At 68.9% G+C, this 56,216-nt stretch carries 60 protein-coding genes (2 of these 60 running past the window's edge); 43 read left to right on the plus strand and 17 right to left on the minus strand.

Going from position 1 to position 56,216, the window contains the following annotated elements; translation table 11 throughout:
• Positions 1-374, minus strand: the 5' portion of a protein-coding gene (locus tag I7X18_RS00835) for a pyridoxamine 5'-phosphate oxidase family protein (protein WP_193045156.1). Its footprint begins 55 nt before the window's first position; only the first 374 of its 429 coding nucleotides appear in the window; the start codon lies at positions 372-374; the stop codon falls past the left edge of the window.
• 82 nt (positions 375-456) lie between these two features.
• On the opposite strand from I7X18_RS00835, the gene I7X18_RS00840 reads away from it, so the two are divergent.
• The 5 genes from I7X18_RS00840 to I7X18_RS00860 all read left to right on the plus strand — a co-directional run bounded on the left by I7X18_RS00840 (position 457) and on the right by I7X18_RS00860 (position 5,781).
• The gene (locus I7X18_RS00840; RefSeq protein ID WP_193045155.1) at positions 457-1,401 is read left to right on the plus strand and encodes an AraC family transcriptional regulator; all 945 of its coding nucleotides are present in this window, start codon (positions 457-459) and stop codon (positions 1,399-1,401) included.
• Between the two features lie 41 nt (positions 1,402-1,442).
• Complete coding sequence (locus I7X18_RS00845) at positions 1,443-3,002, plus strand: Na+/H+ antiporter (protein WP_193045154.1); 1,560 nt, start codon at positions 1,443-1,445, stop codon at positions 3,000-3,002.
• Positions 3,003-3,135: 133 nt separating this feature from the next.
• Entirely contained in the window at positions 3,136-3,996 is an 861-nt protein-coding gene (locus tag I7X18_RS00850) for an ABC transporter permease (RefSeq protein ID WP_193045152.1), read from the plus strand.
• A complete protein-coding gene (locus I7X18_RS00855) occupies positions 3,993-5,018 on the plus strand; it encodes a taurine ABC transporter substrate-binding protein (RefSeq protein WP_193045150.1) in 1,026 nt (341 codons plus the stop codon). The genes I7X18_RS00850 and I7X18_RS00855 overlap by 4 nt, the downstream gene beginning before the upstream one ends.
• Positions 5,002-5,781: an ABC transporter ATP-binding protein gene (locus tag I7X18_RS00860; protein ID WP_193045148.1), complete on the plus strand. Its 780-nt coding sequence runs from the start codon at positions 5,002-5,004 to the stop codon at positions 5,779-5,781. Before I7X18_RS00855 ends, I7X18_RS00860 begins: the two co-directional genes overlap by 17 nt.
• A 64-nt stretch (positions 5,782-5,845) precedes the next feature.
• Here I7X18_RS00860 and I7X18_RS00865 read toward each other — a convergent pair whose 3' ends face one another.
• Positions 5,846-5,974, minus strand: a complete 129-nt coding sequence (locus tag I7X18_RS00865) for a hypothetical protein (protein ID WP_099050212.1) — start codon at positions 5,972-5,974, stop codon at positions 5,846-5,848.
• Between the two features lie 147 nt (positions 5,975-6,121).
• Here I7X18_RS00865 and I7X18_RS00870 point away from each other — a divergent pair, with 147 nt between their 5' ends.
• Entirely contained in the window at positions 6,122-6,781 is a 660-nt protein-coding gene (locus I7X18_RS00870) for a TetR/AcrR family transcriptional regulator (protein ID WP_193045147.1), read from the plus strand.
• Between the two features lie 66 nt (positions 6,782-6,847).
• Here I7X18_RS00870 and I7X18_RS00875 read toward each other — a convergent pair whose 3' ends face one another.
• On the minus strand, positions 6,848-7,954 hold the full coding sequence (locus tag I7X18_RS00875) for an alcohol dehydrogenase catalytic domain-containing protein (RefSeq protein WP_193045849.1): 1,107 nt from the start codon (positions 7,952-7,954) through the stop codon (positions 6,848-6,850).
• Between the two features lie 56 nt (positions 7,955-8,010).
• On the opposite strand from I7X18_RS00875, the gene I7X18_RS00880 reads away from it, so the two are divergent.
• Positions 8,011-8,454, plus strand: a complete 444-nt coding sequence (locus tag I7X18_RS00880) for an acyl-CoA thioesterase (RefSeq protein WP_193045848.1) — start codon at positions 8,011-8,013, stop codon at positions 8,452-8,454.
• A 16-nt stretch (positions 8,455-8,470) separates the two neighbouring features.
• Entirely contained in the window at positions 8,471-8,917 is a 447-nt protein-coding gene (locus tag I7X18_RS00885) for an SRPBCC family protein (RefSeq protein WP_193045145.1), read from the plus strand.
• Here I7X18_RS00885 and I7X18_RS00890 read toward each other — a convergent pair.
• Positions 8,914-9,258, minus strand: a complete 345-nt coding sequence (locus I7X18_RS00890) for a hypothetical protein (RefSeq protein WP_193045144.1) — start codon at positions 9,256-9,258, stop codon at positions 8,914-8,916. The genes I7X18_RS00885 and I7X18_RS00890 overlap by 4 nt on opposite strands.
• A 332-nt stretch (positions 9,259-9,590) precedes the next feature.
• The gene (locus I7X18_RS00895; protein WP_232375374.1) at positions 9,591-10,283 is read right to left on the minus strand and encodes a GntR family transcriptional regulator; all 693 of its coding nucleotides are present in this window, start codon (positions 10,281-10,283) and stop codon (positions 9,591-9,593) included.
• A 135-nt stretch (positions 10,284-10,418) separates the two neighbouring features.
• On the opposite strand from I7X18_RS00895, the gene fadD5 reads away from it, so the two are divergent.
• The 16 genes from fadD5 to I7X18_RS00975 all read left to right on the plus strand — a co-directional run bounded on the left by fadD5 (position 10,419) and on the right by I7X18_RS00975 (position 29,258).
• On the plus strand, positions 10,419-12,092 hold the full coding sequence (gene fadD5, locus I7X18_RS00900) for a fatty-acid--CoA ligase FadD5 (RefSeq protein WP_193045140.1): 1,674 nt from the start codon (positions 10,419-10,421) through the stop codon (positions 12,090-12,092).
• Between the two features lie 212 nt (positions 12,093-12,304).
• Positions 12,305-13,105 carry an MlaE family ABC transporter permease gene (locus I7X18_RS00905; protein WP_193045139.1) on the plus strand — a complete coding sequence of 267 codons (801 nt, stop codon included), beginning with the start codon at positions 12,305-12,307 and terminating at the stop codon, positions 13,103-13,105.
• Between the two features lies 1 nt (position 13,106).
• Entirely contained in the window at positions 13,107-14,000 is an 894-nt protein-coding gene (locus tag I7X18_RS00910) for an MlaE family ABC transporter permease (protein WP_193045137.1), read from the plus strand.
• Positions 14,001-14,002: 2 nt separating this feature from the next.
• Complete coding sequence (locus I7X18_RS00915; RefSeq protein ID WP_193045136.1) at positions 14,003-15,220, plus strand: MCE family protein; 1,218 nt, start codon at positions 14,003-14,005, stop codon at positions 15,218-15,220.
• The gene (locus tag I7X18_RS00920; RefSeq protein ID WP_193045135.1) at positions 15,217-16,248 is read left to right on the plus strand and encodes a virulence factor Mce family protein; all 1,032 of its coding nucleotides are present in this window, start codon (positions 15,217-15,219) and stop codon (positions 16,246-16,248) included. Before I7X18_RS00915 ends, I7X18_RS00920 begins: the two co-directional genes overlap by 4 nt.
• Positions 16,245-17,828, plus strand: coding sequence for a virulence factor Mce family protein (locus I7X18_RS00925; RefSeq protein ID WP_193045133.1), 1,584 nt, complete (start codon positions 16,245-16,247; stop codon positions 17,826-17,828). The genes I7X18_RS00920 and I7X18_RS00925 overlap by 4 nt, the downstream gene beginning before the upstream one ends.
• A 14-nt stretch (positions 17,829-17,842) precedes the next feature.
• The gene (locus I7X18_RS00930; protein ID WP_193045131.1) at positions 17,843-19,468 is read left to right on the plus strand and encodes a virulence factor Mce family protein; all 1,626 of its coding nucleotides are present in this window, start codon (positions 17,843-17,845) and stop codon (positions 19,466-19,468) included.
• The gene (locus tag I7X18_RS00935; protein ID WP_193045129.1) at positions 19,468-20,616 is read left to right on the plus strand and encodes a virulence factor Mce family protein; all 1,149 of its coding nucleotides are present in this window, start codon (positions 19,468-19,470) and stop codon (positions 20,614-20,616) included. The genes I7X18_RS00930 and I7X18_RS00935 overlap by 1 nt, the downstream gene beginning before the upstream one ends.
• A gap of 3 nt (positions 20,617-20,619) precedes the next feature.
• The gene (locus I7X18_RS00940) at positions 20,620-22,179 is read left to right on the plus strand and encodes a virulence factor Mce family protein (protein ID WP_193045127.1); all 1,560 of its coding nucleotides are present in this window, start codon (positions 20,620-20,622) and stop codon (positions 22,177-22,179) included.
• Positions 22,149-22,817: an Rv1363c family protein gene (locus tag I7X18_RS00945; RefSeq protein ID WP_193045125.1), complete on the plus strand. Its 669-nt coding sequence runs from the start codon at positions 22,149-22,151 to the stop codon at positions 22,815-22,817. The genes I7X18_RS00940 and I7X18_RS00945 overlap by 31 nt, the downstream gene beginning before the upstream one ends.
• Entirely contained in the window at positions 22,814-23,785 is a 972-nt protein-coding gene (locus I7X18_RS00950) for an RDD family protein (RefSeq protein ID WP_193045123.1), read from the plus strand. Before I7X18_RS00945 ends, I7X18_RS00950 begins: the two co-directional genes overlap by 4 nt.
• Entirely contained in the window at positions 23,782-24,333 is a 552-nt protein-coding gene (locus I7X18_RS00955; protein WP_193045121.1) for an Rv1363c family protein, read from the plus strand. The genes I7X18_RS00950 and I7X18_RS00955 overlap by 4 nt, the downstream gene beginning before the upstream one ends.
• Complete coding sequence (locus tag I7X18_RS00960; protein WP_193045119.1) at positions 24,300-25,121, plus strand: mammalian cell entry protein; 822 nt, start codon at positions 24,300-24,302, stop codon at positions 25,119-25,121. The genes I7X18_RS00955 and I7X18_RS00960 overlap by 34 nt, the downstream gene beginning before the upstream one ends.
• A 16-nt stretch (positions 25,122-25,137) precedes the next feature.
• Positions 25,138-25,809 (plus strand): YoaK family protein, encoded by a 672-nt coding sequence (locus tag I7X18_RS00965; protein WP_193045117.1) that lies wholly within the window; start codon positions 25,138-25,140, stop codon positions 25,807-25,809.
• Positions 25,806-26,576 carry a fructosamine kinase family protein gene (locus I7X18_RS00970; RefSeq protein WP_193045115.1) on the plus strand — a complete coding sequence of 257 codons (771 nt, stop codon included), beginning with the start codon at positions 25,806-25,808 and terminating at the stop codon, positions 26,574-26,576. The genes I7X18_RS00965 and I7X18_RS00970 overlap by 4 nt, the downstream gene beginning before the upstream one ends.
• Positions 26,577-26,939: 363 nt before the next feature.
• Entirely contained in the window at positions 26,940-29,258 is a 2,319-nt protein-coding gene (locus I7X18_RS00975; protein ID WP_232375375.1) for an alpha/beta hydrolase family protein, read from the plus strand.
• A gap of 8 nt (positions 29,259-29,266) precedes the next feature.
• Here I7X18_RS00975 and I7X18_RS00980 read toward each other — a convergent pair whose 3' ends face one another.
• Positions 29,267-31,444, minus strand: a complete 2,178-nt coding sequence (locus I7X18_RS00980; RefSeq protein WP_193045111.1) for an acyltransferase family protein — start codon at positions 31,442-31,444, stop codon at positions 29,267-29,269.
• Positions 31,445-31,471: 27 nt separating this feature from the next.
• Positions 31,472-32,551, minus strand: coding sequence for a phosphodiester glycosidase family protein (locus I7X18_RS00985; protein ID WP_404822763.1), 1,080 nt, complete (start codon positions 32,549-32,551; stop codon positions 31,472-31,474).
• Between the two features lie 236 nt (positions 32,552-32,787).
• Between I7X18_RS00985 and I7X18_RS00990 the strand changes: the two genes are divergently transcribed.
• A complete protein-coding gene (locus I7X18_RS00990; protein ID WP_193045107.1) occupies positions 32,788-33,078 on the plus strand; it encodes a GlsB/YeaQ/YmgE family stress response membrane protein in 291 nt (96 codons plus the stop codon).
• A 53-nt stretch (positions 33,079-33,131) separates the two neighbouring features.
• Here the strand turns inward: I7X18_RS00990 and I7X18_RS00995 are convergent, their stop codons facing one another.
• Positions 33,132-34,439, minus strand: coding sequence for a PQQ-dependent sugar dehydrogenase (locus tag I7X18_RS00995; RefSeq protein WP_193045105.1), 1,308 nt, complete (start codon positions 34,437-34,439; stop codon positions 33,132-33,134).
• Positions 34,417-35,181: a pirin family protein gene (locus I7X18_RS01000; RefSeq protein WP_193045103.1), complete on the minus strand. Its 765-nt coding sequence runs from the start codon at positions 35,179-35,181 to the stop codon at positions 34,417-34,419. The genes I7X18_RS00995 and I7X18_RS01000 overlap by 23 nt, the downstream gene beginning before the upstream one ends.
• A gap of 72 nt (positions 35,182-35,253) precedes the next feature.
• Between I7X18_RS01000 and I7X18_RS01005 the strand changes: the two genes are divergently transcribed.
• Positions 35,254-35,709, plus strand: a complete 456-nt coding sequence (locus tag I7X18_RS01005; protein WP_193045101.1) for a MarR family winged helix-turn-helix transcriptional regulator — start codon at positions 35,254-35,256, stop codon at positions 35,707-35,709.
• Here the strand turns inward: I7X18_RS01005 and I7X18_RS01010 are convergent.
• Together I7X18_RS01010 and map are read right to left on the minus strand one after the other, a co-directional pair.
• Entirely contained in the window at positions 35,698-36,822 is a 1,125-nt protein-coding gene (locus I7X18_RS01010) for an NDMA-dependent alcohol dehydrogenase (protein WP_193045099.1), read from the minus strand. The two genes, I7X18_RS01005 and I7X18_RS01010, sit on opposite strands and share 12 nt — an antisense overlap.
• A gap of 87 nt (positions 36,823-36,909) precedes the next feature.
• Complete coding sequence (gene map, locus I7X18_RS01015; RefSeq protein WP_193045847.1) at positions 36,910-37,680, minus strand: type I methionyl aminopeptidase; 771 nt, start codon at positions 37,678-37,680, stop codon at positions 36,910-36,912.
• A gap of 88 nt (positions 37,681-37,768) precedes the next feature.
• Between map and I7X18_RS01020 the strand changes: the two genes are divergently transcribed.
• The gene (locus I7X18_RS01020; protein WP_193045097.1) at positions 37,769-38,035 is read left to right on the plus strand and encodes a helix-turn-helix transcriptional regulator; all 267 of its coding nucleotides are present in this window, start codon (positions 37,769-37,771) and stop codon (positions 38,033-38,035) included.
• A gap of 5 nt (positions 38,036-38,040) precedes the next feature.
• Here the strand turns inward: I7X18_RS01020 and I7X18_RS01025 are convergent, their stop codons facing one another.
• Positions 38,041-39,066, minus strand: coding sequence for a sigma-70 family RNA polymerase sigma factor (locus I7X18_RS01025; protein ID WP_193045095.1), 1,026 nt, complete (start codon positions 39,064-39,066; stop codon positions 38,041-38,043).
• A gap of 44 nt (positions 39,067-39,110) precedes the next feature.
• Here I7X18_RS01025 and I7X18_RS01030 point away from each other — a divergent pair, with 44 nt between their 5' ends.
• From I7X18_RS01030 to I7X18_RS01055, 6 genes are all read left to right on the plus strand, one after another.
• Positions 39,111-39,950, plus strand: a complete 840-nt coding sequence (locus tag I7X18_RS01030) for an alpha/beta hydrolase (RefSeq protein ID WP_193045093.1) — start codon at positions 39,111-39,113, stop codon at positions 39,948-39,950.
• On the plus strand, positions 39,947-40,951 hold the full coding sequence (locus I7X18_RS01035; RefSeq protein ID WP_193045092.1) for a hypothetical protein: 1,005 nt from the start codon (positions 39,947-39,949) through the stop codon (positions 40,949-40,951). Before I7X18_RS01030 ends, I7X18_RS01035 begins: the two co-directional genes overlap by 4 nt.
• 63 nt (positions 40,952-41,014) lie before the next feature.
• On the plus strand, positions 41,015-41,764 hold the full coding sequence (locus tag I7X18_RS01040) for a DUF2786 domain-containing protein (protein ID WP_193045090.1): 750 nt from the start codon (positions 41,015-41,017) through the stop codon (positions 41,762-41,764).
• Positions 41,761-42,276, plus strand: a complete 516-nt coding sequence (locus tag I7X18_RS01045) for a TIGR04338 family metallohydrolase (RefSeq protein ID WP_193045088.1) — start codon at positions 41,761-41,763, stop codon at positions 42,274-42,276. The genes I7X18_RS01040 and I7X18_RS01045 overlap by 4 nt, the downstream gene beginning before the upstream one ends.
• A 10-nt stretch (positions 42,277-42,286) precedes the next feature.
• Positions 42,287-42,946: an O-methyltransferase gene (locus I7X18_RS01050; RefSeq protein WP_193045086.1), complete on the plus strand. Its 660-nt coding sequence runs from the start codon at positions 42,287-42,289 to the stop codon at positions 42,944-42,946.
• Positions 42,947-42,975: 29 nt separating this feature from the next.
• Complete coding sequence (locus I7X18_RS01055; RefSeq protein WP_193045084.1) at positions 42,976-43,371, plus strand: SRPBCC family protein; 396 nt, start codon at positions 42,976-42,978, stop codon at positions 43,369-43,371.
• A gap of 88 nt (positions 43,372-43,459) precedes the next feature.
• On the opposite strand, the gene ilvD is transcribed toward I7X18_RS01055, so the two are convergent.
• Positions 43,460-45,169 (minus strand): dihydroxy-acid dehydratase, encoded by a 1,710-nt coding sequence (gene ilvD, locus I7X18_RS01060; protein WP_193045082.1) that lies wholly within the window; start codon positions 45,167-45,169, stop codon positions 43,460-43,462.
• Between the two features lie 80 nt (positions 45,170-45,249).
• Between ilvD and I7X18_RS01065 the strand changes: the two genes are divergently transcribed.
• Together I7X18_RS01065 and ricR are read left to right on the plus strand one after the other, a co-directional pair.
• On the plus strand, positions 45,250-45,858 hold the full coding sequence (locus tag I7X18_RS01065) for a DUF305 domain-containing protein (protein ID WP_193045080.1): 609 nt from the start codon (positions 45,250-45,252) through the stop codon (positions 45,856-45,858).
• A gap of 2 nt (positions 45,859-45,860) precedes the next feature.
• On the plus strand, positions 45,861-46,172 hold the full coding sequence (ricR, locus tag I7X18_RS01070) for a copper-sensing transcriptional repressor RicR (protein ID WP_193045078.1): 312 nt from the start codon (positions 45,861-45,863) through the stop codon (positions 46,170-46,172).
• A 66-nt stretch (positions 46,173-46,238) separates the two neighbouring features.
• Here ricR and I7X18_RS01075 read toward each other — a convergent pair whose 3' ends face one another.
• Entirely contained in the window at positions 46,239-46,538 is a 300-nt protein-coding gene (locus tag I7X18_RS01075; RefSeq protein ID WP_193045076.1) for a thiamine-binding protein, read from the minus strand.
• 181 nt (positions 46,539-46,719) lie between these two features.
• Between I7X18_RS01075 and I7X18_RS01080 the strand changes: the two genes are divergently transcribed.
• From I7X18_RS01080 to I7X18_RS01105, 6 genes are all read left to right on the plus strand, one after another.
• On the plus strand, positions 46,720-47,703 hold the full coding sequence (locus I7X18_RS01080; RefSeq protein ID WP_226863266.1) for a L,D-transpeptidase: 984 nt from the start codon (positions 46,720-46,722) through the stop codon (positions 47,701-47,703).
• Between the two features lie 98 nt (positions 47,704-47,801).
• Positions 47,802-48,758 (plus strand): DUF4129 domain-containing protein, encoded by a 957-nt coding sequence (locus tag I7X18_RS01085; RefSeq protein WP_193045075.1) that lies wholly within the window; start codon positions 47,802-47,804, stop codon positions 48,756-48,758.
• On the plus strand, positions 48,755-49,240 hold the full coding sequence (locus tag I7X18_RS01090) for a hypothetical protein (RefSeq protein WP_193045073.1): 486 nt from the start codon (positions 48,755-48,757) through the stop codon (positions 49,238-49,240). Before I7X18_RS01085 ends, I7X18_RS01090 begins: the two co-directional genes overlap by 4 nt.
• Before the next feature lie 30 nt (positions 49,241-49,270).
• Positions 49,271-50,236 carry an AAA family ATPase gene (locus I7X18_RS01095; protein WP_193045071.1) on the plus strand — a complete coding sequence of 322 codons (966 nt, stop codon included), beginning with the start codon at positions 49,271-49,273 and terminating at the stop codon, positions 50,234-50,236.
• A gap of 35 nt (positions 50,237-50,271) precedes the next feature.
• Positions 50,272-51,462 carry a DUF58 domain-containing protein gene (locus tag I7X18_RS01100; RefSeq protein WP_226863265.1) on the plus strand — a complete coding sequence of 397 codons (1,191 nt, stop codon included), beginning with the start codon at positions 50,272-50,274 and terminating at the stop codon, positions 51,460-51,462.
• Entirely contained in the window at positions 51,459-51,869 is a 411-nt protein-coding gene (locus I7X18_RS01105; protein WP_232375377.1) for a hypothetical protein, read from the plus strand. The genes I7X18_RS01100 and I7X18_RS01105 overlap by 4 nt, the downstream gene beginning before the upstream one ends.
• 48 nt (positions 51,870-51,917) lie before the next feature.
• On the opposite strand, the gene I7X18_RS01110 is transcribed toward I7X18_RS01105, so the two are convergent.
• A complete protein-coding gene (locus tag I7X18_RS01110) occupies positions 51,918-53,900 on the minus strand; it encodes a M13 family metallopeptidase (protein ID WP_232375378.1) in 1,983 nt (660 codons plus the stop codon).
• 40 nt (positions 53,901-53,940) lie between these two features.
• On the opposite strand from I7X18_RS01110, the gene I7X18_RS01115 reads away from it, so the two are divergent.
• A complete protein-coding gene (locus tag I7X18_RS01115) occupies positions 53,941-54,555 on the plus strand; it encodes a hypothetical protein (protein WP_193045067.1) in 615 nt (204 codons plus the stop codon).
• On the plus strand, positions 54,552-55,241 hold the full coding sequence (locus tag I7X18_RS01120) for a hypothetical protein (protein WP_193045066.1): 690 nt from the start codon (positions 54,552-54,554) through the stop codon (positions 55,239-55,241). Before I7X18_RS01115 ends, I7X18_RS01120 begins: the two co-directional genes overlap by 4 nt.
• A gap of 56 nt (positions 55,242-55,297) precedes the next feature.
• On the opposite strand, the gene I7X18_RS01125 is transcribed toward I7X18_RS01120, so the two are convergent.
• Both I7X18_RS01125 and I7X18_RS01130 read right to left on the minus strand, forming a co-directional pair.
• Positions 55,298-55,726, minus strand: a complete 429-nt coding sequence (locus tag I7X18_RS01125) for a CoA-binding protein (RefSeq protein WP_193045065.1) — start codon at positions 55,724-55,726, stop codon at positions 55,298-55,300.
• A gap of 15 nt (positions 55,727-55,741) precedes the next feature.
• Positions 55,742-56,216, minus strand: the 3' portion of a protein-coding gene (locus I7X18_RS01130) for an XRE family transcriptional regulator (protein ID WP_193045064.1). 53 nt of this gene lie beyond the right edge of the window; only the last 475 of its 528 coding nucleotides appear in the window; the start codon falls outside the window, past its right edge — the gene reads right to left on this strand; its stop codon occupies positions 55,742-55,744.

The raw sequence follows: 56,216 nt of genomic DNA on the forward strand, positions 1-56,216 counted from the left end.
TCGGCCAGGATCGCGGCCAGGTCGCCGGCCCGGCCCGGATCGTCGAGATCCCAGTACCGTGCGGCAAGCCGGGTGCACAGATCGTGGGCGCCGTCGGGTTCCACGGTGGTGTGGCCCGCGACCGACACCCACCGCTCGCGCTCACCCGCCGGCGCGGCGACGACGAGGGACGCGCGCGGGTCGCGGCGCAGTCGCCGGATCTTCAACGAGTCAGGGGCTGTGAACAGTTGGATCGTTCCCTCGGCGGTGGCCTCGAACCACACCGGCCGCGGCTGCGGTGGGAGCGGTCCCGCGGCCACCGACAGGAAACCGTGCAGGGGGCGCCGGAGGAGTTCGAGATCCTGGGCGGTCAACGAACAGGCATCGATGCTCATCGCACCGATTCAACACCGCCCGATCGGACAGTTCCATGGGTGAGGGGCCATGATTCCTGTCCGATCGTCTACGGTGGCGACCGTGGACGTCTTCGGAGACCTGTTCCGGGGGGTGCGGGCGCACGGCTCCCTGTTCGGCAGCACCACGATGACCCCGCCCTGGGCACTGCACTTCGTCGACGGCGCGCCATTGACGTTGTGCACCGTGCTCAACGGGACGGGGTGGATCGTGCCGGAACACGGTGCGCCGGAGCAGTTGCGCCCGTACGACACCGTCGTCGTGCGGGGTCCGGAAACCTTCACCTTCGTCGACGAACTCGACACGGCGGCGGAGCCGATCGCGTGCGGTGAGTTCTGCTCGACGCCTGAGCAGGGCGGCACCACCCACCGGCTCGGATGGAACGACAACGCGGACAACGGTGTTGGCGCGACCACCCTGATCGTCGGTGCGTACCCGGTACGCGGTGAGATCAGCCGCCGACTCCTGGACGCGCTGCCCGTGGTACTGCGCGTGGAGGCCGGCGGCACGGGCGACCCCGTATTGGATCACCTCGCCGCCGAAGTGGCGCTGGACGTGCCGGGCCAGCAAGTGGTGCTCGACCGGCTGCTGGACTGGATGCTGGTGTGCACGCTGCGGGCGTGGTTCGACCGGCCCGGCGGTGAGGCGCCGGCGTGGTGGGCCGCCCAGCGGGACCCGGTGGTCGGCGAGGCGCTGCGCCTGATGCACGCCGAACCCGCGGCGCCGTGGACGGTCTCGTCGCTGGCCGACCGGACCGGGGTGGCGCGGTCGACGATGGCCAAGCGGTTCGGGGAGCTGTTGGGCGAACCGCCGCTGACCTACCTCACCCGCTGGCGCATGACGCTCGCGGCGGATCAGCTGATCGAGAGGGAGTCGGCGACCGTCGCGGCCGTCGCCCGCACCGTGGGCTATGCCGACCCGTTCGCGTTCAGCGCGGCGTTCAAACGGGTGCGGGGGATCAACCCGAGTGAATTCCGGCGCACGGCGGCGGGTGTGGCGCGGCGTTAGCGGGTACTAAGGACACCCGCCCCCCGGAAGGACCACCCGCTTTGGCCGCTCTCTCCCTGCTGCTGGCGCTGCTCGCGGCCACCGTTGTGCTGGCGCCCCTGGCCCAGCGCGTGTCGATTCCGTACCCGGCCGTGATGCTGGTGTTCGGTCTGGCGCTGGCGCTCATCCCCGGCGTCCCGGTGTTGTCGCCGAATCCGGAGCTGATCCTTCCGCTGGTGCTGCCGCCGCTGCTGTTCGCCGCCGCGCGGCGCACCTCGTGGCGGGAGTTCCTCGACAACCGCCGGCCCATCGCGCTGCTGGCCGTCGCGCTTGTCGGGGTCACCGCCGTCGCGGTCGGGGCGGTGCTGCACGCACTGGTGCCGACCGTCCCGCTGATCGCCGCGCTCGCCCTCGGTGCGGCGGTCGCCCCGCCGGATGCGGTCGCCGCCACCGCCGTGGCGCAGAAACTCGGCATACCGCGGCGGCTGCGCACCATCCTCGAGGGTGAAGGTCTGTCGAACGACGCGACCTCACTGGTGCTCTACGAGGTGGCCGTGGCGGGCACGATGACCGGCGCCTTCTCCGCCTGGGGTGCGGGTGAGGCACTCGGGCTCGCCGTCGTCCTCGGCGTGGTGGTCGGTCTGGTCATCGCCGTCATCACCCGTCGGCTGATCAACAAGCTGCCGCCGCACCCGGCAGGCAGCGGGCTCGTCCTCGTCGTCCCGTTCGCGGCGTACGCGGCCGCGGACGCGCTACACGGCAGCGGGGTGATCGCCGTGGTGACCGTGGCCCTGGCGATGAGCCGCTACGGCGACACCGAATCATCGCAGACCCGGCTGGCCACCGGGACGACCTGGGAGATCATCGAGTTGCTGCTGACCGGTTCGGCATTCGCGTTCGTCGGGCTGCAGATGCGCGCCGTCGCGGACAGCATCGACGCACCGCTCGGGGAACTGCTCGTGCAGGGGCTGGTGCTCACGCTGGTGGTGATCGTCGTGCGCTTCCTGTGGATCTTCCCGGTCGCTGCCATCGACGAGCGGTTGCACCAGCGCAAACAACACGTGGCCGAACCGATCGGCTGGCGGGAGATGACCGTCTCGTCGTGGGCGGGGATGCGCGGCGTGGTGACGTTGGCCGCCGTGCTGGCGCTCCCACCGAACTTCCCCGAACGGGAGCGCCTGGTGTTCTTCGCGTTCGTGGTCATCGTCGTCACCCTGCTGCTGCAGGGGCTGACGCTGCCGACCCTCGTCCGCCGACTCAAGGTGCAGGCCTCACCCGACGAGGAGGTCGACGCCGTCCAGGACCTCATCCGGCGCGCCCGCGACGCCGGCCTCAAACGGCTCGACGAACTGGGCGACCAGGAGGACGCCGACCCCGACGTCCTCGACCATGCCCGGGAGAACGCCGACCGGATGTGGCATTCGGTCGGATTCGCGCCACCCGACGCCGAGTCCAACGAAGCCCACACCGACCACGCGATGACGGTCAACGCGCTCAAGGACGAAATGCTCGCGGCCGCACGGGAGGCCGTGGTCGAGGCGCGTTCCGAATCGGGCACCGATCCGACGATCGTCGACCGGGTCCTGCGCCGCCTCGACGCCCGGGGCAGCCACCCCGAATAGATTCACGCAGATCGCAACTCTTCTCAGCGCCCCGAGGCGCCGGTAGCAATATCCCGGTGAACCGCGCGCTGTCCGACGACTGCTGTTGTCGCTGAAGCCTTCCCGTCCCCTTCAGCCACAGAAAGTCGCCACCGTGTCGGTCTTCGTCGATATCACCCCGGACGAGTCAGCCCTCGACGCGCCCGCCGCGTCACCGCGCGGCAAGCGGGGCGGACGGCTCACCCGTGCCGCGCTGCCGTTGCTCTCGCTGGCGGTGTTCTTCGGACTGTGGCAGCTGGCCGCGGTCAGCGGCGTCTGGAACCAAACCTTCGTCCCGTATCCGGCGACGGTGTGGCGGGCGTTCCTCGACGTGTCCACCACCCACGACGGCGTCCGCGGCTATGGCGGCTACCTGCTGGTCGAGCACCTGTACATGACGCTGCGGCGGGTGCTGGCCGGTGTCGTCATCGGGGTGGTGCTCGGGGTGGTGCTCGGCCTGGTGATGGGGTCGGTCAGCTGGGTGCGCAGCGTGCTGGAGCCGTGGCTGACCTTCCTGCGCGCGCTGCCTCCGCTGGCGTACTTCTTCCTGCTGGTCATCTGGCTGGGCATCGACGAGGCGCCGAAGGTCACGCTGCTCGCGCTGGCGGCGCTGCCACCGGCGGCCGTCGCCACCACCGCCGCCGTCCTCGCCGCGCCCGTCGGCCTGATCGAGGCCGCCCGGGCGCTGGGTGCCTCCCGCGCCGAGGTCATCCGCGACGTCGTCGTCCCGTCGGCGCTGCCGGAGACTTTCACCGGCATCCGGCTCGCGGTGGGCATGGCGTACTCGTCGGTGGTCGCCGCCGAACTGTTCAACGGCCTGCCCGGCGTCGGCGGGCTGGTCAAGGACGCCAGTAATTACAACAACACCCCGGTCGTGTTGGTCGGCATCTTCGCCATCGGCATCTCCGGCCTGATCATCGACGGTCTCCTGCGCACGATCGAACGGCGCGCCGTCCCCTGGAGAGGAAAAGTATGAGGATCAAAGCCCTTGCCGCCGTGGCGGTCACCATGCTCGCATTGGCGGGGTGCTCGGTCGACCGCTCGGGCCAGGATGCCGAGAAGCAGACGATTCGCATTGCCTACCAGAGCTTTCCGAGCGGCGACCTGATCGTGAAGAACAACCGCTGGCTCGAGGACGCGCTGCCCGACTACAACATCAAATGGACGAAGTTCGACTCGGGTGCAGACGTCAACACCGCATTCGTCGCCAAGGAGGTCGACTTCGGTGCGCTGGGCTCGAGCCCTGTGGCGCGCGGGCTGTCGGCACCGCTGAACATCCCGTACAAGGTGGCGTTCGTCCTCGACGTCGCCGGGGACAACGAGGCGCTGGTGGCCCGCAACGGCAGCGGCGTCACCACGATCGCCGACCTGCGGGGTAAGCGGGTCGGCACACCGTTCGCCTCCACAGCGCACTACAGCCTGCTGGCGGCGCTGAGCCAGAGCGGGCTGTCGCCCAGCGATGTTCAGCTCGTCGACCTGCAGCCGCAGGCGATCCTCGCGGCGTTCGAGCGCGGCGACATCGACGCCGGCTACTCGTGGCTGCCGACGCTGGATCAGTTGCGCGGCAACGGTAAAGACCTGATCACCAGCCGTCAGCTGGCCCGCGACGGTAAGCCCACCCTCGATCTCGGTGTGGTGTCCGACGAATTCGCAGGCGCCCACCCCGAGGTGGTCGACATCTGGCGCCAACAGGAAGCCCGTGCGCTCACCGTCATCAAGGACGATCCCGACGCCGCGGCCAAGGCCATCGGCGCCGAGATCGGCCTGCCCGCCGACGAGGTCAAGGGGCAGCTCGCGCAGGGCGTGTACCTGACGCCCGCCGAGGTGGCCTCGCCGGAATGGCTTGGCTCCGAGGGAAATCCGGGCAACATCGCGAACAACCTCGAGAGTGCCTCGCAGTTCCTCGCCGAGCAGAAGCAGATCCCGTCGGCTGCACCCCTGACGACGTTCCAGGAGGCGATCTACACCAAGGGTCTCCCCGGTGCCATCACCCAGTGACGGCGCCATCCACCTACGCGGCGTCTCGCACCGGTACGGCCGCAGCGGCTGGGAGGTCACCGCGGTCGGGCCCGTCGACCTGATCGTCGAACCCGGGACGTTCCTGGTGCTGGTGGGTGCGTCCGGATGCGGGAAGAGCACGCTGCTGCGGTTGCTCGCCGGCTTCGAAACCCCGACCGAGGGAACGGTGGCGGTGGCCGGTTCGGCGCCGACCCCCGGAGTGACCGCCGGGGTGGTCTTCCAGCAGCCCAGGCTCTTCCCGTGGCGCACGGTCGGCGGCAACGTCGACCTCGCGCTGAAGTACGCGCGGGTGCCCCGCGAGCAGCGGGCCGGACGACGCGAGGAACTCCTGACGAGGGTCGGTCTGGAGGGCACCGCCGAACGGCGCGTCTGGGAGATCAGCGGAGGTCAGCAGCAGCGGGTCGCGATCGCGCGGGCGTTGGCGGCCGACACGCCGCTGTTGCTACTCGACGAACCGTTCGCCGCGCTCGACGCGCTCAGCCGTGAACGTCTACAGGAGGACGTGCGAAGGGTCAGCGCCGAATCGGGCCGCACCACGGTGTTCGTCACCCACAGCGCTGAGGAGGCCGCGTTCCTCGGTTCGCGCATCGTGGTGCTCACCCGCCGGCCGGGTCAGGTGGCGCTCGACCTGCCCGTCGACCTGCCGCGAACGGATGTCGACCCCGACGAACTGCGTCGCTCGCCGGAGTACACGGAACTGCGCGCCGAAGTCGGCCGCGCGGTCAAGGCCGCCGCGGCGTAGCCGCGGATTCAGCCTGAGTGGCGTAGCCGCGAATCCAGCCTGAGTGGCGTAGTTCTGCGATCGCTTAGACCGGCGGGTATGCCGGCGGCGGATAGCCGCCGCCCGGGCCGGACACCCCGCGCAGGCCCCAGGCCAGATAGCTGAAGAAGAATTCGATCTCGTCGCTCGCGTCGTAATCGGGATTCGGGTCCATCGGGCACCTCCGGTTGTGACGCGGACTTTGATGGCAGTCTAGACCGACCGCGACGGACGTCACCAGCGCTCGGCGGCATTGCCATAGACTAGCCAACCAGCCAGTTGATAGATGCCCGCGCGGCGGGCCCGTCGATAGTGAGTTGCCATGTCCCCCGAAGCGTCACCGAACGGGTCGACCCGGCGCGATGAGCTGCTGCAGGTCGCCACCAAGCTGTTCGCCGCGCGCGGGTATCACGGCACCCGGATGGACGATGTCGCCGACGCCGTCGGGTTGAACAAGGCCACGGTCTACCACTACTACGCGAGTAAATCGCTGATCCTCTACGACATCTACAAGGGTGCGGCCGACTTCACCGTCGACGCCCTGCACGACGATCCGACGGCGTCCGCCCGGGAGACGATCTACCACTTCACCCGGCGGTTGCTCGTCGGCATCGCAAGTGACATCGAGCGCGCCGCGGTGTACTTCCAGGAGGGCCCCTACATCGGTGAGTGGTTCACCGAGGAGCAGGTGGAGTACATCCGCGAGAAGGAGGCCCAGGTCTACGAGCACGTCCGCGACGTGATCGACCGGGGTATCGCCAGCGGCGAGTTCTTCGAGTGCGACTCGCATGTGCTGGCGCTCGGGTACATCGGCATGACGCTGGGCGCCTACCGCTGGCTGCGCCCGCAGGGGCGGCGTACCGCCCAGGAGATCGCTGAGGAATTCAGTACCGCGCTGCTGCGCGGCCTGATCCGCGACGAGACCGTCCGCACCGAGTCACCGCTCGGTGAAGGCGTGCGAACCGCAGCAGTGCATGACTGACCTGCTCTCACTCGACGGCAGGTCGCGGTGATCCCCGTCGACGGCCGTCGCAACGGTATTGCTCAGCTAATCGAACTCGATGACCTGGCGGACCGCCTTGCCCTCGGCGAGGCGGTCCATGCCGGTGTTGATCTCGTCGAGTGAGATGGTCGACGACACAAGGGTTTCCACCGGGAGCCGGCCGGAACGCCACAGGTCGACGAACCGCGGGATGTCGCGGGCCGGAACCGCGGAGCCGAGGTAGCTTCCGATGAGGGATCGGCCCTCGGCGACGAAACCCAACGGCGACACCGAGATTCGGGCGTCGGGTCGGGGGAGCCCGACCGTGATGGTGCGACCACCGGGAGCGGTGTGCGCGATCGCCGTCTCGAGTGCGGCGGGGTGGCCGACGGCTTCGACCACCACCTCGGCCTTGACGTTGCGCTCGGCGGCCTCGTCCGGGCTGTAGGCGGCGTTGATGCCCATGGACCGGGCGCGATCGAGCTTGTCCTCCAGTTGGTCGATCCCGACGACCTCCACGCCGTCGTAGGACATGGCGGTGATCATCGCAGCCATCCCGACGCCGCCGAGTCCGACCACCACCACTGTCTGGCCGGGTCGCGGTTTGCCGACGTTGAGCACCGCACCGCCCCCGGTGAGGACCGCGCAGCCCAGGAGGGAGGCGACCACGGGCGGAACGTCTGCGTCGACGGGAACCACCGAATGCCGGTCCACCACAGCGTGAGTGGCGAATCCGGATACGCCGAGGTGGTGGTGCACCGGCCTGCCGTCGCGGTGCAGGCGGATGTCTCCGTGCATGAGGGTGCCCGCGCCGTTGGCGGCGCTTCCGGGTTCGCACGGTGTCAGGCCGTCGGTGGCGCACGCCGTGCAGTGGCCGCATCGGGGCAGGAACGTCATGACGACCCGCTGCCCGATGGCGAGGTCGGATACGCCGGGGCCGACTTCCTCGATGACACCCGCGGCTTCGTGGCCGAGCAGCATCGGGACCGGGCGCACCCGGTTGCCGTCGACGACGGACAGATCCGAATGGCACAGGCCCGCGGCCTCGATGCGGACCAGCAGTTCGTCGGGGCCGGGCGGGTCGAGCTGCAATTCGGATACAGACAGCGGGGTGGACTCGGAGAAGGGTCGGGGCCGGCCGATCTCCTCCAGGACGGCGCCGCGGATGGTCATGGTCATGCTCACCAGACTGCCCCGACTGCGAGACTGAAGCCATGCCCACCCACTCCATGCCCACCGACTCCGGGGACCGGCGGACCAGCCGCGATTTCCCGGTGCATTGGCCGGTGCTGACGCGATGGACCGACAACGACATGTTCGGCCACCTCAACAACGCGGTGTACTACGAGCTGTTCGACACCGCGATCAACGGGTGGATCAACACGACGGTGGGCATCGACCCGGTGAACGCGCCGTGGTTGGGGGTGGTCGCCGAATCCGGTTGCCAGTACTTCGCGGAGCTGAAGTTCCCGGATCCGTTGGTGGTGGGGCTGGCGGTGGCCCGCCTGGGCACCAGCAGCGTCACCTACCGCCTGGCGGTGTTCGAGCGGGACGCGACGCAGGTCGCGGCCGTCGGGCACTGGGTGCACGTGTACGTCGACCGGGAGAACCGCCGGCCCATCCCGATCCCGGACGCGGTCCGGTCGCTGCTGGAGACGGCCCGCGTGGAGTAGTCGATATGCTCGCCCGATGCCGCTCGTGAGCAAGACCGTCGAGGTCGAAGCGCCCGCCGACGCGATCATGGCGATCGTCGCCGACTTCGAGAGGTTCCCGGAGTGGAACCCGGAGATCAAAGGGTGCTGGATCCTCGCGCGCTATCCGGATGGACGCCCCAGTCAGCTGCGCCTCGACGTCGAGGTGCAGGGCCAGGCGGGCACGTTCATCACGGCCGTGTACTACCCCGCCGAGAACCAGATCTTCACGATGCTGCAGCAGGGCGACCACTTCGAGAAGCAGGAGCAGAGGTTCTCGGTGGTGCCGATCGGCGCGACGTCGCTGCTGACGGTTGATATGGATGTCGAGACGAAGCTGGCGATCCCGAAGCCGATGGTGAAGAAGGCGATCGGCGAGACCCTGGATTACCTGGCCGACAACCTCAAGGCGCGCGCTGAGCAGTTGGGTGCGGGTAGCGCCTAGCTGAACCGGGCGATGCGGTCCCAGAAAGTGTCGTCGTCGCGCCCCGTCAGACGAGCCGCCTCGGCGCGCAGCGCGACGACGCGTTTGTGGATGCGGTACTCGGTGGACCGCGGCATCTCCAGTGGCCGGTACTTCCCGCGCGCGGTGCGGCAGACGCGGCCGTGGGCCGTCTCCCAGCGCAGGGCGTCGGAGACGGATTTCGACGGCCGGCCGATGATCTCGAAGCCTTGGTATTCGAGGGCGTCGACGAGGTCGCTGACGGTCTGGGGGCCATGCTGGTGCAGGTACAGGGTGAGGGTGTAGCGGAGTTCGATGCCGCGGAGCAGGCGTCGGTTGGTCATGGGACGACGGTGGCAGGGGTGACCGACGTGTCTCGGGGGCGGCGGCGGCTTTCTCCCCAGGCAGCGGATGGTCCACAGCGTGCAACAGAAGTCCCAGGATCCCCTCGGCGAAACCGCATGCGAATGCCCGGCTAGTAGCGACAAAGTCGCTCGGTTGTCGCGGGGATGGGTCGCCCGATGCGGGAGCGACAGCTCAGCGACTGTGTCGCTACTAGCCGGGCAACTGCGTATGCATCCGGACGGCGCGGGCGCAATCGGAGCGGCCGGGTCGGCGGTGAGTGCCCAGCGACTTTGTCGCGCTTAGTCGGGCGGATGCGTCCATGGTCCGGCGTCTAACCCCAGAGCCCGATCTTCTCCAGCCGGGTGATCAACCGTTGCGCACCGTCGGTGAACTGTCCCGTCGTCAACTTCACGACCGTGTCCGCGTCCCGCCGCCGCAGTGCCGCGATCAACTCCCGGTGGCTGGCCACCGCTTCGGTCCCCCAACTCGGATCCGTCGCATACATCAGCGGCGGCAGGTAGCGCGCCACATGTAAGAGGAACCACGCCAGCTTGATCCGTCCCGACGCATGGTTGAACGCCCGGTGGAACGCGAACTCCGCGAACGCGACCTCTTCGGGATCGTGGAGTTCGACCGCCGCCAGGAGCGCGTCGTTGAGCCGCTCGAGTTCCTCGATCTGCAGTTCGGTGATCCGCTCGGTGGCCGACGCGGCCAATTTCTCGGCGATCGACGCCTGCAGCCAGAAGATGTCCTCGATGTCGCCCCGCGTCATCGGCACCACCACATGCCCGCGGTGCGGTTCGAGCTTCACCATTCCCTCACCACGCAGCGTGCGCAGCGCCTCCCGCACCGGGGTGATGCTCACCCCCAGCTGCGCGGCGGTCTCGTCGAGACGGATGAACGTCCCCGGTCTCAATGCGCCGGTCATGATCTCCCCGCGCAGATGCGCCGCCACCTCATCGGAGAGCTGCTCGCGGCGGCTGGTGCGCCGCCTCGCCGGACGTGGTCTGACGGGCGCGTTCACGATGCTCTCCGGTTCTCCGGCGGGATCGGGCGAAGGTTGTTCACCAGCCGCCGAGGCCATAGTGTGACCGAGGCCATCCAATGTTTGATCAAATATCAACGACACGCAACCCCGACACGATGGAGCCCACGGCCGTTGACCCCCAACCCCAACCCCAACGCCTCAGAGCCTTTTGCCACCGAGCAGCCCTATCTCGCGCGCCGGCAGAACTGGACCAACCAGCTCTCCCGGCACGCGCTGATGCAGCCTGCGCAGACCGCATTGCGGTTCATGGGCCGCACCACGACCTGGGGTGAGCTCGACCAGCGCGTCACCAAACTCGCCGGCGCCCTGAGTCGCCGCGGACTGGGCTTCGGCGACCGCGTCCTCATTCTCATGCTCAACCGCACCGAGTTCATCGAGTCGTTCCTCGCGGTCAACAAGCTCGGCGGCATCGCCGTCCCCGTCAACTTCCGCATGACGCCGCCCGAGATCGCGTTCCTCGTCAGCGACTGCGCCGCGCGGGTGGTCATCACCGAAGCCGTCCTCGCGCCCGTCGCGACCGCGGTCCGCGACCTCGACCTCGACGCCACTCTCGAGACGGTGGTCGTCGCGGGCGGGGCCACCGAAGATGGCGTCCTGGGCTACGACGACCTGATCGCCGAACCCGGTGAGCCGCCGGCGCCGGTGGACATCCCCAACGACTCGCCGGCGCTGATCATGTACACCTCCGGCACCACCGGACGCCCGAAGGGTGCGGTCCTCACCCACGTCAACCTCGCCGGGCAGGCGATGACGTTTCTCTTCACCAACGGCGCGGACCTCAACCACGACATCGGTTTCATCGGGGTTCCGCTGTTCCACATCGCCGGGATCGGCAACACCATCGTCGGGCTGCTGCTCGGCCGCCCGACCGTCCTCTACCCGCTGAGCGCCTTCGACCCCGGTGCCCTGCTCGACGTGCTCGCCGAAGAGAAGGTCACCGGGATCTTCCTGGTCCCGGCCCAATGGCAGGCCGTCTGCGCGGCGCAGCGAGCCAACCCGCGCGACCTCAAGCTGCGGGTGCTGTCCTGGGGTGCCGCCCCCGCGTCGGACACCCTGCTGCGCGATATGGCCGAGAGCTTCCCGGGCGCGCAGATCCTCGCCGCCTTCGGTCAGACGGAGATGTCGCCCGTCACCTGCATGCTCTTGGGCGAGGATGCGTTGCGCAAGCTCGGCTCGGTGGGCAAGGTCATCCCGACGGTGTCCGCGCGCATCGTCGACGAGAACATGAATGACGTCCCGGTCGGGCAGGTCGGTGAGATCGTCTACCGCGCGCCGACTTTGATGGCGGGCTACTGGAACAACCCCAAAGCCACCGCCGAGGCCTTCGAAGGCGGCTGGTTCCACTCCGGCGACCTGGTCCGCCAGGACGAGGACGGCTACATCTGGGTCGTCGACCGCAAGAAGGACATGATCATCTCGGGCGGGGAGAACATCTACTGCGCCGAAGTCGAGAACGTGCTTGCCGCCCACCCCGCCATCGCCGAGGTGGCCGTCATCGGGCGGGCCGACGAGAAGTGGGGCGAGGTGCCGGTGGCCGTCGTGGCGGTCGACGCGGCGGTGGAGCAGCCGGGGCTGTCGCTGGCCGATCTCGACGGATTCCTCACCGAGCGGCTGGCCCGCTACAAGCATCCGAAGGCCCTCGAGATCGTCGACGCGCTGCCCCGGAACCCCGCGGGCAAGGTTCTCAAGACGGAGCTACGGCAGCGCTACGCCGGCGACCAGCCGATTGACGCCCGCGAAAGTTCCACTGCCCCAACCGTTTCGACGGAAGGTCCGGACAGTTAGCTCATGGAGGCGGGTTTGCTAACAGTTGGAGGCCCAATCCGGCCGATGCGGTGCACGGCCGGGAAACGATCGGGTACAGTCCTGTGGTCTCACTTACTACTTGTGAGTAGGGAGACAGTCGTCACTAGGGTCGGGATGGGGCAAGGAGGCGGCGTGCGACAGGTTCTGCCGTTGCGCCACGAGTTTGACGGTTCCGGCATGGGAGCGTACTCGTGACTGCCTCCGGTGGCGGGCTGACGGGGTACGTACGCGATCAGGTGAGGCCCGGGCTCGAGGCCGTCGGCGGCTTCGTCCGCATGTGCGTGCTCACCGGCAAGGCGCTGTTCCGGCCGCCCTTCCAGTGGCGCGAATTCATCTTCCAGGCCTGGTTCCTGTTCCGCGTCTCGTTCCTCCCCACCGTCGCGGTCTCGGTGCCGCTGACAGTGCTCATCATCTTCACGCTGAACATCCTGCTCGCGGAGTTCGGCGCCGCCGACGTCTCCGGCGCGGGTGCGGCCCTCGGCGCGGTCACCCAGCTCGGGCCGCTGGTCACCGTGCTGGTGGTGGCCGGTGCCGGCTCCACCGCGATCTGCGCCGACCTCGGCGCGCGCACCATCCGCGAGGAGATCGACGCGCTCGAGGTGCTCGGTATCGACCCGATCCACCGGCTCGTCGTACCGCGCGTCGTCGCGTCCACGTTCGTGGCCCTTCTGCTCAACGGCGCCGTCATCACCATCGGCCTGGTCGGCGGCTTCATCTTCGGCGTCTATATCCAGAACGTCTCGGCAGGCGCTTACGTTTCAACGCTCACGTTGGTGACCGGTCTGCCCGAGGTGCTGATCTCGGTCGTCAAGGCCACCACGTTCGGTCTGATCGCCGGCCTGGTCGGCTGCTACCGCGGCCTCACCGTCGGCGGCGGCGCCAAGGGCGTCGGCACCGGTGTGAACGAGACCCTGGTCCTCTGCGTCGTCGCCCTGTTCGCGGTCAACGTGGTGCTCACGACCATCGGCGTGCGGTTCGGAACGGGGAACTGACATGGCCACCACTTCGCAGTCGCGCACGAGCACCGGCACCGTCCTGCGGCAGCGCTTCCCCCGCGGCTACGCCCGTGCCGAGAAGCTCGTCGCCGCGCCGTCGCGCGGTCTGGACAGCGTCGGCCACGTCGCCTGGTTCGTCGTCACCGCCGTCGGCTCCATCGGCCACGCGTTGCGCTTCTACCGCAAGGAAGTGCTCCGTCTGATCGCTGAGATCGGCATGGGCACCGGGGCGATGGCCGTCATCGGCGGCACCGTCGCGATCGTCGGCTTCGTCACCCTCTCGGGCGGCTCGCTGATCGCCATCCAGGGCTTCGCGTCCCTGGGCAACATCGGCGTGGAGGCGTTCACCGGCTTCTTCGCCGCACTGGTCAACGTGCGCATCGCCGCGCCGGTGGTGTCCGGTCAGGCACTGGCCGCCACCGTCGGCGCCGGTGCCACCGCCGAACTGGGCGCCATGCGCATCAGCGAGGAGATCGACGCCCTCGAGGTGATGGGCATCAAGTCGATCTCCTACCTCGTCTCGACGCGCATCATGGCCGGCTTCATCGTGATCATCCCGCTCTACGCGATGGCGATCATCATGAGCTTCCTGTCGGCGCAGATCACCACGACGCTCTTCTACGGGCAGTCGACGGGCACCTACGAGCACTACTTCCGCACGTTCCTGCGACCCGACGACGTCGCATGGTCATTCGTGCAGGCGATCATCATCTCGATCATCGTCATGATCAACCACTGCTACTACGGCTACTACGCCAGCGGCGGTCCGGTCGGCGTCGGTGAGGCGGTCGGACGGTCGATGCGGGCGTCGCTGATCGCGATCGTGCTCGTGGTTCTGTTGGCCTCGTTGGCGCTCTACGGCACCGACCCGAACTTCAACCTCACGGTGTAGCGATGAGCCCGCAGTCCCCGATCAACAAGCCGCGCAAGCCGCCGTACAAGCTGGCCGGTCTCGTACTGCTGGTGATCTTCGCCGTCGTCGGGACGGTGGTGGCCTTCCAGTTCCGCGGCGACTTCACCCCGCGCGAGAAGTTGACGATGATGTCGGCGCGCGCCGGGCTGAACCTCGACCCGGGCACCAAGGTGACCTTCAACGGCGTGGAGATCGGCCGCGTCGGCGAGGTCAACGCCGTCAGCGTGGGCAACGAGCCGCGGGCCAGGATCACCCTCGAAGTCGATCCGAAGTACGTCCAGCTGATCCCGGCCAATGTGGTCGCGGAAATCTCGGCGACCACCGTGTTCGGCAACAAATACGTGTCGTTCTCGTCACCGCCGAACCCGGCGCCCGACCGCATCAGCTCGGCCGGTGTGATCGACGTGACGAAGGTGACGACGGAGTTCAACACGCTGTTCGAGACGGTGGTGTCGCTGGCCGAGAAGGTCGACCCGGTCAAGCTCAACCAGACCCTGACCGCCACGGCGCAGGCTTTCGACGGGCTCGGCGACCGGTTCGGCGAGTCGATCATCAACGGCAACACGATCCTGGCCGACGTCAACCCGCAGATGCCGCAGATCCGCCGCGACGTCCGCGGGTTGGCCGATCTCGGCGAGGTGTACGCCAACGCGTCCCCGGACCTGTTCGACGGTCTGGACAACGCGGTGACGACCGCCGCCACGCTCAACGAACAGCGCGGCAACCTGGACCAGGCGCTGATGGCCGCGGTCGGTTTCGGCAACACCGGCGGTGAGGTGTTCGAGCGCGGTGGACCGTATCTGGTGCGCGGCGCCGAGGACCTGGTGCTGACGAGTGAGCTGCTCGACGAGTACAGCCCCGCGCTGTTCTGCACCATTCGCAACTTCCACGATGTCCAACCGAAGATCGCCGCCTCGCTCGGCGGTAACGGCTACTCGCTGAGGACCCACTCCGAGGTGCTCGGCGCCGGCAACCCGTACGTGTATCCGGACAACCTGCCCCGCGTGAACGCCAAGGGTGGCCCCGAGGGACGGCCGGGCTGCTGGCAGCCGGTCACCCGCGACCTGTGGCCGGCGCCGTACCTGGTGGCCGACACCGGAGCGTCCATCGCGCCGTACAACCATCTCGAACTCGGTCAACCGATCGCCATCGAATACGTCTGGGGCCGCCAGATCGGGGAGAACACGATCAACCCATGAAAATCACCGGTACCGCCATCAAGCTGGGCGCCTTCTCGTTGGTGCTGCTGCTGTTCACCGCGATCATCATCGTGGTGTTCGGCCAGATGCGATTCGATCGCACCACCGGCTATTCGGCGATCTTCACCAATGCGAGCGGTCTGCAGCCCGGACAGTTCGTCCGCGCCTCCGGCGTCGAGGTGGGCAAGGTCTCCGGTGTCGAGCTGATCGAGGGTGGCAGCAGGGTCAAGGTCGACTTCAAGGTCGACCGGTCGTTGCCGTTGTTCGATGAGTCCACCGCATCGGTGCGCTACCTCAACCTGATCGGTGACCGCTACCTCGAACTCAAGCGCGGCGACAGCGACCGCCGGATGCCCGGTGGCGGCACCATCCCCGTCGAGCGCACCGAACCCGCACTCGACCTCGACGCACTGATCGGCGGCTTCCGTCCGCTGTTCCGGGCGCTCGATCCCGAGAAGGTCAACAACATCGCCCAGTCGATCATCACGGTGTTCCAGGGCCAGGGCGGCACCATCAACGACATCCTCAACCAGACCGCATCGCTGACGTCGGCGCTGGCCGACCGCGACCAGGCCATCGGCGAGGTGATCCGCAACCTCAACACCGTGCTGGACACCACCGTCAAGCACCAGCAGCAGTTCGACGAGACGCTGGTGAATTTCGAGAAGCTCATCACGGGGCTGAAGAACCGGGCCGACCCGATCGCCACGTCGGTGGCCGACATCAGCGACGCCGCGGGCACCGTGGCGGATCTGCTCGCTGACAACCGGCCCCTGCTGCAGGACACGGTCGGCTACCTGGATGCCACCCAGCAACCGCTGGTCGACCAGAAGGATCAGCTCAATGACATTCTCGTCCGGTTGCCGAACGCGTTGAAGATCATCGGCCGCGCCGGCGGCGTCTATGGCGACTTCTTCAACTTCTACGCCTGCGATGTGTCGCTCAAGCTCAACGGCCTACAGCCGGGTGGGCCCGTGCGCACGGTCAAGGTCTGGACCCAGCCCACGGGTAGGTGCACGCCGCAATGAGAACGCTCGAAGCGTCGAACCGCGTCCGCGGCGGGGTGATGGGCATCATCATCCTGGTGCTCGTCGTCGGGGTGGGGCAGAGCTTCGCCAGCGTGCCGATGTTGTTCGCCAAGCCGAAGTACTACGCCCAGTTCCACGACACCGGCGGCATCAACCCGGGCGACAAGGTGCGCATCGCCGGCGTGGACGTCGGCGAGGTGCTGACGACCGAGATCGACGGGGACAAGGTCGTCGTCGGCTACACGCTCGGCGGTACAGAGATCGGCAGCGACAGCCGTGTGGCCATCCGCACCGACACCATCCTGGGCCGCAGGAACATCGAGATCGAACCTCGCGGGTCGACGGCGCTGGAGGCGAACGCCATCCTCCCGTTGGGCCAGACCACGACGCCCTACCAGATCTACGACGCCTTCTTCGACCTGACCAAGTCGGCATCCGGCTGGGACACCAAGTCGGTGCGCGAATCGCTCAACGTGCTCTCGGAGACGGTCGACCAGACGTATCCCCACCTGAGCGCGGCGCTCGACGGGGTGGCCCGATTCTCCGACACCATCGGCAAGCGCGACGAGCAGATCAAGCAACTGCTGGGCAACGCCAACAAGATCGCCGGCGTGCTCGGTGAGCGCAGCGGACAGGTCAACGCGCTGCTGGTCAACGCGCAGACCCTGCTCGGCGCGATCAACGAGCGCAGCTACGCCGTCGGTCAGCTGCTCGAACGGGTGTCGGCGTTCTCCGAGCAGGTCAAGGGCTTCATCGACGACAACCCGAACCTCAACCGGGTGCTCGAGCAGCTCAGGACGATCAGCGACATCCTGGTGGAGCGCAAGTTCGACCTGGTCGACGTGCTGACCACGCTGAGCAAGTTCACCGCATCGCTGGCCGAGGGCATCGCCTCCGGGCCGTACTTCAAGGTCATGCTGGTCAACCTGGCGCCGTACTGGATCCTGCAACCGTTCGTCGACGCGGCGTTCCAGAAGCGCGGCATCGACCCGCAGCAGTTCTGGCGCAACGCCGGTCTGCCGGCCTATCAGTTCCCGGACCCGAACGGTGAGCGGCAGCCCAACGGTGCGCCGCCGCCGGCGCCGACACCGCTGCAGGGCACCCCGGAGTACCCGAACCCGGCCGTGCCGCGCGGCAGCCCGTGCTCGTACACGCCGCCCGCCGAGGGCCTCCCGACACCGGGCAATCCGCTGCCGTGTGCCGGACTGACCGTCGGGCCGTTCGGCGACAATCCGTATGGGCCGAACTACGGTCCGCCCAATGTGGCGACCTCCGAACCCAATCCGAACGGTCTGCCGCCCACGCCGGGCATCGCCAGTGCCGGGGTGCCGGGTCAGCAGGCGCCGGTGGTGCCGGGTACGCCGGTGCCGCTGCCGCCGGCGCCGCCGGGTGCACGGCACGAGCCGCCGGGACCGTTCCCCGGTCCGACGGCCGTCGGTGGAAACGTGACTCAAGCGCCGCCACCGCCTGCGCTCAACGGGCCGCCGCCACCGCCGGGACCGGGTCAGCAGCTGCCGCCGGTCGGCACGCCACCGCTGCCGGGCAACCCACCGTTCCTCCCGCCGGGATCTCAACAATGACGGGGGCCTGATCGATGTCAACGATCTTCAACGTGCGAAACATGAAGATGCCGACGCTCACGCGCGCGTCGGTGATCATCGGCACGCTGGTCGTGGTGCTCGCGCTGGTGGCCGCGTTCGTGGGCTGGCAGCTGTACAAGAAGCTGACCACCAACACCGTGGTGGCCTACTTCTCGGACACCCTGGCGCTGTATCCCGGCGACAAGGTGCAGATCATGGGTGTCCGCGTCGGCTCGATCGACAAGATCGAACCGGCGGGCGACAAGATGAAGGTGACCTTCAGCTACGAGACGAAGTACAAGGTCCCCGCCAACGCCACCGCGTCGATCCTCAACCCGAGTCTGGTCGCGTCCCGCACGATCCAGCTGGCGCCGCCCTACACCGGCGGCCCGCTGCTGGAGGACGACGCCGTCATCCCGATGGACCGCACCCAGGTGCCGGTGGAGTACGACGAGCTGCGCGATTCGCTCGACCGCATCCTGACCGACCTCGGGCCCACCCCGGATCAGCCCAAGGGCCCGTTCGGTGACGTGATCGAATCATTCGCCGACGGCCTGTCCGGTAAGGGCAAGCAGATCAACACCACGCTGAACAGCCTGTCGGAGGCGCTGACCACCCTCAACGAGGGCCGCGGCGACTTCTTCAGCGTCGTGAAGAGCCTCGCGCTGTTCGTCAACGCGCTCTACCGCAGCGATCAGCAGTTCGTCGCACTCAACGACGACCTGGCGCAGTTCACCAACTCGTTCACCAACACCGACCGCGAGTTGGCGACGGCACTGCAGGACCTCAACGAGTTGCTCACCACCACCCGCGGGTTCCTCGACGAGAACAGCGAGGTCCTGACGCACGACATCAACAACCTCGCCGAGGTCACCAACGCGATCCTGCAGCCCGAACCGCTCGACGGTCTGGAGACCGCTCTGCACGTGTTCCCGAACCTGGGCGCCAACATCATCAACATCAGCTCGCCGGTCAACGGCGGCATCGTCGGTCTGCCCGTCATCAACAACATGGCCAACCCGATGCAGTTCATCTGCAGCGCGATCCAGGCCGGTAGCCGGTTGGGCTACCAGGAGTCGGCGGAGCTGTGCGCGCAGTACCTGGCGCCGATCCTGGACGCGCTGAAGTTCAACTTCCCGCCGTTCGGGCTGAACCAGGTCAGCACGGCGATGACGCTGCCGAAGATGGTCACGTACTCCGAGGAGCGGTTGAGGCCGCCGCCGGGATACAAGGACACCACCGTGCCCGGCATCTTCTCCCGCGACACGTTGTTCTCCCACGGCAACCACGAGCCCGGCTGGGTCGTCGCCCCGGGGATGCAGGGTGTCGACGTGCAGCCGTTCACCGCGAACATGCTGACGCCGCAGTCGCTTTCGGCGCTGCTGGGCGGGCCCGACGCGCCGATCCCGGGCGCACCGCCGGCGTTCGGAACAACGCGCGACGGAAACCTGCCCGGCCCGCCGAACGCCTTCGACGAACGAAATCCGTTGCCGCCGCCGTGGTACCCGCAGCCCGGTCCGCCGCCCGCGCCCGCGCCGGGCGTGATTCCGGGCGATCCGGGTGGTTCCCCGCTGTCGGGTCCGGCGCCCGGGCCCGCGCCGGCCGGCCCGCCGTTGCCCGCTGAAGCAGGAGCGCCGTGATGAAGCACAAGATCGGCCGTCTCACCTTCCGCACGGTCGCGCTCGCCGTGGCCGCGGTGGTGCTGACGTCGTGTGGGTCGTGGCGGGGCATCGCGAACGTGCCGCTGCCCGGTGGACCGGGTTCGGGTGCCGACAAGACGACCATCTACGTGCAGATGCCGGACACCTTGGCGCTCAACGTCAACAGCCGCGTCCGGGTGGCCGACGTGTTCGTCGGCAGCGTGCGCAAGATCGAGCTGAAGAACTGGGTCGCGACGCTCACGCTGGACATCTCCCCCGATGTGAAGCTGCCGTCGAACGCTCTGGCCAAGATCGGCCAGACCAGCCTCCTGGGTTCCCAGCACGTCGAACTCGAAGAGCCGCCGAACCCGTCGCCGGAACCGCTGCGCAGCGGTGACACCATCACGCTGCAGAACGCCTCGGCGTTCCCCACCACCGAGCGGGTGCTCGCCAGCATCGCGACCATCCTGCGCGGCGGCGGCATCCCCAACCTCGAGGTGATCCAGACCGAGGTGAACAATCTGCTGACCGGCAGGGCGGACCAGATCCGCGAATTCCTCGGCCGCCTCGACGTGTTCACCGACGAGCTCAACCAGCAGCGTGCCGACCTCACCCGCGCGATCGACTCGACGAACCGGTTGCTCAACATCGTGGCGAGCCGCAACGACACCCTCGACCGGGTGCTCACCGAGTTCCCGCCGCTGATCCAGCATTTCGCGGAGACCCGCGATCTGTTCGCCGACGCCGTGATCGCGGTGGGCCGGATCAGCAATGCCGCCGATACGTACCTCGGTCAGGCCCAGGACCCGCTGCACACCAACCTGCAGAACCTGCAGCGGCCGCTCAAGCAGCTGGCCCGGTCGTCGCCGTACCTGATCGGTGCGCTGAAGCTGATGCTGACCGCGCCGTTCAGCATCGAGAACGTGCCGAAGGTGGTCCGCGGTGACTACATCAACGTGTCGCTGAACGTGGACCTCACGCTGTCGTCCATCGACAACGGCTTCCTGACCGGTACCGGTGTGTCCGGCCTGGCCCGGGCGCTCGAACAGTCCTGGGGACGTGATCCGGCGACGATGATCCCGGATGTGCGGTTCACCCCGAACCCGCACAGCGCGCCGAACGGACCGCTGGTCGAAAGGGGTGAGTGAGCTGTGCTGACTCGCTTCATCAAGATCCAGCTGGTGGTCTTCACCATCCTGACGGTGATCGCGGTGGTCGTGCTGGGCTGGTATTACCTGCGGGTGCCCAGCCTCGTCGGCATCGGGCAGTACAAGCTGCACGCCGAGCTGCCCCGGTCGGGCGGTCTGTACGCCACCGCCAACGTCACCTACCGCGGCACCACGATCGGCAAGGTCACCGCGGTGGAGCCGACCGAGCGCGGTGCCAGGGCGACGATGAGCATCGACAACCGGTACAAAATCCCGGTCGATGCGAGCGCGAACGTCCACTCGGTGTCGGCGATCGGCGAGCAGTACCTCGACCTGGTGTCCACGGACACCCCGGGGCAGTACTTCAGCGACGGGCAGACCATCACCAAGAGCACGGTGCCCAGCGAGGTGGGGCCCGCGCTGGACGCGGCCAACGAAGGTCTGGCGGTGCTGCCGAAGGAGAAGATCGACACGCTGCTGACCGAGACCGCGGACGCGGTCGGCGGCCTGGGCCCGTCCCTGCAGCGGTTGGTGGATTCGACCACGAACATCGCCCAGGGGTTCAAGGACAACCTGGAACCGGTCAACGACATCATCGCGAACTCGGCGCCGATTCTGGAGAGCCAGGTCACCTCGGGTGACAACATCGCGCAATGGTCGCGCAACCTGAACATCCTGGCCGCCCAGTCGGCCGAACAGGACGCCGCGCTGCGCAACGGTCTGCAGCAGGCGGCGCCGACCGCCGATCAGCTCAACGCGGTGTTCAGCGGGGTGCGTGACTCGCTGCCGCAGACGCTGGCCAACCTGTCGGTCGTCATCGACATGCTGAAGCGCTACAACAAGGGTCTGGAACAGGCGCTGGTGGTGTTGCCGCAGGGTGCGGCCGTCGCGCAGACAGGCACGATCTTCGAAGGTGAGGGTCTGCTGCACTTCGGCCTGTCGATCAACCAGCCGCCCCCGTGTCTGACCGGGTTCCTGCCGGCGTCCGAATGGCGTTCACCGGCCGACACGAGCATGAAAGAGCTACCGGCGGGGACCTACTGCAAGATCCCGAAGGATTTCCAGGCGAATGTGGTCCGCGGTGCCCGTAACTATCCGTGTGCCGACGTGCCGGGGAAGCGGGCGGCCACGCCGCGGGAGTGCCGCAGCGACGATCCGTACGTGCCGCTGGGCACGAACCCCTGGTACGGCGATCCGAACCAGATCCGGGACTGCCCGGCTGCGGGTGCCCGCTGCAACCAGCCGGTGCACCCCGGTCGCAACGGCGTCATCCCGGCGCCGTCGATCAACAACGGGATGAACCCGCTGCCCGCCGATCAGCTGCCCCAGCCGCCGTCGCCGGTCAGCGACCCGCTGAGCCCCCCGGGGCAGGGCCGCGTCGAGTGCAGTGGACAACAACCCAACCCGTGCATCTACACTCCGGCACCAGGACCACCAGGCACCGCTGTGTACAGCCCAGCCAGCGGCGAGGTGGTCGGACCTGACGGCGTCACGTACAACGTCAGCAATTCGAGCAACCCAGGAGACGACGGATGGAAGGAGATGCTGGCACCCGCCAGCTGAACCCCACCGATGCCGAGGAAACGCCGGATCAGTCGGTAGCAGTATCCGAACACGACACAGACGACACCGCCGCAGCCTCCGTCGAGGGCACCCCTGAGGGCACCTCTGAGGCCCCGGCCGGAGACGACGGGCGACGTCCGCCGCGGCTCGGCCGTGGCTGGCTGACGGCGATCTGCGCGGCACTCCTGTTGCTCAGCGCGGGTGCCGGCGTGGGTGGTTACCTGGCGCTGCGGTCTCATCAGGAGAGCACTCAGATCGCTGCGAACGAGACTGTCGCGGTGGCCGCCGCACGAGACTGCGTGGCCGCCACCCACGCCCCGGACGCGGCGGCGATGACCGCCAGCCAGGCCAAGATCCTGGAGTGCTCGACCGGTGACTTCGGCGTGCAGGCCGGGTTGTACGGCGGATTGCTCGTCGACGCCTACCGCGCCGCCAACGTGCAGGTCCAGGTGTCGGACATGCGGGCCGCCGTCGAGAAGCACAACGACGACGGTTCCATCGACGTGATGGTCGCGGTGCGGGTCAAGGTGACCAACTCCGAGGCCGCCGATCAGGAACAGGGATACCGGCTGCGGGTACAGATGGCGCCCGCCGACGGCACCTACAAGGTGGCCCGACTCGATCAGGTCACCTCGTGACGATGGTGGTCGACGCGCCGCCGGACGCAAGCCCCGCCGACACCGAGCCTGCCGAACCGCTGGCCCGGTGGCATGTGCGGGCAGGCGCTCTCGCGGTCGACGTGCTGCCCGGGCTGGCGGTCGTCGCGACCACCGCGCCGTGGTTCCTGGCCGGTCCCCGGATCGGCTGGTCGTGGTGGGTGCTGACGGCGGTGGCCGTGGCCGCCCTGCTGGCGGTCATCGTGAACAGGATCCTGCTGCCCGCGCTGACCGGATGGACGCTGGGCCGGGCGCTGTGCGGGATCCGTGTCGTAGGGCGCGACGGCGCCCAGGCCGGGCTGGCGCGCCTGCTCCTGCGGGAGCTGGCGCATCTGCTGGACACCGCGGCGCTGTTCGTCGGATGGCTGTGGCCGCTGTGGGACCGCCGTAACCGGACGTTCGCCGACCTCCTGCTGGGCACCGAGGTGCGCACGGTGGAGCGGCCGCGCCGCGACATGCGCCGCCTGACGGCGAAGGTGCTGATCGGCGCCGTCGTGGTGGCCGTGGTGGCGGTCGCCCTGAGCTACCTGGCGGTGTACCGCCAGGAGCAGGCGCTCGACCGGTCGCGGGCGCAGATCGCCGAACAGGGTCCGCGCATCATCGAGCAGATGCTGAGCTACGGCGCCGAGACGATGGAAGAGGACCTCGCCCGCGCGCAGACGTTGACCACCGAGGCATACCGGCCGCAGCTGGTGGCGCAGCAGGATGTCGCGCGCAAGGCCGGTGCGACCAGCAACGAGTACTGGGCGGTCAGCAGCGCGGTGCTCTCGGCATCGGAGGACGAGGCGGCGATGCTGCTCGCGATGCAGGGCCAGCGCGGCAGCAAGGCCGAGGACCTCAAGTTCATCACCGCCACGGTGCGCGTCGATTTCGACAAGATCGGCGACAACTGGCGGGTCGACAGCCTGATCGTGCTCAAGGCGCCGCTGATGCAGGGAGCCGGCCAGTGAGCCCGCGCCGCAGGATCGAGGCCGACGAGCCGGACTTCTTCGCGGTGTCACCGAGGCCGCCTCGCCGCTGGGGCCTACCCCTGGTCGCCGCGCTGGCCGGTCTGCTGCTCGCCGCGGCGCTCACGGCGAGCATGCTGATGCTGGCGTCCCACGAATCCGACCGGCGCGCCGAACTGCGCGACGCCGCCGCACTGGACTATGTGCGGAGCTTCATGACGACGTACACCACGCTGGATCCGTTCAACGCCAACGCATACGCCGACCGCGTTCTGGCGCAGGGCACCGGTGACTTCGCGAAGATGTTCAAAGAGAAGTTGAACGAGATCGTCATCCAGGTGGCCCGCGCCGAACCGACGCAGGGCAACGTGGTCGAGGCGGGTGTGCAGCGCCTGAACGACAACGGCAGTGTCGACGTGCTGGTGGCCACCACGACGACATCCAAGACGCCGGACGGCAAGTCGACGATCGAGAGCGGAAACCGTTGGGTGGCGACCACGACTCAGGAGGGGCAGCAGTGGAAGATCAGCCAGCTGATTCAGGTGATCTGACCGCGGAACCCGCCGGCCCGTCGCGCGGGCGCCGGCGGCTGCCGTGGCGCCGCGCCAAATCCACTGTCGCCGAACCGGATACGGGCGACGCGGCTGCCGGCGATCCCGCGACACCGGGGGAGCCGGCGGTGCGGATGCCGACGGGCAAGGCACGCCGGACGGTCAAGGCACCGGTGACCGAGGCGGCCGAACACGAACCGGAACCGGAACCGACAGCTGAGGGCGAACCCGAACCCGAACCCGAACCCGAGCCCGTCCTCGTCCCGCACCGGCCTGCGGGCAAGCGCCTGCTGGCCGCCGCGGCCGTGGCGTCGGTGGTGTTCGTCGGGGCGGGTGCGTTCGCGGGCGCCATGCTGCAGCCGTACCTCGCCGACCGCGCGGCGGTGGACACCAAGCTGACCATCGCCCGTACGGCGGCCGAGGCGATCACCACGCTGTGGAGCTACACACCGGACGATATGGCGTCGCTGCCGGACCGCTCGTCACGTTACCTCGCAGGCGATTTCGCGACCGAGTACCGGCGCTACATCGACGCCATCGTCTCGACGAACCAGCAGGCGAAGGTCACCAACACCACGGACGTGATGGGGACGGCCGTCGAGAGCCTGACGCCGACAGAGGCCACAGCGCTGGTGTACACCAACTCCGTGTCGACGAGCCCGGTGAGCAAGAACGTGCCGTCCCTGCGCTACCTGTCCTACCGGTTGACACTCGAACGCGACGGTTCGAACTGGCTGATCACGGGGATGAACTCGGTGACGAGCCTGGATCTCACCCCGCAGCTGTAGCGCGGACACTCGCGTCATGCCCACCCGCTCGCCGGTCTCGAACCGCTTGACCGTCACCGCATTGCTGCTGTTGACGTTCGCGACCGGGCTGGTCGACGCGATCAGCGTGCTGGTGCTCGGGCACGTCTTCGTCGCGAACATGACCGGCAACGTGATCTTCCTCGGATTCTGGTTGGTCCCCCACTCGGGTGTCGATCTGACCGCGGCGCTGGTCGCGTTCGTCAGCTTTGTGGCGGGAACCGTGATCGGGGGCCGGCTGGCCAGGCACCTCGATCCGCATCCGCGCCGCTGGCTGACCATCGCGTTGGGTGTCGAGGTCGTGGCGCTCACGGCGCTGTCGATCCTGGCCGGTACGGGAGTGCTCGACTACCACGACGATACGAAGCTCGTGCTGATCGCCGGTCTGGCAGTGGTTTTCGGGATTCAGAACGCCACCGCGCGCCAATTCGGGATCCAGGAGTTGAGCACGACGGTGCTGACGCAGACGATCGTCGGCATCGGCTTCGACAGCAGACTGGCCGGCGGGACCGGCAAGCGGGAGAAGCTGCGCTACGGAGTGGTGCTGACCATGTGCGCCGGAGCCGCCGTGGGAGCGACGCTGACGCTGGTGACCGTGGCGCCGGTGATCGCGCTGGCCGCAGCGGTGGTGGCGACCGCGGCGGCGATCTTCTGCTTCGGGCCGGCATGACCGAGTTCGTGAAGCGGAATCCCGTTGCGCCGCCGGACTTCTTCGCCTGCGAGGCAGCGGGCCTGAGATGGCTGGCGGAGGCCGGCGGTGCGGCGTGTGTGCCGGTGCTCGGCTGGGATGACACGTCGTTGACGCTCGAGCGGTTGCAGACCGTGGCGCCGACGCCGCGGGCGGCAGCCGACTTCGGTGCGCGGCTCGCGGCCACCCACGACGCGGGCGCCGCAGCCTTCGGTTCCGGACCGGACCACTGGGACGGACCGGGATTCTTCGGGCCGCTGCGCGATCCGCTGCCGATGTCGTTGACCGCCCATCCCACCTGGGGTGCGTTCTACGCCGACGAACGGCTCGGGCCGATGGGGGAGCGCGCCGCACCGCGGCTGAGTGGCTCCGCGCGCGATGCCGTCGCGGCGGTCCGCGAACTGTGCCGCGCGGGCCGGTTCGACGACGGCGACGTTGCGGCCCGGCTGCACGGTGACCTGTGGAGCGGAAACCTGATGTGGACACCCGACGGTGTGGTCCTGATCGACCCGGCCGCCCACGGGGGACACCGGGAGACCGACCTCGCGATGCTCGCACTCTTCGGGTGTCCGTACCTCGATGAGGTGGTGTCGGGTTACCGCTCGGTGCGGCCGTTGACCGACGGATGGCAGGAGCGCACCGCTCTGCACCAGTTGTATCCGCTGCTCGCCCACGTGGTGCTGTTCGGCGGCGCTTACGCCCGCCAGACCGAGTCCGCGCTCGCCGCCGCGCTGCGCAGTGCCAGCTAATTACCTGGACAACTACAGCGCCCGTTGCCCATGGGTGGCGAAGTGCGTGAATACGCAAGCATCTGAGGTCCGTGCCCGCGTGTGCGCAACACCGGCAAACATGACGCCCACCCGGATCACCGAAGCGCCGATCAGCAACCCTCAGCTGACGTGGGACGCAGACTGGAGCGCACCGCTTGCCATCGAAAGTACCAATGTTCACCAGCTATAGGACACAAGATCAAGGGCCGATAGACAGACCGCGACCTGACCGCGGGCCAATTCCAGCAATTCGACGCGCCCGCCGGTGGCCGGTGCTACCTTCCCTGCAATCGAGCTGAGAATCTGCGGGGAGGATCCGGTCGGATGGCCAAACATCGCGGCGTGAAGCGGCGTTCGAAGAAGATTGCTGCGATCGGGGCGGCCACCGTCACCGCGACTGCCCTCACCGTCGGCGTGAGTCCGGCGCCCAAGGCGGAGGCGGCGTCCACCAGAGCGAGCGACGCCGTCGACCTGGCGGCGGACTTCCGGCTGTTCCCCCCTCCTCAGGCGATCCCGGACCTCACATTCGGCGCCGGCCAAGCCGCGTACGACGTCAAGAACGATTTCGCCGACTTCGTGTTCCGTTCGATCTTCGAGAATGTGAACCTCGCGGCATTCGCGCAGGCGGCGGGCGTCGATCCGCAGAGCATCCTGGAGCAGGTACTGGAGAACCTGCCGCTGGCGCTGCTCACCGATCCGATCTTCGTCGACCTGCTCGGCGGCATCACGCTGCCCCTCGCCGCAGCACTCGGCGCGCTGCCGCTCCTCAACGAGATCCCGCTGTTGAGAGACCTGTTGACCGACGGCCTCAACGCCGCCGGCCTGAACACCATCGGGGGGCTGCTCGACATCATCGGCCTCGATCTCAGCAACCTGGGCGACCTCACCGAGCTCGGCGAGCGGGTGGGCGTGAACATCGTGACGTCCGGCGATGTCTTCACGCTGCTCAAGGTGCTGGGCACCGATCTCGGCTGGGTGCCGACGCTCCCCAACTCCGTGGCCGATGACGTCGATGAGACCGAGTACCTCGGAATCGGGGTGGACGGTCTGCTCGACCTGGTGGACAACGGCGTCATCAACATCCCCGGCCTCCTCACCCAACTCCTCGACCGGCTCGGCCTGCTCAACCTCGACCAGATCCCGGACGTGCTCAAGGTTCGGGCGCCCGTGGTCATCGGCGCGGGGGTTGGAGCGTTCGCGGCCGGAATGGCCTACCAGGACATCCTCGCTCAGCTGCCCTTCCAGCCGGGCGGAACGCAATACCAGGGACCCGAAGCCGCGCCGCTGCTCGGCAGCCTCACGCTGATGCCGATGTTGTTGCTGCAGAACCCCGGTCGCGCGAACGGCGGACTGTTCGCCCGGTTCTACCCGCTGGCCGGGCTGTTCGGGATCGACACCGTGACCCCGGAGACCGTGGTGAGCAACAGTGGCGGGCTCGAGCTTCCCGGCGGCCTGTACCTAGGTGGTGCCACGCTGATCCCCGTCAAGATCGACGCGACACTGCAGCACGATTGGCTCTCCGACTTCGCGGCATGGCCGAATCCGTTCTCGCTGGCGAATTCACTTGCCGCGGTGGTCGCTCCGACGTACATCCTGCGGGGCCTGGATGCCGGACTGGCGGCGGGGTCGATCGCCGGACAGCTGGGCCCCCAGATCGGCGACGCGGTCGGGGGTCCTCTCGAGGGCGATCCCCTCGCGCTCGATTTCTACGTGACGGTGCCGATCGACGCGCTACCGCTGCTCGAGCCGACGTATCTCATCGTCGACGCCATCAACCTGCTGACCGGCGCCAACCTCAACAACCCGATCGGTACCGCGCTCGGACCGGCCCTGAGCAGTCTGGTCAACCTCGGGTACACCGACGTGGTGCGGCAGTGGAACGACGACGGCGACTACTGGGAGTACGTCCGCACCTTCGACGACAGCGATGTACCGACGGCGTTCGGGTCCTTCCCCGACGTCAACTGGATGAACGTGCCGGGTGACGTCGTCGGTGCGCTGGCCGCCGGCGTCCGCCAGGCCTTCGACGACGGGCTGGTCAACCGCGACGGCCCGGTCAAGAACGCGCTGGCGACGCTGCTGAACCTCGTGGGTCTCGACGGCGGACTGCCCGGCGGCATCGGTGGGGCCGGGCTCAACAGTGTTCTCGAGCAGATCCGCGACAGCATCGACGGTGTGCTGAGCGGGCTGGATCTGCCCCGGCCGTCGGTCGCCGCGGCCAACGCCGTCCCCGACGACGAAGCGCCCCGGATTTCGCTGAAGACGGCCGCGCCGACCGTCGCGGACGAGGACGAGGACGAGGACGAGGACGAGGCCGACGAGGCCAGCACGGACGACGAACCGCCGGTGACGGACGACACCTCGACGGAGATCGACCCGGGCCCAACGGATCCCGACGACGAGACGGGTGATGAGACGGGTGACGAGACGCCGGCCGAGGACGCCGACGCTGAGCTCGACGTCGACGATCCTCTCGGCGAGACAGGTGACGACGCAGGGGACGAGGACGCCGACGCAGGGGACGAGGACACTGTGGACGAGGACACTGTGGACGAGGACGCCGGTGACGAGGACACCGACGCGGCGGACGAGGACGCTGCGGACGACACCACCGACACCACCGACACCACCGACACCGAAGACACCGACCAGGCCGCCTGACCGTCAGGTCAGGACGGCGCGAACGCCCGCCCGGCGAGATCGCCGATCACCGGCGCCAGCCACTGGGCGTACTCGCCGGTGATGTGGTTGTCGTCGCGGTACACGAGCGTGTTCCCGACGATGACCGGACAGCGCTGGACCGTGCAGAACAGGTCGGTGAGGTCGGCGTAGCTGCCCCCGGCCGACCGCACCGCGGCGGCCTCGGCGGCGATTCCGTTGTCGTTCACCGCCTCCGGCCGCGCAGGGGAACACGCCAGAACGTCGTCCATGTGGCCGGAGACGCACGACGGCGCCGTCGACAGCGGATCCGGTACCGGTCCCAGCACCAGGACGGCCGCGCCCGTCGCCCGCAACCGGGACACCAGACGGGTCAGGCCGTCCAGCCACGCCGGGTCGTAGGCGGTGAAGCCGAAGTCGGCGCCGTAGCGCCGCGACATGTCGACGACGATCAGCTGTGGCCGTTCGGATTCCAGCCGGGCCAGCACGTCGGCGCGCCACTGCTCGCACTCGCTGAACGTCCGGCCGAGGTACGGGCTGGTGATGGGCAGCTCCATCAGCGGACAGGTCACCTTGCTCATCGTCTCGAGCCGCCAACGCTGTTGATCGGCAACGGTTTCCAGCGCCGGTTGCCACATCGCCGCGTGCGAGTCGCCGACCAGTGCGACGCGCACGGACCCCGCGGGGTCCCCCGACACGCAGTCGGGCTGGTCGACGTCACGCCACGACAGGACACAGCCGTTGACGAACACCTCGGGTTTGGTGACGGCACCCAGCGGGGGAGACAGGTCGGCGGGCACGCGCCGCATATCGGCGGACGCGGCCACCGCGGCCTGCACCTGCTCGCGGGGAGTGCGCGCGGCCGGATCGGCGACGGTCGCAGAGGGTGCGGGCGCACTCAGCGCCGCCGGTGTCGCCGCGGGCCCGTCACCGTTGGGGATCGGGCGCGCGATGAGCAGCACGATCGCCGCACACACCACGGCCGCCGTGGCGATGCCTCCGAGAGCCAGGCTGCGCATCGCGGATCCGCGCAGGGCGGTGGCGAATCGTGCGGGGTTCTCCACCAGGTGCAGGGTCAGGATCGCCAGGCCGAGGGAGATGACGACCATGGCGAGCCGGCTCGCGAGCCCGAGTTCTGTGCCGAACAGGGCCGGCGCCAGGATCAGCACCGGCCAGTGCCACAGGTACCACGAGTAGGACACCCGGCCGAGCGCCCGCGGCACGGGCTTCGACAGCAGGCGGCCGACCCCGAGGTTGGGCGTGGCGCATCCGGCCACGATGACCAGCGCGGTTCCGGCGACGGGCAGCGCCGCCGTGCCGGGGAACGGTGTGGCGGCGGTGGCTCGCGTGCAGGCCACCACGATCAGCGCGAGGCCGGTCCATCCGACCGCCGCCGCGGCCACGGGCGCCAGCCGCCGCCACCAGCCGAGGCCCAGCGCGATCAGCCCGCCCACCGCGAGTTCCCAGGCGCGGGTCGGCAGTGAGAAGAACGCCCACGACGGCCAGTCGTGCGTCCACGCGACCGACACCGCGTAGGACCCCGCGGCCACGGCAGCCAGCACCGCGGCGTACGGGAGTACCGACCGGGTGGCCGATGCGCCGAACCGGCGTCCGATCGCCCAGGCGGTGCCGACGATCAGCACGGGCCACACGAGGTAGAACTGTTCCTCGACGCCCAACGACCAATAATGTTGCAGCGGCGAGGGATCGGTGGTGGCCAGGTAGTCGGTGCCCTGGATTGCGAAGCGGTAGTTGCCGACGTATAGGGCGCCCGCGATCGCGTCGCCGAGCACGCCGCGGGCCTGCAACGGCGGCAGCAGCAGCACCGCACCGACCGCGGTCGCCACCAGCACCAGCGCCGCGGCGGGCAGCAACCGGCGCGCGCGGGCCGCGTAGAACGCGCCGAGGCGGACGCCCTCACCCGAGGCCACCTCACGCCACAGCAGCCCGGTGATGAGAAAGCCGGAGACGACGAAGAAGACGTCGACGCCGACGAAACCACCGCTCAGCCCCGGCATTCCGGCGTGGTAGAGCACCACGGCGAGGACGGCGACCGCGCGCAGTCCCTCGATGTCGGTGCGGAACCAGCGTCCCCGCGCGCCGGAGCGGCCGCTCACGGGTGCGTCGCGGCGGGAGGGAGCCCGGGGTCTCGTCACATCGGTCACTTGAACCCCGATGGTCCCACGCATCGTGCGCGGAAGCCGGTATTGACGGCGTCAGTTGAAGGCGAGCCAGCTGGGCAGCGCCCGCTCACGCGAATCGCACAACACCTGCCGGGTGTCGCAATTACCTCGGGGAGACCCCGCGCCGCTCCACATGCCGCCGGTGTCGCGGCGCAGCACGATGGCCGACGAACCGCCTCCGTCGAGCAGGACCGCGTGCTCGGCGCCCAGCCCGCGGAACAGGTCCTGGATGTTGTCGGGGGTGTAGTTCCCGCCCTGGAACACATAGAGCTGATCGCTGGCGCCGCTGTAGGCGATCGCCGTACGCGCCGCACTCGGCCCGGGGTCGTTGAGCTGACCGGTGTCCCCGGGCGCGAGCAGCCCGAGTCCCGCGAGGGCGACGAACCGGGCGTCGCGGTCCATCAGCTTCTGGATCTCCGGGGAGGCGGCGTCGAAATCCTGCGTGTTCTCGGGCATCACGACGTACGGCGCGCCCCCGATCGGCAGGATCATCGTCGCCAGCGCCGACCAGGTCTCGTTGCCGTCGGAGAGTCCCTGCTTACCGGCGTAGGCGATGGTGCCGGTGATGGGTGCGTTCGCCTTGCCCTGTCCGCGGGTGTTGTCGACGTAGGCGCCCAAGGGTGAACTGCATCCGGTGTCGCGCCAGGATCCGCCCTTCTGGCCGCGGACGTCGAAGAAGTTCGCGTTGACGGCGATCGTCGGCTGACCGAGCGCCTGCCAGGCCTGCAGCGGGGTGAAGGTCTCCGAGGCCTGCCACAGGCCTTCGCCGGTGCGCGCCCTGGGGTCGCGTTCGCAGCGCGCCTGGTAGCCCTGGTGGCTGTCCACGAGCAACCGCGGGCTGAGCCGGGTCGACGCGTTCTTGACCGTCATCAGGTGGCCGCCGTTGTTCAACGTGTACTCGCGCCCGTCTGCGGCGCGGAACGGTGCCGCGAATTCGCCGCCGAAGTTGTAGACGAGGTAGGAGCCCTTGGTGTTGGCGATGGCGCCGAGGAGGAGCGATTTGGGGTCGCTGGCCCGTGCGTGCGGTTCGCCCAAGGTGCCGAGGGCCGCGCACAGCGCGAATACGGCGACACCGGCCGTGAAGCGTCGCAGGGTGTTTGCTGAGATGGGCACGATCACCTTTCGGCAGAGGTCACCTGCGCTCCAACGATATTCACCGGAGTCACTCTGTCAACTTTAGTAACAGTCAGGTTGCGGACCGGCCACGGCGTGGTCGCTGTTTGACCATCACTGACACGCCTTTTGCGTGGATCGCGGTATTGCGGGGTAACCGGACGTCGTGCCCGTCCATGCGGTTTGCCGGTAGGCATACCGGACGTGTGCGTCCCCTGAAGATCGAAGGAGCAGAAATGATCGGAACCATCATCGGCGCATTGGTCGTCGGTTTGATCATCGGTGCGCTGGCTCGGCTCGTCATGCCGGGCAAGCAGAACATCGGTGTCATCATGACCATCGTGCTCGGCGCGCTCGGATCGTTGATCGGCAGCTGGCTGACCTACCAGCTGGGCTACAGCAACTCCAACGGCGGATTCGAGATCATTCCGTTCCTGGTGGGCATCGTCGTCGCGATCGTCCTGATCGGGATCTACGTGGCTGTCATGGGCAAGCGCGGAACGCGCCCCGGTACCAACGTCCGGTAAGAATTCCTCCGAAAGTGGGCTCGGGCGTCGCGCCCCGGGCCCGCTTCGGCGCGTCAGCGCCCGGGAGGCCCCAACCGGTAGACGGCGCCGGCGTCGTCGTCGGTGATGTAGACCGCGCCGTCCGGTCCGACCACGGCATCGACCGGCCGCCCCCACCGAGATCCGTCGTCGGCCTGGAATCCGCCGACCAGGGTCTGCTGGTTGCCGAGATCGCCGTCTCGCCACGCATAGAACGACACCTCGGGCGCGCGCGGCGGCCTGCGGTTCCACGAACCGTGGATGCCGACCAGCGCGCCGCGTGCGTAGGGCTCCGGTAGCTGACCGTCGACGAAGCTGAGCCCCAGCGGCGCGGAGTGCGCACCGAAACTCTGCTCGACGGGCGGCAGCGCGGCGCAGTCCATCTTGTCGCCGTCGGCGTTGGTCTGCACATCCCTGATGAACGGCACGTCGGCAGGTCCGCCGTCGATGTTGCAGTACGGCCACCCCAGCTCGCGGCCCGGTGTGAGTTTCGCCAGTTGCTCAGGCGGATGGTCGTTGACGTACGCGGGGTCGACGTCGCCGGTCGCGGGGTCGGCCACGTTGTCGCGCCCGTTCACCGCCGTCCACACCGAACCGTCAGGTGCCGTCGCCAGGCCGGTCCCGTTGCGGACCCCGGTGGCGAACGGCTCGGCCGGACCACCGCCCGGGGGAACCCGCATGATCGTCGCGCGCGGCGGGGTGGCCTCGCGGTCCTCGGCCGAGATGTTGCCCGTCGACCCGATCGAGAAGTACACAGCCCCATCGGGCCCGACCGCGACGCTCTTCAGCGCATGCGCATAGGCACCGCGCAGGTCCGGGCTTTCGGCGTCGGGGAGTCCCGCGGCGACGGTGCGCCGGTTCGTCGCCGCGCCGTTCGCGTAGTCGTAGGCGGTGATCTCGTCGCTCTCCGCGACGTAGAGGGTGGCCCCGGCGAAGGCCATCCCGTGCGGCTGGGTCAGTCCCTCGAGCAGCGGCGTGGGTTGTGGGTCGCCGTCGCCGGGTACGAGCTTGACGATCTCACCCGTGCTGGGCAGCGACACCAGCAGCGCGCCGTCCGGCGTCCAGCGGGCGAGGCGGGCTTCGGGCACCCTGGCCCACACCGACATCGTCCAGCCTGCGGGGATGGACGCCTGGCGCGGCTCGTCGAACGGTGCCGCGTCCAGGCCCGCCGGCACCTCGACGGTCACCGAGGTGAGGCCTGCGGCCGGCAGCGCTGCCGACGTGGTGGCGGGCGATGCGGCCGGCGGCGAGGGCTCGTCGGGCGTGCTCGTCGAACACCCGGCGAGCACCGCGGTGGCCGCGAGGCAGGCGCTGAAAGCCTTATGCGGCAGACAGATTCGCATGCATTTCCCAGACGAGGATCTCCGCCGGCTCGACGGCTGTCACCCGCTGGCCACCGGAGGACGTGAAGCGCACCGCATCGCCTTCGTGCAGCGCTCCGGCACCCTCGAGGGAGACCTCCCCGCGCGGGACGAACAGGTGCAGATAGGGCGCCTGCGGGAGTTCGACGCTGTCACCGGGCTGCAGGCGCGCCCCGTGCAGGGCGGCGTACCGGTTGCGGATCGTGATCGCGGTGTCGCCGGAGTGCTCAGGCATCCCCGAGGCGATGGTGACGAGCTTGCCGCGCAGCAGTTCGTCGTCGATCTCGAGTTGCTGGTAGCCCGGGGCCACGCCGGACTCGTCGGGCACCACCCACATCTGCACGAAGTGCACGGGTTCGCGGTGGGTGTCTTCACCGGTGAGTGTCCAGGAGTCGTTCTTCTCCGAGTGCAGGATGCCGCGGCCGGCCGACATGCGTTGAGCCAGACCGGGATAGATCACGCCTGAGTGGCCCGTCGAATCCTGGTGCACCAGCGAACCCCGCAGCACCCAGGTCACGATCTCCATATCGCGGTGGGGGTGGGTCTCAAAGCCGCTGCCGGGGGTGACGGTGTCGTCGTTGTTGACCAACAGCAGGCCGTGGTGGGTGTTGGCGGGATCGTAATGGTCGGCGAACGAGAAGGAGTGCTTGGAGTCCAGCCAGGAGATCCGCGTGTGGGGGCGCTCGTCGGCGCGCCGGATGTCGATGCGTTCGGCAGTCGTCATGGTCTTTTCACCCCTTGAATCGTGCGCCAGCCTAGGTGGCGCGTCTGGACACGACAACTCGGATGATGTGTCATGTATTCCATGTGGCTGTCCGCAGAGGAGCAACGGGTGTGGCGCGGGTATCTCGCGATGGTGGCCGAACTGCAGGTGGCGATGAACCGCCAGCTGCAGCGGGACTGCGGCCTGTCCCTCGCCGATTACGAGGTGCTGGTGGCGCTGGCAGAGCGGGGCGCCCAGCGCATGTTCGAGCTCGGCGAAGCGCTGGCGTGGGAGCAGAGCCGGCTGTCCCACCAACTGCGCCGGATGCGCGAACGCGGTCTGGTGTCCCGGCAGGGTGCCACCGACGACCGGCGCGGCGCCACGGTGACGCTCACCGACGCCGGCAGGGCGGCATTGCGCAAGGCGGCGCCCGGACATGCGGCGCTGGTGCGGAGTGTGCTGTTCGAGGGGATGCCGGCGACCCGGCGCAAGGCGCTCAGCGAGGTGATCGACACCGTGCGCGAGCGCCTGCGCGAGTCACCAGTCTGATTCGTCGAACGTGATCACACCGCGAATGTTCTTGCCGTCCAACATGTCCTGATAGCCCTGGTTGATGTCTTCGAGGCGGTAGGTGTTGGTGACCATCTCGTCGACCTTCAGCAATCCGGACTTGTACAGCCCGACCAGCCGCGGTGTCTCGACGTGGCTGCTGCCGCCGCCGAAGATGTTGCCCTTCAACGTCTTCTGCAGCATCGTGAACAGGAACAGATTGAGTTTGACGTCGGCCTCGAACATCGAACCCATGCCCGTGACGACGCAGGTCCCGGTCTTGGCCGTCAGCGTCATGGCCTCTTCGATGTATTCGCCGCGCATCTCGCCGACGGTGATGATCGTCTTCTCGGCCATGAAACCGTGCGTCAGCTCCAGGACCGGGTTGATCGCCTCGGCCATGGACGAGAACACATGTGTGGCACCGAATTTGATGGCCTGCTCACGCTTGAACTCGACCGGATCGATCGCGACGACGTTGCGCGCGCCGGCGATCACCGCACCTTGGAGCGCCGAGAGCCCGATGCCGCCGACGCCGACGATCACCACCGTCTCGCCCGGGAGGACCTCGGCGACGTTGGTGGCCGAGCCGAACCCCGTCGGCACCGCACAGCCCATGATCGCGGCGGTCTCGAACGGGACGTCGTGATCGATCTTGACGACGGAGTCCTTGTGCACGGTCATGTACGGCGCGAACGTGCCGAGCAGGTTCATCGGTGAAACCTCGGTGCTGCCGGCGTGGATGCGGCTGGTGCCGTCGGCGATGGCCTTGCCGCCGAGCAGCAGCGCACCGCGGTCACACAGCGAGCGGAAGCCCCGCAGGCATGGCTGACACTGTCCGCACGAGGGGATGAACGCGAGGATGACGTGGTCGCCTTCGGCCAGCCCGGTCACGTTCTTCCCGACCTTGGTGATCACCCCGGCGCCCTCGTGGCCGCCGAGTGCGGGCAGGGCGATCGGGGTGGCGCCCGTGGTCAGGTGGTAGTCGGAATGGCACATGCCCGCGGCATGGACGCGGATCTGGACCTCATCGTCGACGGGGTCGCCGATCTCGATCTCGTCGACGCGGAACGGCGAGTTCAGTTCCCAGAGCAGGGCACCCTTGGTCTTCATGATCCGCGATCATAGAACACGTTCCAGTTCAGGGTGCAACGTGGGGTCTGACCAGCGCCTGAGAGCGCTTCGACCCGTCAGTTGCGGTTATGCCGCGCGGGAGGTGAGGACGAGGGGTTCGCCGTCGGTGACCGCGATCGTGTGTTCGCTGTGGGCGGTCCGCGAGCCGTCGGCCGAACGGATGGTCCACCCGTCGGGGTCGTAGACGATCCGGTCGGTGCCGAGGGCGAGCCACGGCTCGAGCGCGAGGGTCAGGCCGGGTCGCAGCACCAGGCCGCGGCCTGCCCGCCCCTGGTTGGGGACGTGCGGATCCTCGTGCATGGTCCGGCCGAGGCCGTGCCCGCCGAACTGGGTGTTGACCCGGTAGCCGTAGTCGGCGGAGACGGCGCCGATCGCGGCGGAGATGTCACCGAGCCGGCCGCCGGGGCGGGCGGCGTCGATCCCCGCGGCCAGCGCGCGTTCGGTCGCCTCGATCAACCGCTGGTCCTCGGCCCGTGGGGTGCCGACGATGAGGCTGCGCGCCGAATCGGCCACCCACCCGTCGATCGATACGGCGATGTCCATGCTCAGCAGGTCGCCGTCGCGCAGCACGTAGTCGTGGGGCAAGCCGTGGAGCACCGCATCGTTGACCGACAGGCAGATGACGTTGCGGAAGGGGCCACGGCCGAACGACGGCGCATAGTCCCAGTAGCAGGACACCGCCTTCCGGTCGGCGATCAGCTCCCGGGCGCGGTGTTCGAGCTCGAGCAGGTTCACCCCGACCCGGGCCCGCCCCTGCAGGTCGTCGAGTAGTTCGGCGATGAAGGCGCCGGTGGTGCGCATCGCCTCGATCTCCCGCGGTGTCTTCAGCTCCAGCACGCCGTCGCCCTTCTCCTGGTCGGTATAGAAATACCAGACTAGTACAGCGATCGGTATTTTCATACCAAGCGTGGCGTATGCTCACCGCATGGTGCGATCCCCGTTGACGCCGCAGCAGCTCGCCGCAGGCAAGCGTCTCGGCGCTCACCTCCGGCAGGCGCGCGGTGACCGCAAGCTCGCCGATGTCGCGCAGGCTGCGTCGATCTCGCCGGAGACCCTGCGCAAGATCGAGACGGGACGCCTTGCGACGCCCGCCTTCACGACCGTCGCCGCCCTCGCGGCGGTGCTGGAGATCCCGTTGGACGACCTCGCCCGGATCTGCATGCCGGAACCGGATCTCCAGAAGACGGGATAGCTCCCCTAGAGCGCGTCGGCCAGCCCGAACGGTGCGAACGTCGTCGCGTGGAAGGCCACGACGTGTGACACCCCGCCGGCCGTGACGTCGAGCACATGCAGTTGAAGGGGTTCGTGCCTGCCGGTGGCGGGGTTGCGCAGGTACACCGCCGCGGCAGTCTGCCCGTTGGCGGTGGTGGGGATCAGCCGCATGTCGCCGGCCCGTTCGGCCGGGCAGTGCGTCTTCGACAGCAGCACGATGTCGTGCGGGCCCTGGTACCACCCGTCGAACGGCGGCATCTCCCAGACGGCGTCCGCGGTGAACAGGTCGACGAGCTGGTCGATGTCGTAGGTCTCGAACGCCGCGATGTAGCGGGTCAGCAGATCCTGCGCCTCGGGGGACTCCGGCGGCCGCAGATCGTCGTCCTCGCTCGGGCCGACGGCGTCGAGCTGGGCCCGGGCGCGCTGCAGCAGGCTGTTCACCGCCGCGGTGGACGTGCCGAGCGCGTCGGCCACCTCCGCGGCCTTCCACTGCAGCACCTCACGCAACACGAGCACCGCGCGCTGGCGCGGGGACAGATGCTGCAACGCCGCGATGAACGCCAGGCGCACTGATTCGCGTGACCCGACGATGCTCGACGGATCACCGGCGTCGTCGGGCAGCGGCTCCAGCCACGGCACTTCGGCGCGGGCATGGATGTCGTCGACGGGGTCGGAGCTGGGTGCGCCCAGACCGGTCGGCAGCGGGCGGCGGGCACGGCCGTCGAGCGCGGTGAGCGAGGTGTTGGTGGCGATCCGGTAGAGCCAGGTCCGCACCGAAGACCTGCCCTGAAAACCCTTGTAGGACTTCCACGCCCGCAGATACGTCTCCTGCACGAGGTCCTCGGCGTCGTGCAGCGAACCCGTCATCCGGTAGCAGTGTGCAAGGAGCTCCCGCCGATACTGCTGGGCATCGGCGAGGAAGGCGTCTTCCGCGCGGCTGTCGTCACGGCCGTCGTCGAGAGGCCGAGCCAGGACGGTCACGCTGGCGAGCTTACGCACGATGGCCGACATCCGGCACCCTGTTATCGAAGCCGGGACCGATAGTCTTTCCACCCATGGCCAGCACCCGCAGCGAGCGACATTTCGACGGCGTCGGCGGGGTGCGCATCGTCTACGACACCTGGACCCCTGACATGCCCGCTCGCGGGGTCGTGGTGCTCGCGCACGGCTACGCCGAACACGCGCGTCGCTACGACCACGTCGCGCAGCGGTTCGGCGAGGCAGGACTGGTCGTCTACGCCCTGGACCACCGCGGACACGGCCGCTCCGGCGGCAAGCGGGTCTACCTGCGCGACATGTCGGAATACACCGGCGACTTCCACACTCTCGTCGGGATCGCGGCCCGCGAGCATCCCGACCTGCCCCGCATCGTCCTCGGTCACAGCATGGGCGGCGGCGTGGTGTTCGCCTACGGCGCCGAGCACCCCGGTGACTATGCGGCGATGGTGCTGTCCGGTCCGGCCGTCTACGCGCAGTCCGCGGTCAAACCGTGGCTGGTCACCGTGGCCAAGCTCCTGGGCCGCATCGCGCCCGGCGTCCCCGTCGAACAGCTCGACGCCGACGCGGTGTCCCGCGATCCGGAGGTGGTCGCCGCCTACAAAGCCGATCCGCTCGTCTACCAGGGCAAGCTGCCCGCCGGGATCGCCCGCGGGCTGTTCACCGTGGGGGAGACGATGCCACGGGCCGCGTCCGCGGTGACGGCGCCGCTGCTGGTGGTGCACGGGCAGGAGGACCGGCTGATCCCGGTCGAGGGCAGCCACCGGCTGGTGGAGTGTGTGGCCAGCCAGGACGTCCACCTCAAGGTCTATCCCGACCTGTTCCACGAGGTGTTCAACGAGCCGGAACGGGCACTGGTGCTCGACGACGTCACCTCGTGGATCGAGGTGCGGTTGTGAAAACTGTTGTGCGACAGGCGGTTTCGTGCGTGGCCGTCGTGCTGCTGATGGCCGGGTGCGCCTCGGAGGAGAAAGCCGAGCAGATCGAACCCGCGCAGACCGGTTGGGTCGACGACCAGGTCAGCTTCGCCGCCGACGGGTTGACCATTCACGGCACCTACCGGCACCGGGAGGCCGCCGGGCCGGCCGCGCTGCTGATCTCCGAGAGCGGTCAGACCGACCGCAACGGCGACAACGCCGTCGCGGGCCCCGTCGGCAACATGCGCCAACTCGCCGAACTGCTCTCCGAACGCGACGTCGCCAGCCTGCGCTACGACAAGGTGGGCACCGGACGGACGGGCCTGGGTCCGTACGCCGTCAATCCGGCCTCGGTCGGCACCGCGGTCTACACCGCAGGCGCGGCCGCCGCGTTGCGGTTCCTCGCCGCCCAACCGGCCACCGCGCGTGACCGGATCTCGGTCTACGCCCTCGGGGAGGGCACCGTCCACGCCATGTCGCTGGCCGCCACGGACGACCCGAAGGTGCACTCGCTGGCGCTGTTCCAGCCGCTGGCCGCCCGTTACCTCGACATCATCACCGAACGCGTCCGCGGTGAGGCCGATCCGTCGGTCCTGGCGAGCTGGCTGGCCGCGGTCGAGGAGATCCGCACCAGGGGCACGGTGCCCGCACAACTGCCCGAGGGTCTGGGCGCCATCGTCAACGCCGGCAACATCAAGGCCGTCATCGAGGCCGACCGGGTGGATCCACTGGCGCTGGCCGCGAAGGTGCCCGCGGGGACACCGGTGCTGTTGACGTGTTCGGATTCCGACGGCCAGGCCACCTGCGATGTGCTGCGACCGCTCATCGGGGCGCTGCAGCACACCGCGTTGACCGTCGTCGAACTCGACGGCGTCAACCACGTGCTGCGCGACGACCCCACCGACAACGTCGCGAACTACGCTCAACAGGCGCCACTTTCTCCACAGGTCGTGGGTGCGCTGGACGGGTTCGTCACCAAGTGATGTCGGGCGCCTCGCTTAAGTTGGCCGCATGAGATCCCAGCGGGAAGCGGAGCGGATCCGCGCATGAGTGACGACAAGATGCTGGCGCGTATCGCGGCCCTGCTGCGCCAGGCCGAAGGCACCGACAACGTGCACGAGGCAGAGGCTTTCATGGCCGCCGCACAGCGCCTGGCCACGGCGACGTCGATCGACCTGGCGCTGGCCCGGTCACACTCCGATCAGCGCACCAAGGCACAGACACCCGTGCAGCGCACCATCACGATCGGCGAAGCCGGCACCCGTGGACTGCGGACCTACGTGCAGTTGTTCGTGGTCATCGCCGCCGCGAACGACGTCAAGTGCGACGTCGCGTCGAACTCGACGTTCGTCTACGCCTACGGGTTCGCCGAGGACATCGACGCCAGCCACGCGCTCTATGCGGGCCTGGTCATGCAGATGGTCAAGGCGTCGGAGGCCTACATCGGCTCCGGCGCGCACCGGCCCACCCCGACCATCACGGCGCGGCTGAACTTCCAGCTGGCGTTCGGGGCGCGTATCGGCCAGCGGCTCATCGAGGCCCGCGACGAGGCGCTGGCCGCCGCCACGGAGGATTACGACAACCGGCCGGGCACCGCGATCGCGTTACGCGACAAGGATCTCGAGCTCAAGGACTTCTACAAGCAGGCGTCGCAGGCCAGGGGTACCTGGCGTGCGGCCAGCGCCACCGCCGGATATTCGTCGGCGGCGCGGCGCGCCGGTGACCGGGCCGGGCAGCGGGCACGGCTCGGACCGAGTTCCGAACTGGCCGGTGCCCGCCCGGCGCTGGAGACGTGAGCAGCCGCGACACCCAGCGCGCCAAGGTCTACGCGGCGGAGCAGTTCGTCCGCACGCTCTTCGACCGGACGGCCGAACACGGGAACCAGGTGGTCGAGTTCTTCGGCGCCCAGCTGACCCTGCCGCCCGAAGCGCGCTTCGCGTCGGTGGCGTCGGTGCAGGCCTATGTCGACGCCGTCCTGGCCCACCCGCGGATCCGGGCCGGCTGGCCCGGCGCGGGTCCGCTGGCCGTCCGCGCCCGCCGCGGCGCCACCGCCGCGCACTACGAATGCGCCGACGGCCGGGCCGTGATCGCCGTCCCCGACCGGCACACCACCTGGGCCCTGCGCGAGCTGGTGGTCCTGCACGAGGTCGCCCATCACCTGTGCCACGCCGAACCGGCGCACGGCCCCGCCTTCACGTCCACGTTCTGCGAGGTGGCGGACGCCGTGATGGGCCCGGAGGTGGCTCATGTGCTGCGGGTGGTGTACGCCAAAGAAGGGGTCCGGCTGGGTGGCGGTTCCACGGGTTAACGTGGGCGGCGTGAACGAGCCGAATCCGCAGGCGGTCGACCAGCTTTTCGACCGGTTGCTGCACACCGAGGACGACGCGCTGATCGCCGCCCGGGAGTCGGCTGCGGCGGCTGGGATGCCGCAGATCGAGGTGTCCGCCCAGCACGGCAGGCTGCTGTTGTTACTGGCGACGATGATCGGTGCGCGGCGGGTGCTCGAAATCGGCACGCTCGCCGGGTACAGCACCATCAACCTGGCCCGCGGCGCCGGGCCCGACGGTCGCGTCGTCACCCTCGAATTCGACCCACGCCACGCCGAGGTGGCCCGGGCGAACCTGGCTCGCGCCGGTGTCGACGACCGGGTCGAGGTGCTGGTGGGTGCGGCGCTGGACACCTTGCCCACGCTGCAGACGGGCGCCCCGTTCGACCTGGTGTTCATCGATGCCGACAAGGAGAACAACGTCGCCTACGTCGAATGGGCGATCAGGCTCGGCCGGCAGGGCACGGTGATCGTGGTCGACAACGTCACCCGGATGGGCCGCATCTACGACCCGGCGCCCGATGACCTGCAGGCCACGGCGGTGCGCGAGATGCTCGAGATGATGGGCGGCCACCCGCGGTTGACGACCGCCGCGATCCAGACCGTCGGGGCCAAGAACTGGGACGGCTTCGCTGTCGCCGTCGTGACGTAGCGCGCCGGAATTCGGGTATCGGATGCGGCATGGGGATCTGCTACCGAAACGGCATGGTGATCGTCGACCGGGTGGTTCATGCCCCGCCCGCGACGGTGTGGTCGGTCCTCGTCGACCTCGAGGCGTGGCCGAAGTGGGGCCCGACGGTGGCCGGCGCCCAACTGCTCGACGGCACTGAACTCGGGCTGGGCGAGCGCGGCAAGGTCTACACCCCGGTGGGCGTGCCGCTGCCGTTCACGATCACCGAATTCGAGCCGAGCCGGCGATGGGCCTGGCAGGTGGCGGGCGTACCCGCCACCGCGCACGGCGTCGAACCGACCGACGACGGCACACGCGTGTACATGGCCGCACCGGTGTGGGCGGCGCCGTACGTTCCGGTTCTCGCCGTCGCGCTGCAGCGCATCGACCGGATGGTCAGCGGCTAACCCGCTCAGCTGTCGCCGACAGTACGGTTGTTGCGCTGCTTACGCGAGTAACCGCATCAACAACCGTACTGTCGGCGCCGCGAGGGACCTAGCTGCAGACCGCGCCGACCGCCGCCGAGCCGACCAGCTTCGTGTATTTGGCCAGCACGCCGGTGGTGTACACCGGGGGCAGCGGCTCGAAACCTGCTTTGCGGGAATCGAATTCGTCCTTGTCGACCAGCAGGTCCAGCGTGCCCTTGGCGACGTCGAGGCGGATCTTGTCGCCGTCGCGCACGAACGCGATCGGCCCACCGTCGACCGCCTCGGGCGCGATGTGACCGACGCACAGGCCCGTGGTGCCGCCCGAGAACCGGCCGTCGGTCATCAGCAGCACGTCCTTGCCCAGGCCCGCACCCTTGATGGCGCCGGTGATCGCCAACATCTCGCGCATCCCGGGTCCGCCCTTGGGGCCCTCGTAGCGGATGACGACGACGTCGCCATGGGTGATCGTGCCGTCCTCCAGCGCGTCCAGTGCGGCCCGCTCGCGCTCGAAAACCCTTGCGGTGCCCTCGAAGACGTCGGAGTCGAAGCCCGCGGACTTCACCACGGCACCCTCGGGCGCCAGCGACCCGTGCAGGATCGTGATACCGCCGGTCGGGTGGATCGGGTTGTTCATCGCCCGCAGCACCTTGCCGTCGGGGTCGGGCGGTTCGATGTGGGCCAGGTTCTCGGCCATCGTCTTGCCGGTGACGGTCAGGCAATCGCCGTGCAGCAGACCGGCGTCCAGCAGCGCCTTCATCACGACGGGCACGCCGCCGATCTCGTCGACGTGCTTCATCACGTGGCGGCCGAACGGCTTGACGTCGGCGAGGTGGGGCACCCGGTTCCCGACGCGCGTGAAGTCCTCGAGCGTGAGCTTGACGTTGGCTTCCCACGCGATGGCCAGCAGGTGCAGCACGGCGTTGGTGGAACCGCCGAACGCCATGACGACGGCGATCGCGTTCTCGAAGGCCTCCTTGGTGAGGATGTCGCGGGCGGTGATGCCACGGCGCAGCATCTCCACCACCGCTTCACCGGAGCGACGCGCATAGTCCTCGCGCCGCTTGTCGACGGCCAGCGGGGATGCGCTGCCCGGCAGCGACAGGCCCAGCGCCTCGGCGGCCGACGCCATGGTGTTGGCGGTGTACATGCCGCCGCAGGCACCTTCGCCGGGACAGATGGCCCGCTCGATGATGTCCACGTCCTCGCGCGACATCAGCCCGCGGGCGCACGCACCGACCGCCTCGAAGGCGTCGATGATGGTGACTTCCTTCTCGCTGCCGTCGGTGAGCTTGGCGACGCCCGGCATGATCGAGCCGTTGTAGAAGAAGACGCTGGCCAGGTCGAGTCGGGCGGCGGCCATCAGCATGCCGGGGATCGACTTGTCGCAGCCGGCGAGCAGCACCGTGCCGTCGAGGCGCTCGGCCTGGACCACGGTCTCGACGCTGTCGGCGATCACCTCGCGGGAGACCAGTGAGAAGTGCATGCCCTCGTGGCCCATCGAGATGCCGTCGGAGACCGAGATCGTGCCGAATTCCAGCGGGAATCCGCCTGCGGAGTGCACACCGCCCTTGACCGACTGAGCCAGTCGCTGAAGCGACATGTTGCACGGGGTGATCTCGTTCCACGACGAACCCACGCCGATCTGCGGCTTCACCCAGTCGTCGTCGCCCATCCCTACCGCCCGCAGCATCCCGCGGGCAGCGGTCTTCTCGAGGCCGTCGGTGACGTCGCGCGAGCGCGGCTTGATATCGGGCGTTGAGCCGGTTCCTGAGGGCATCTATCGATTATGCCTTCGGCGTTTCCCCCGGCCAAACCAATTCTCTATACCCCCTTGGGGTATGCGCGTACTGTGGTGGCATGACCGCACGTACCCTCCGGCCGCTCGCCCTGTTCGCTGCTCTCCTCGCGGTGCTCTTCCTGTCCGCGTGTACGAGCTCCGAACAGCAGAGCGACGGCCACACCGATCATGCCCACAGCGAGGCCGCGGGCGACACTCAGTCGCCGCACAACGCCGACGACGTCACCTTCGCCCGCGACATGATGCCGCACCACCAGCAGGCCCTGCAGCTGGTCGACCTGGCACGGGGCCGCTCCAACGATCCGGCGCTGCTCGAACTCGCCTCGGCGATCGCCGCGGCGCAGGGACCGGAGATGGACCAGCTGGCGGGGATGCTGCGCAGCTGGGGCCAGGACCCCGAGGTCGGCATGGACCACAGCGGGCACGACATGGCCGCCATGCCCGGCATGGTCGACGACGCCACGATGAAGCGTCTCGAGTCGCTGAGCGGCCGGGAATTCGACACACTGTGGTTGGAATCGATGATCAGCCACCACCAGGGTGCGGTGGAGATGGCCAAGGCCGAGATCGCCAACGGTGACAATCCGGAGGCCAAGGCGATGGCCCAGCACATCATCGACGCCCAGGAGGCGGAGATCGCCCAGATGAAGCAGATGCTGGAGGGTTGACGATGTCCACAAGGGCCCCGGAAGACGTTGCCGTGCACGGCTACTCGGCGCAGAAGGAGAACTACGCCAAACGGCTGCGCCGGATCGAGGGGCAGGTCCGTGGCATCGCGAAGATGATCGAGGACGACAAGTACTGCATCGACGTCCTCACCCAGATCAGCGCCGTCAACAGCGCGCTGCAGTCCGTCGCGCTGGGCCTGCTCGACGAACACCTCGGCCACTGCGTCAGCCAGGCCGTCGCCGAGGGCGGTGAGCAGGCCGACGCGAAACTCGCCGAGGCCAGTGCGGCGATCGCCAGACTGGTGCGGTCCTGAGGCGTTGACTCTGCGGCACTGGCGCGAAAGTGCGAGTGCGCCGCGCCATCATCACAGAGTCAACGCTCAGTTCCCGAGTTCCTCTTCGAGTCGCTCGACTTTGGCGGTCAACTGGCCGGTGAAACCGGGCCGGATGTCGGCCTTGAGGACCAGGCTGACCCGCGGGGACACCGCCGCCACCGCATCGACGGCCCGCTTGACGACGGCCATCACCTCGTCCCACTCACCCTCGATGTTCGTGAACATCGCGTTCGTCTCGTTCGGCAGACCGGATGCCCGCACCACGCGGATCGCCGCCGCCACGGCCTCGCGCACCCCGCCGGTCTCGTCGCCACCGGTCGGGCTCACGCTGAACGCCACAAGCATGGGCCCAGGATGCCACGCGGGACCTCGGCGGACGTAACGCCCATCACCCCCGGTCGCGATGAACCGAGCAGGTCAGTGGCCGTGACCACATCGGAGACATTGGTGGCCGTCCCTGTGCGCGGGGGTCGCTGACCGGCGTCCTGTGCAACACTGGGTTTTGATCTGTGACTGGAGGTATCGCATGCCGCAGCGGACTGTGCGGAAGCTGACCACCGCGATCTTCGCGGCCGGACTCTTGGGAGGACTGGCGCTGGGCGCCCCGTCGGCGCTGGCCCAGCCCGCGCCACCACCCCCGCCGCCACCGGTGAACCCGATCGCGCCGCCGCCACCGCCGGCCAACCCGTACGCGTTCCCGGCACCGGCCGTGGCGAACCCGTACGCGCCGACCGCGCAGCCGCTGCCCATCCCCGAGGGCACCCCGGCCGGCCAGAACCCGACCCCCTACGTCGGGCAACCGGTGTTCGCACCGCCGACGTTCAACCCGGTCGACGGTTCGATCGCCGGGGCGGCCAAGCCGATCTACATCGACTTCCAGCGGCCGATCGCGAACCGCCAGCTCGCCGAGGACGCGATCCACATCTCCTCGAACCCGCCAGTGCCCGGCCGGTTCTACTGGACCAGCGACACCCAGGTGCGCTGGCGGCCGCAGGACTTCTGGCCGGCGGGCACGGTGGTCAACATCGACGCGTCGGGCACCAAGTCCAGCTTCACCGTCCCCGAGCAACTTGTCGCCACGATCGACAACGCCACCAAGGAGATGGAGATCGTGCGCAACGGGGAGGTGGTGGAGACCTTCCCCATCTCGATGGGCAAAAAGGGTTACGACACCAAGAACGGCACCTACTACGTGCTGGAGAAGTTCGCCGACATCGTGATGGACTCCTCCACCTACGGTGTGCCGGTCGATGACCCGTCCGGGGAGGGTTACAAGCTCAAGGTGCAGGACGCGGTACGCATCGACAACAGCGGCGTCTTCGTGCACAGCGCGCCCTGGTCGGTGGGTGCGCAGGGCAACAGCAACGTCAGCCACGGATGCATCAATCTCGCACCCGAGGACGCCCAGTGGTTCTACGACAACTTCGGCAGCGGTGACGCGGTCGTGATCAAGAACTCGACCGGCTCCTACACCCAGCCCGACGGTGCCTCCGACTGGCAGATGTTCTGACCTGAGTCCCGTTCGGCGCCGCCGGCCCGCCGGCGCGTGTCACGATGGGTGCGGCCGGCCGTCGCACCGGCGGCCGGTGACCTGCCGAGAGTTAGCCGATGCCCGGTGCCGACAAGGCGACAGCACGCACGGTCGCGGTGATCGTGCTGATCCTGCTCGCCGGTGTCGGCCTGCGGGGCCAACTCCCCGGTGCAGAACGCACCGCTGACGAACCGGTCGAACCCGGGGCCGGCCCGCTCATCGCGGTGGTGGTGATGCTGGCACTGTCGATGGCCGTCATCGCCGTCTCGGTCGTCAGCCAGTCGCGTGACCCCGTCGTCCGCCCGGAGACCAGCGGCGATCTGCCTCGCGAGCGCGGTGGCGACGGCAGGCGATGGACGTGGCGGATGGCGCTCGTGGTTGCCGGGGCGCTGGCGGTGTGGCTGCTGGTCGTGGTGGCGCTGATGCGGCTCGGCGGCTGGCTCGAGGTGCCCACCGACCAACCCGCGGCCCCGTCCTCGGACTCGGACTCGGACCCGGATCCGTCCGGCGCCGCCGATTCGACGCCCCCACCCGACGAGGAGGAGGCGCCGGGGTCCGTCGACGTGTTCGGGTACTTCGCCGGTGCCGCAGTCCTGTTCGTCATGCTGTCGGTGATCGCCACGATGATCGGCCGCACCAAGCGGCGGCGTCCGGCAGCAGCCGCGGCCGTCGCCGCCGACGGTGAGGTGGCGCCGGTCAGCGGAACCCGGTCGCTCGCACGCGCCGCCGAACGCGGGCTGATCGCGATCGGTGACCTCAGCCGCGAACCGCGGGAGGCGATCATCGCCTGCTACGCAGCGATGGAGCGGGAGCTCGGCAAATCCCCCAGCGCGATGCCGCTGGACTCCGACACCCCATCGGAGGTGCTGGCCCGCGCCGTCGACCGCAACCTGCTGCACGGAGGGAACGCGACCGAACTCGTCGACCTCTTCGAGGAAGCCCGGTTCAGCACGCACGTGATGGGTGAGGAACACCGTGAGGCCGCAGTGCAGGTACTGCAACTCGTGCTGCGCGAACTGCAGGACGCGGCATGACCCGCCTGATCGCCGTCGCGCTCCTCGTGCTCGCCGGCGTCGAGATCTACGCCGTCGCCCGGCTCGACCGCGACGACGTGCTGACGGTGTCCGGTGTCGTGCTGGCCGGCGCGCTGATCGCGGTGCGCTGCGCGTTGGCGGGCGACCGGGCGCCGTCGCCGGTCGCCACCGAGTCCGACGAGCGGCAGGCGGCGCTGCGTCGCTGGGTGGACCGGACGGAGACCCTGGTCGGCTGGTCGGAGGCCACCCGATCGGATTGGGACCGGCGGCTGCGGCCGATGCTGGCGCGCCAGTTCGAGCTCGCGACCGGTCAACGAAAAGCCAGAGATGCCAGAGCTTTCCAGGCGACCGGCCAGATGCTGTTCGGGCCGCAGCTGTGGCAGTGGGTGGATCCGGAGAACGTCTCGCGCACCGGTGCGGACGAACCGGGTCCGGGGCGGGCGGCGCTCGACGAGATCCTGCGGCGGCTGGAACGGGTGTGACGGGGGGAATATGAACATGCCGGTGGCGAGATGAACATGCCGGTGGCGACCACGACGTCGCACTGCGAGGCGGTCCTCGACGAGATCGGATCGGTGGTCGTCGGTAAACGCCGCGCGCTCACGCTGATCCTGACCGCGGTGCTGGCCCGCGGCCACGTCCTCATCGAGGACCTGCCGGGGCTCGGCAAGACTTTGATCGCGCGGTCGTTTGCCGCCGCGCTCGGATTGCAGTTCACCCGTGTGCAATTCACACCGGACCTGCTGCCCGCCGATCTGCTCGGCTCGACCATCTACGACATGCAGTCCGGCCGTTTCGAATTCCGGCGGGGCCCGATCTTCACCAACCTGCTGCTCGCCGACGAGATCAACCGGACACCGCCGAAGACGCAGGCCGCCCTGCTGGAGGCGATGGCCGAACGGCAGGTCAGCATCGACGGCACCACCCACCGACTGCCCGCGCCCTTTCTGGTGCTGGCGACGGACAACCCAATCGAGTACGAGGGCACCTACCCGCTGCCCGAGGCGCAACTCGACCGCTTCGCCGTCCGGCTCGAACTGCGCTATCTCTCTGCGCCCGACGAGGTCTCGATGCTGCGCCGCCGGCTCGACCGGGGTTCGGCGGAGCCGACCGTGCAGCGGGTGGTCGACGGGCCGGAGCTGCTGGCCATGCAGGAGTCGGTGGAGCAGGTCACGGTCCACGACGATGTCCTTCAGTACGTGGTGTCGCTCGCGGCGGCGTCGCGTCAGCACCCGCAGATCGCCGTCGGTGCGAGTCCACGCGCCGAACTCGACCTCGTACAACTCGCACGGGCCAGGGCGCTGCTGGCCGGCCGCGACTACGTGATCCCCGAAGACGTCAAATCGCTGGCCGTCCCGGTGCTGGCCCACCGGATCAGCCTGCGGCCGGAGATGTGGGTCCGGCGGGTGCAGGGCGCCGACGTGGTCGACGAGCTGCTGCGCCGTCTTCCGGTGCCCCGGACCGGCAGCGCACAGTGAGTTGCCCCGTCGAATTACATTGGCGGGCATCGGCATTGACGCGGGCGCTCGCCACCTGCGCCGCCGCCGCGCTCGCAGCGGGATTGCTCACGACGCGGTGGGAGGTGGTGGTGTTCGCCGCACCCCTGCTGGGCGTCCTGTGCTCGGTCGGATGGCAGCCCCGCCCGCCGGCCGTCCACGTGCACAGCAGTTCGCCGTTGCAGCGGTGCTTCGAAACCGAACCCACCACTGTCGACGTCTGGGCCGTCGCCGACGACGGCAGCGACGTCACGCTGACCGCGTCCACCGTCGGCGGAGCGGCCCTCGGCACCCTCACCGACGGTGCGCGGCTGACCGCGACGGTGACCGCGGCACGGTGGGGCCGCTATCCGGTGCGTGCGCAGGTGCGCGTGACGGGACGGGGTGGTCTGCTCGAGGGGACGGGGTCCGTGGATGCCACGCATGTGTGCGTGTTTCCGCTCGCGCCCGCGCAATCGGTCACCGTCCCGCGCACCGACCTGCTCGACCGGCTCGGCACCCACCTCACCCGCCACCTTGGTCCCGGCGTCGAATACGCCGACATCCGCGGCTACGTGCCGGGCGATCAGCTCCGCACGGTGAACTGGCCTGTCAGCGCCCGGCGCCGCAGCCTGCACGTCACACAGCGGTTGACCGACCGGTCCGCCGACATCGTCGTCCTCGTCGACACCTATCCGCAGCCGACCGGCCCGGCCACCGCGGCGACCGAGCGGATCGCCCGCGGCGCCGTGCAGGTGGTGCAGAGCGCCCTGCGCTACGGCGACCGGGCCGGCCTGGTCACGCTCGGCAGCCGGCGCACCCGGTGGCTCGCCGCCGACATCGGCCAGCGGCAGTTCTACCGCATCCTCGACGTGCTGATGGCGGCAGTCGAATCCGATTCCACCACAGGAACTCTCGCCCCGCAGGCCGCGGTGCCGCCCGGGGCGATCGTCGTCGCCTTCTCCACGATGCTCGATACCGAGTTCGCGCTCGCACTGATCGATCTGCGCAAACGCGGGCACACCGTCGTCGCGGTCGACGTCCTCGAGGGCAGCCCACTGGTCGGTGACCGGGACGCCCTCGTCGACCGGATGTGGACGTTGCAGCGCTCGTTCATGTACCGCGACATGGGGACCATCGGCGTGGACGTGGTGTCCTGGCCGTCGGACGTCACCCTCGACCAGGCGATGGCGCTGACACCCCGGCGCAGAAGCGGGGTCCGACGGTGAAACCGTTGCTGCCCACGGCGTTCGGCGTGCTGATGGTCTCGGCGGTGGCCTACCGCGCCGACGGGGCCACGCTCCTCGTCGCGGTGACGGCACTGGCCGCGGTGGCGGTGTCGGTGTGGTGGCGGCCTGCGGCGACCGTCGCGGTACTGCTCACGGTGTGCGCGGCCGTACTCGACGCGACCGCACCCATGTCCACCGCCCTGGCCGGGTTGGCCGCCGCCGCATACCTCGTGCTTCGACACGGCGACGGGCGGGCCACACCGCCGACGATGGTCGCGGCCGTGGCGTTCGCGCTGACCGCCACGGCGGTGGTGGTGCTGCCTGTGGACGTTCCGTGGCTACCGCTGGCGGCGCCGCTGGCACTGTTGGCCGGGTACGTGCTGGCGTTGCGGCCCTACCACCGGTGATTTCGGCGTGCTGAGTCGCGCTGAGCGCGACCGCGCACGCCGAAATCGCTAGTTCCAGATGCGTACGCGGCGCTCGGGATCTAGATACAGCGCGTCGGATTTGTCGACTTCGAACGCCTCGTAGAACGCGTCGAGGTTGCGGATGACACCGTTGCAGCGGAACTCCGGCGGCGAATGCGGATCGGTCGCCAGCCGCCGGATCGCTTCGGCGGAGCGGTATTTGGTGCGCCACACCTGCGCCCAGCCGATGAACACCCGCTGCACACCGGTCAACCCGTCGATCACCGGAGCCGGCTCGCCTTTCAGCGACAGCTCATACGCGAGCAGCGCGATCGACAGCCCGCCGAGATCGCCGATGTTCTCGCCGACGGTGAACGCGCCGTTCACGTGATGGCCGTTGGTGTCGGCGAGTTCCCTGGGCGTGTACAGCTCGTACTGTTCGATCAGCGCCTTCGTGCGGGCGCCGAACTCGGTGCGGTCCTCATCGGTCCACCAGTCCACCAGGTTGCCGTCACCGTCGTACTTGGCGCCCTGATCGTCGAAACCGTGTCCGATCTCGTGGCCGATCACCGCGCCGATCCCGCCGTAGTTGGCGGCGTCGTCGGCGTCGGCGTCGAAGAACGGCGGCTGCAGAATCGCTGCGGGGAAGACGATCTCGTTCATGCCCGGGTTGTAGTAGGCGTTGACCGTCTGCGGCGTCATGAACCACTCGTCGCGGTCCACCGGCCCGCCGAGCTTGTGCAGTTCCCGGTCGGAGGCCAGCTGGTAGCCGCGGCGGTAGTTGCCGTAGAGGTCGTCGCGCTCGATGACCAGCTCGGAATAGTCCTTCCAGTGCGCCGGGTAGCCGATCTTCGGGGTGAACTTGTCCAGCTTCGCCAGCGCCTTCTCGCGGGTCTGCGGCGTCATCCACTCCAGCGAGTTGATGCTCACCCGGTAGGCCTCGCGCAGGTTGGCGACCAGCTCGTCCATCCGCGCCTTGGCATTCGGCGGGAAGTGCCGCTGCACGTAGAGCTTGCCCAGCGCCTCGCCCATCAGGTTCTCCACCACGGAGACCCCGCGCTTCCAGCGGTCTCGGATCTGCTCGGTGCCCGAGAGCAGGCGGCCGTAGAACGAGAAGTCCTCCTCGACCAGCTCGTCGGTCAGCAGGAACGCCCGGGCGTGGATGAGCCGCCAGCGGACCCAGTCCTTCCAGTCCTCGAGCGGTTCGGCGGCCCATGCGGCCGCGAACGCGGTGAGGTAGTCGGGCTGGCGCACCACGACCTCGGCGACCGCCTCGGGCGTGGCCCCCAGGCCGCCCACCCAGCCGGCCCAGTCGAAGCCGGGGGCCTCGGTCGGCAGGTCGGCGAAGGTGCGCAGGTTGTAGGTGAGGTCGGCGTCGCGGCGCTTGACGACATCCCAGTGCGCCGCGGCCAGCTTCGTCTCCAGCGCGACGACCCGCTGTGCGGTGTCCTCATGCGAACCGCCGTACACCAACGCGAACATCGCCGCGATGTGCCGCGGGTAGGCGGCCAGAATCTCGGCGTGCTGCTCCTCGCGGTAATACGATTCGTCGGGCAGCCCGATCCCGGACTGGCTGACGTGCAGAAGGTAGCGGGTCGAATCCTTGGAGTCGGTGTCGACGTATGCCCCGGCGCCACCACCGACGCCGGTGCGCTGCAGACCGCCGAGGACCGCCGCGAGCGCATCGGGGCTGTCGGCGGCGTCGACGAGCGCGAGTTCGTCGAGCAGCGGCTGCACACCGAGGCGCGCGACCGCGGCCTCGTCGAGGAAGCTGGCGTACAAGTCGCCGATGCGCTGCTCGTCGGTGCCGGGTGCGCCGCCGGATTCCGCCGCTTCGGTGATCAGGTCGCGGATCTGTTCCTCGGCCCGGTCGTAGAGGGTGCGGAACGCGCCGTCGGCCGCCCGGTCTGCCGGGATCTCGTATTCGGCCAGCCAGCGGCCGTTGACGTAGCCGAACAGGTCGTCCTGCGGGCGGGCTTGCGGGTCGACGTAGCTCAGATCCAGACCCGATTTGATCGCTTCAACCGTCACCCCAACATGTTGCCAGAGGCGCACCGGTACCCTCACGGCCATGCCCGACGAGCTCACCGAAGAGCGTGCTCACGCGGACGAATCCGCCGACGACCGGGTGTTCACCGGTTTCGGCATCGCGTCCGCGGTCCTCGCCGCCCTCTCGGTCGCCGCGGTGGTTCTGGCCGTCATGATCTGGTCCGGACACCGCGAGGATTCCGACGAACGCGTCTACCAGACCCGCGTGCTGCAGGCCGCCGCCGACTGGACCGGCGTGCTGGTCAACATGAACAAGGACACCGTCGACGCCAGCATGGAGCGCTTGCACGAGAACACCATCGGCGAGCTCAACGTGGATTTCGACTCCGCTGTCGAGCCGTACCGCCAACTCGTCCAGCGGTTGCAGACCCGCACGACCGGTCAGGTCGACTCGGTCTCCATCGAATCGCTCTACCACCCGGTTCCGGGCCCGGACGGTGGCCCCGCGCTGGCGCCGCCGCCGGATCCGCAGCTGTCGTCGTTCGCGTCCCGCACCGATACCGTCCTGGTGGTCGCGACGTCGCTCAGCGAGAACGCCGGCAACAAGGAGCCGCAGACCGTGCGCTGGACGCTGCGCCTGAATGTCTCCGACGTCGACGGCAAGCTGATGATCTCTCGGCTGGAGCCGATCCGATGAGGAACCGGCTGCGCGTCCTGGTGTTCGACGTGCTGGCGCCCGTCGCGGCCATCGCCGGCCTCGTCTACGTCGGGCTCGCGCTCGGATGGCCGCTGTGGTGGGTGTCGGTCTGTTCGGTGCTGTGTCTGCTGATCGTGCAGGGCGTGATCGTCAACATCGCGCTGATGCGGCGCGACGGCGTCACCGTCGGCACCGACGACGACGGGCCCGGGCTGCGGTTGGCCGTCATGGGCCTGGCCACCGTCGCGCTGATCGCTGCCGTCGTGGTCGGCTACCAGCGCTGGACGGTGCCCGACCGTGCGTTCACCGCGGACAGCGCGGAGGTGGTGCGCATCGCCAGCAGCGTCTCCGAGGCCACCGCCACCTTCTCACCGCAGAGCCCGACGGCCTCGATCGACCGCGCGGCGGCGCAGATGGCGCCCGAGCGGGCCGACGCCTTCAAGGACGAGTTCGCCGGCGTCGCCAAGGAGCTGACGAGCAGGAACGTCTCCGCACAGGCCAGCACCGTCTCGGCGGGGGTGGAGGCGATCGGACCGCGGGACGCGAGCGTCGCGGTGGTGCTGCGCGGTACGCAGAGCGTGCCGGGGCAACCCGTCGACAATGCGGTGCTCGCACTGCGGGTGACGCTGTCGAAGGACGGCGGCCGCTGGCTGGTCGAGGACGTCACGCCGATCCACGCCCGCTGAATCGGTGATTTCGGCGTGCTGGGTCGCGCTGGACGCGACTGCGCACGCCGAAATCCCTACAGGAGGCGGGCGTAGTCGACCTTGAGGCAGCGGTCCATCACGACCTGCAGCCCTGCGGCGACGCCGTCGCGCGCGATCTGCTCATCCCACAGACCCTGCTGCAGCCACAGCGTCTTCGCCCCGACCGCGACGGCGTCGTGCAGCACCGACGGCAACTCGCTGGAGCGCCGGAACACGTCGACCATGTCGGGGACGACGGGCAGATCGGCCAGCGACGGATACACCGTGGTCCCGTCGATCTCGTCGACCGTCGGGTTGACCAGGTAGAGCTCGTAGTGGCTGGCCGAGCGCAGGTAGTCCCACACCCCGTAACTCGGTCGCATCGGATTCGCCGACGCGCCCACCACCGCGACCGTGCGGGTCTCGCGCATGATGCGCCGCAGGTCGTCGTGCTCGGGTTCGGTCCACTCAGCGGTGTCGGTCATACCGCAAGCATTCCCCTACCGCGGGCTGTCCGAACGCTGCGCCCGGATCTTGGCGAACCGTTCCGACAGCCGCCCCATCCGGATCATCAACGACGCCGACGGGCTGACCTCACCGTCGAGGTAACTCTGGAACTCGTCGACCGCGACGCCGATACGAGACGCGAACTCCGGCGCGCCCAGCCCCGACCGGTTGAGCAGCAGCTGCACATGGTGGCCGACCTCGGTGCGTTCGGCGGCCGCCATCTGCTCCCGCGTCCGCACCAGCACCTCGGCCAGCGCCTTCGACACCCCGTAGGGCCGCGCCTTCTCGAGGACCTCCTCGACCTGACGTGCCGTCCGGCCGAAGGGGTCCCGTTTGATCGCGGTGACGATGCGCTGCCAGACCGTGAGGTCGTCGGTCTCGAGCGCGGCCCGGATGGCCGCGGTGGACCAGAACTCCACGGGCCGGTCGTCGATCGACGGACGCCGCGACGTCGTCGAAAGTGGACGG

The organism is Mycolicibacterium baixiangningiae, assembly GCF_016313185.1.
GTDB lineage: Bacteria > Actinomycetota > Actinomycetes > Mycobacteriales > Mycobacteriaceae > Mycobacterium > Mycobacterium baixiangningiae.

Coding starts and splice junctions, on each gene's coding strand:
- I7X18_RS01055 (WP_193045084.1), top strand. CDS start 42,976: ATGGGGATCTGCTACCGAAACGGCATGGTGATCGTCGACCGGGTGGTT.
- I7X18_RS01040 (WP_193045090.1), top strand. CDS start 41,015: ATGAGTGACGACAAGATGCTGGCGCGTATCGCGGCCCTGCTGCGCCAG.
- I7X18_RS01120 (WP_193045066.1), top strand. CDS start 54,552: ATGAGGAACCGGCTGCGCGTCCTGGTGTTCGACGTGCTGGCGCCCGTC.
- I7X18_RS01005 (WP_193045101.1), top strand. CDS start 35,254: ATGTATTCCATGTGGCTGTCCGCAGAGGAGCAACGGGTGTGGCGCGGG.
- I7X18_RS00995 (WP_193045105.1), bottom strand. CDS start 34,439: ATGCGAATCTGTCTGCCGCATAAGGCTTTCAGCGCCTGCCTCGCGGCC.
- I7X18_RS01085 (WP_193045075.1), top strand. CDS start 47,802: ATGCCCGGTGCCGACAAGGCGACAGCACGCACGGTCGCGGTGATCGTG.
- I7X18_RS00925 (WP_193045133.1), top strand. CDS start 16,245: ATGAGAACGCTCGAAGCGTCGAACCGCGTCCGCGGCGGGGTGATGGGC.
- I7X18_RS00915 (WP_193045136.1), top strand. CDS start 14,003: ATGAGCCCGCAGTCCCCGATCAACAAGCCGCGCAAGCCGCCGTACAAG.
- I7X18_RS01080 (WP_226863266.1), top strand. CDS start 46,720: ATGCCGCAGCGGACTGTGCGGAAGCTGACCACCGCGATCTTCGCGGCC.
- I7X18_RS00855 (WP_193045150.1), top strand. CDS start 3,993: ATGAGGATCAAAGCCCTTGCCGCCGTGGCGGTCACCATGCTCGCATTG.
- I7X18_RS00970 (WP_193045115.1), top strand. CDS start 25,806: ATGACCGAGTTCGTGAAGCGGAATCCCGTTGCGCCGCCGGACTTCTTC.
- I7X18_RS01090 (WP_193045073.1), top strand. CDS start 48,755: ATGACCCGCCTGATCGCCGTCGCGCTCCTCGTGCTCGCCGGCGTCGAG.
- I7X18_RS01075 (WP_193045076.1), bottom strand. CDS start 46,538: ATGCTTGTGGCGTTCAGCGTGAGCCCGACCGGTGGCGACGAGACCGGC.
- I7X18_RS00920 (WP_193045135.1), top strand. CDS start 15,217: ATGAAAATCACCGGTACCGCCATCAAGCTGGGCGCCTTCTCGTTGGTG.
- I7X18_RS01025 (WP_193045095.1), bottom strand. CDS start 39,066: ATGTCGGCCATCGTGCGTAAGCTCGCCAGCGTGACCGTCCTGGCTCGG.
- I7X18_RS01020 (WP_193045097.1), top strand. CDS start 37,769: ATGGTGCGATCCCCGTTGACGCCGCAGCAGCTCGCCGCAGGCAAGCGT.
- I7X18_RS01065 (WP_193045080.1), top strand. CDS start 45,250: ATGACCGCACGTACCCTCCGGCCGCTCGCCCTGTTCGCTGCTCTCCTC.
- I7X18_RS01030 (WP_193045093.1), top strand. CDS start 39,111: ATGGCCAGCACCCGCAGCGAGCGACATTTCGACGGCGTCGGCGGGGTG.
- I7X18_RS00910 (WP_193045137.1), top strand. CDS start 13,107: ATGGCCACCACTTCGCAGTCGCGCACGAGCACCGGCACCGTCCTGCGG.
- I7X18_RS00875 (WP_193045849.1), bottom strand. CDS start 7,954: ATGACCATCCGCGGCGCCGTCCTGGAGGAGATCGGCCGGCCCCGACCC.
- ilvD (WP_193045082.1), bottom strand. CDS start 45,169: ATGCCCTCAGGAACCGGCTCAACGCCCGATATCAAGCCGCGCTCGCGC.
- I7X18_RS00870 (WP_193045147.1), top strand. CDS start 6,122: ATGTCCCCCGAAGCGTCACCGAACGGGTCGACCCGGCGCGATGAGCTG.
- I7X18_RS00885 (WP_193045145.1), top strand. CDS start 8,471: ATGCCGCTCGTGAGCAAGACCGTCGAGGTCGAAGCGCCCGCCGACGCG.
- I7X18_RS01115 (WP_193045067.1), top strand. CDS start 53,941: ATGCCCGACGAGCTCACCGAAGAGCGTGCTCACGCGGACGAATCCGCC.
- I7X18_RS00865 (WP_099050212.1), bottom strand. CDS start 5,974: ATGGACCCGAATCCCGATTACGACGCGAGCGACGAGATCGAATTCTTC.
- ricR (WP_193045078.1), top strand. CDS start 45,861: ATGTCCACAAGGGCCCCGGAAGACGTTGCCGTGCACGGCTACTCGGCG.
- I7X18_RS00880 (WP_193045848.1), top strand. CDS start 8,011: ATGCCCACCGACTCCGGGGACCGGCGGACCAGCCGCGATTTCCCGGTG.
- I7X18_RS00990 (WP_193045107.1), top strand. CDS start 32,788: ATGATCGGAACCATCATCGGCGCATTGGTCGTCGGTTTGATCATCGGT.
- I7X18_RS00965 (WP_193045117.1), top strand. CDS start 25,138: ATGCCCACCCGCTCGCCGGTCTCGAACCGCTTGACCGTCACCGCATTG.
- I7X18_RS01010 (WP_193045099.1), bottom strand. CDS start 36,822: ATGAAGACCAAGGGTGCCCTGCTCTGGGAACTGAACTCGCCGTTCCGC.
- I7X18_RS01095 (WP_193045071.1), top strand. CDS start 49,271: ATGAACATGCCGGTGGCGACCACGACGTCGCACTGCGAGGCGGTCCTC.
- I7X18_RS00945 (WP_193045125.1), top strand. CDS start 22,149: ATGGAAGGAGATGCTGGCACCCGCCAGCTGAACCCCACCGATGCCGAG.
- I7X18_RS00935 (WP_193045129.1), top strand. CDS start 19,468: ATGAAGCACAAGATCGGCCGTCTCACCTTCCGCACGGTCGCGCTCGCC.
- I7X18_RS01125 (WP_193045065.1), bottom strand. CDS start 55,726: ATGACCGACACCGCTGAGTGGACCGAACCCGAGCACGACGACCTGCGG.
- I7X18_RS01000 (WP_193045103.1), bottom strand. CDS start 35,181: ATGACGACTGCCGAACGCATCGACATCCGGCGCGCCGACGAGCGCCCC.
- I7X18_RS00890 (WP_193045144.1), bottom strand. CDS start 9,258: ATGACCAACCGACGCCTGCTCCGCGGCATCGAACTCCGCTACACCCTC.
- I7X18_RS00930 (WP_193045131.1), top strand. CDS start 17,843: ATGTCAACGATCTTCAACGTGCGAAACATGAAGATGCCGACGCTCACG.
- I7X18_RS00980 (WP_193045111.1), bottom strand. CDS start 31,444: ATGCGTGGGACCATCGGGGTTCAAGTGACCGATGTGACGAGACCCCGG.